Raw genomic sequence first — 56,196 nt, 5'->3', positions numbered from 1 at the left:
CTCGAAGCGGCTATCGAGGCACCCCACGCCATCGTTCTCGATGCACTGTTCGGCGGCGGCCTGTCACGACCCCTCGATGGCGTGGCGGCCGCACTGGCAGAGCGGGGCGGGCGGGTTGTATCCATCGACGTGCCGTCGGGTATTGATGGTTTGACCGCCCGGCCGCTTGGTCCCTGTTTTCGCGCCGAGGGTACGATCACATTTGCAGGCCTGCGTCCGGCGCACGTCCTGCAACCGGCCTCTGCCTATTGCGGACTGGTTGCGACGGCCGACATCGGCGTGCCGGTTCAGACACTCACGGTTGAGAACAGCCCGCTGCTATGGGGACCTCTCATGCCGCGGCTCGGACCGGGCGTCTACAAGCATGCGCGTGGACATCTGAAAGTCGTCAGCGGGCCTGCATCGGCAACCGGCGCGGCGCGCCTCGCGGCGATGGCGGGCCTCAGGATAGGGGCAGGGCTGGTCACGGTTCTCTCACCGCCCGGCGCAGTCACGGTGAATGCGAGCCATCTGACCGCCATCATGCTGCAACCGATCAATGACGCCGTAGACCTTGAGACTGCGGCCAAGTCGGCGAATGTGGTCATCGTCGGCCCCGCTGCAGGCGTGACGCCAGCGACCCGGGCAAATGTCGAAACCATCCTGAAGTCCAGGGCGCGCGCCGTTCTGGACGCAGATGCGCTGACCGTCTTTGAAGGATCAAATAGCGCCCTGTTCAAACGGCTCCGGCCAGACGACATTATTACGCCCCATGCAGGAGAGTTTCACCGCCTGTTCGGCTACGCGCAGGATTCCGGCGTCAACAAGATCGAAACAGCACGCCGCGCGGCGAAAGAGGCCGGGTGCGTGGTTCTCCTTAAGGGCGCCGATACGGTCATTGCTGCGCCAGATGGGCGTGCGATCGTGAATACGCATGCGACTCCCTGGCTCGCAACGGCTGGTTCAGGCGATGTGCTGGCTGGCCTTCTCGCCGGCCTGATGTCGCAGGGCATGCCCACGCTCGAGGCTGCCGCCATGGCGGCATGGGTGCACGGTGAAGCAGGGCGGCGTGTGGGGGCAGGCCTGATTTCCGAGGATTTGCCGCACCACGTGCCGGGCATTCTGAGCGCCCTGCATGGCGAAATGGCGTGAAATTCCGCACGCATGGTCTTTCCTGTTGATAGGTCCGGCCTGCTCGGTTAGGAACCGTGGATCGCGGATGTGGCGGAATTGGTAGACGCACTGGATTTAGGTTGTGCCCGGCACTGGTTTCGACCTCGCGTAGACTTTTGTGCCGCGCCCATAAACCATTGCGCATCGCGACGAAATCTGGATGAGCGACCTCTGAACTATTTCAATTTGTAGAGATGTTGTGACGCGATTATGTGTCGTCCGACGTGACGAAAAAGGGATTTGTGCTAATAAGGCAATAAGCGGGTATGGCGGAATTGGTAGACGCAACGGCTTTAGGTGCCGTCGGGGCAACCCGTGGGGGTTCGAGTCCCTTTACCCGCACCAGATTTTGGGGGCCTCATGTCTGAGCATTTTGCCGTCGTGGCTCAAACTATTCGAGAAGATGCTATCCGTAGTTCCACCGAGAATGTGGAACGTATTGTGGCAGAATTCTCAGCCGGAGGGCGTCTGTTTTCGGGTGCATTCTGGAGGGCGCTTGAACGAGCATTGTGCCAGCATGTGAGAGAATTTTCTCGAGAACTTCGCGCGAGACTTTCAGAGCACGATGTTGAGCACACAACTATAGACGAAACCGACTTTGCAACTGCTAAGACTCTCGTCGACCAGTTTGCCGCCGACGTTCGAGAACTCCATCAAGGTCAACGGTATCGCCAGGGCGACCGATACCCCCACGGACACGAACCTTTTGAAGATGGTGAACTGGACAGTGTCATTCTTGATGCCCGCTCAAGCATTGAGGCTGATCGCAAGGTCTTCCACTCGAAGCGCTCGTTTTGGAAGTGGGCCTGGGGTGACGCGCGAAGACGCATGTTTGCTGGCGTACTATTCTTGATCGGCGCAGTCGCGTCCGCTGTAGTCAGAAACGTATGGACACATCTGTTCTGAAATCCTGAGATTATTTCTGGCCAGAAAACCCAAAAAAGCCTGTGACGCGCGAGCAATAAGTTCCAATTAGAAACTCTAAGTCTTGTGGCTTCCGCGTTAGGCTTCTCACAACGCGTTGTGGACCCATTTAAATGCACTGGATTTAGGTTCCAGCGCCGCGAGGCGTGGAGGTTCGAGTCCTCTCATCCGCACCAGGCTTCTGAACATGCAGCATATCCCGCATAGTCTGCGTGGACAGGCGCTTTAGCCTATGACATAAGCCGCGCCTTCAGACAGGTTCCACAGCCTCCAGCGTGCTTTTTTGCCTCGCGACCCCAAAAACGGATGAATAAACCAATGGAAGTAACCCAGACCAAGGCAGAAGGTCTTAGCCGCACATTCGAAGTGAAGGTTCCGGCGAGCGAACTCAAAACGAAACTTGACCAGCGGATTGAAGAAATTCGCCCGAGCATGAGGCTGAAAGGCTTCCGTCCGGGCAAGGTTCCGGCTGCTCACGTCCGCAAGATGTTCGGTCGTGACCTCATGGGCGAACTCGTCAACAAACTTGTCGACGAAACCAACCAGAAAGCGCTTCAAGAGAACGAGCTGCGTCCGGCTGGCCAGCCAAGCGTGCGCCTGGATGCCGACATGGAAGCGGTCATCAAGGGCGAAGCCGATCTCGCCTATCACATGGACATCGACGTGATGCCCGAGTTCACGCCAGCGGACATCGCGAACCTCGAAATTTTGCGCCCCGTCGCAGACGTTTCGGACGAGCAGATCAACGAAGCGCTCGGCCGCATCGCTGAACAGAACACCCAGTTCGAGCCCCGCGCCAAGACTGCCAAAGCGAAAGACGGCGACGCGGTCGTCATCGATTTCGTCGGCAAGGTTGACGGCGTTGCCTTCGAAGGCGGCACGGCAGAGCAGCAATCGGTGGTGCTCGGCGCCAACCGGTTCATCCCGGGCTTTGAAGAGCAGCTCGTCGGCGTCAAAACAGGCGAGGAAAAAGAACTCAACGTCACTTTCCCTGAAGATTACCCTTCGGCTGGTCTCGCCGGCAAGGCGGCGGTCTTCGAAGTGAAGGTGCAGGAAGTTCGCGCGCCCAAGACGCCGGAACTCGATGATGACTTCGCCAAGGGCCTTGGTCTTGAAGACCTCGAACAGCTCAAGGGTCTCGTCAAGGACCAGCTCAAGGTCGAGCATGACAATGCATCCCGCTCGAAGGCGAAGCGCGATCTGCTCGACAAGCTCGACGATGCGCACAGCTTCGATCTGCCGCCGAACATGGTCGAACAGGAATTCGCGCAGATCTGGCAGCAGCTGCAGACCGAAATGGATGCAGGCCGCGTGTCCGACGAAGACAAGGCGAAGTCGGAAGACGAGCTAAAGGAAGAGTATCGCAAGATTTCCGAGCGTCGCGTGCGCCTTGGTCTCGTGCTGGCTGAAATCGGCCGTATCGCGGATGTCCGCATCACCGAGCAGGAAGTAAACCAGGCACTGATCGCCGAGGCCCGCCAGTATCCGGGGCAGGAGCGCCAGGTCGTCGAGTTTTTCCAGAAGAACCCCAACGCCATGGCCCAGCTTCGCGCACCGATCTATGAAGACAAGGTTGTCGACCACATCCTGGCCGCAGCCAAGGTGACGGATGAGATCGTCTCCCGCGAAGAACTCTTCAAGGAAGAAGACGAGTAGGTCTCGAACAAACCTGATCAAAATCAAGGGCGCCGGACTTCAGGGATGAAGTCCGGCGCTTTTCGTTTGTGATACAGTCTGGATGCTCTGGTAAACGCTGTGTTAACCGCGTTGGGAGAAATTGATCGATATCGATTCTTAGGGATTACGGACGAATGAGCGTTCAGAGTATACGACCGCAGCTGACCGAGCAGGACATAGAACGGCTGATGCGGGGTGAAACCCCCGAGCAGCGTGCGTCCGTGGCGCATCGCGTTTGCCGCCGTATTGCACTCGACGTGCTGAGCGACCGGGAAAAGTCGTTCGCCAACGAGATCATGGCGATCCTCGCGGAGGATTCAGCCGATCTGGTGCGCCGGACCTTGTCTGTCACGTTGCGCAACTCGCCCGTCCTGCCGCGCGAAATTGCTCTCAAGCTGGCCCAGGATATCGAGGCCGTTGCCATTCCGGTGCTTCAGGATTCGCCCGTCTTTACCGATGAAGACCTGATTGAACTCGTGCTGGCCGTTACAGCTGCCAAGCAGGCGGCCATTGCCAATCGCGATTCCCTGTCGATCACGCTCACCGAAGTGATTTCAGAGCATGGCGCAGTGGAGGCCGTTCGGGCGGTATCGAAGAACAATGGCGCTGAATTCAGCGACAAGGCCTATGACGACACGCTGCGCCGTTTCGGCGCCGACGAGATCGTTCAAAGCGGCCTGATCAAGCGGGACTTCATTCCGACGCACATCGCGGAAAAGATGGTTTCCCTTGTTTCGGGGCAGCTGTTTGACCTGCTCGTCAACCGGCACGAGTTGCCGGCCCAGATGGCCATTGACCTTGCAGGCAGCGCACGTGAGCGCGCGACAATCGATCTGGTCGAACAGGCGGGCCGCACGCACGACCTGCCGCGGTTCGTGTCCCAGCTGAACCTGAACGGGCGTCTCGGGCATTCGCTGATCATGCGTGCGCTGTGCTGCGGACAGATGCCGTTTGTCGAGCATGCGCTTGCGGAATTGTCAGGCGTCGGGCACCAGCGTGTCTGGCTGATGATCCACGATGCCGGTCCGCTCGGGCTTCAGGCCGTGTTCGATCGGGCCGGACTGCCACGCAAGATGCTGCCGGCGTTTCGAGCCGCCGTGAACGTATTTCACGAAACCACCCATGATGGCGGCGCCAATGATCGCGCAAGGTTCCGCGCGCGCATGATCGAGCGGGTTCTCACACAGTTCCAGGCCATCCCGAAGGATGACCTCGAATACCTGCTCGAGAAGCTCGACTATTATTCGGAAATGGCCGCTGAAGAAGAAAGCGAGAAGGAGTTCGACGCCGCCTAGGCGTCAGCTCTCGGGTGCGTCGCGGCATGAACGCCAACGCGCGCCAGGTATTCGCCATCGCGCCAATGGGCATTTTCTGCGACAATCAGGATGCCCGACGCATCCGCGGCCTCAACCAGGTCCATCAGGTCGGGATTGGTTTCAAGCGCTCTGGCATCGACGCGGATCGTATCGATCAGCAGGCGAAGTGAATCGCTTAGAGGCGTCTGCCATGACCGGCGCATGTCAATGGCAACACGAAAGCCATGACGGCGCAGCAAACCCAGCCTGCCGACATAGTCAGCCGCGCCCCCGGCGAAGGCCGCGTCTGCAAACTCAAGGCATACTTCCTGTTGGCAGAGTGACGTCCGGCGGATGGCGGCGTCGCAAGCGACGGCCGTGTTCGAATGCGCGAGCGCTGCGATCGGAGCTGACACGAGTATGGGCCTCTGGCTGGCTGGCTGGCCATGCGTGGCGCTCGCGATGCGGCTCAGCTGGTCGGCCAGCCACTTGGCAGGGTTGGCAACCTCGTTCGGCATGGTGCGGGGGCCAAATGCGACGCGTTCTTCGAACGCAACAGGAGTCTCGCAAATCTGGCCAAGGGAATCGCCGCTCAAGAGGTGAACAACCGTATGAAACCGGAATTGCGGAGCAGGGGACAGGCGGGCCTGACGATCAAGCGGGGATTGAATGGCGCGCATGGCCAGCTCCTTTCCTGTGTGTTGTCTCTTGCCTTCCCTAAGGGCGAGAGTTGAACATCACCCGCAGATATTCGGCTGCATTTTTGCGAAATTTGACCAATCGAGGTTACCAGCATGACGAAGACCCCTTCGACACCACACCTGTCAGCCACTGTGCTGATCATTCGGGACGGAGAAACCGCACCCGAAGTCCTCATGGTGAAGCGCCATTACCAGATCGATTTCGCGGCTGGTGCGCTCGTATTCCCCGGCGGCAAGACAAATGATGAAGACTCAAGTCCTGATTGGGATCCCTATACCGACGGCGACTTTGGGCCGGTCCAGCAGGATGCGCGAATTGCGGCGGTACGTGAGGCGTTCGAGGAGTCAGGACTGCTGCTGGCGCGGCACGAGAACAGGCGTGGACCCGGCGCGCCGCTTGTCGGCCCCGAGATATCCGAGAAGCTTGCACCACACCGCGGCGCTGTTGACCGCCGGGAAGAAAGCTTTCTGGAGCTGATACGCGATAACGGCCTCGTTCTGGCGCTCGACAGCCTGATCCACTTTGGTCACTGGATCACGCCGGAGATGATGCCGAAACGCTTCGACACGCATTTCTACCTGGCGCCAGCTCCGGCGGACCAGATTGCCGCGCACGATGGCCGCGAAACAACCGATGCCGTCTGGCTTGGCGCAAACGATGCGCTCGATATGGAGCTTGCCGGCAAAGCCACGATCATTTTCCCGACCCGTATGAACCTTGTGAAACTGGCGCGCGGCACGTCAGTGGCCGAGGCGGCTGAACGGTTCGGTGCAGAACCTATCGTGACAGTGCTGCCCCAGGCCGGGAAGACCGATGCGGGCGAACCCTGCCTGTTCATCCCCGAAGAGGCAGGATACGGACAGACCGTGGAACTATTGTCGCGGGTAAATGTCTGATCAGTTGGCGCCGGCCTTCGAGGCCACCGATTGCTCGAGCGCATCGCAAACAGCGTCAGCGACCGAATCCGAGCCGTCCCCTTTTCCGACGCCGATAAAGGCTGCGCGGCAGGCTTCGACATGCAGGTTTATGAGGGCCGAGTTTTCACCAGGGTGCGTGTCGCTGAGCAGGGTCGCGAGCGATCCGCATAGCCGAGATATGGCGGGGTAACCGTAGGATCCGGCGACCCCGCGTATATTGTGGGCCGCCATGAATACGGCGCGGTATGCTTCCGGCGTCGCTTCCGGGACATTGGCGGCGTTCCAGGAGGCAATCAAATTGTCCAGGTCTGCAGACATCCAGGCATCGAACTGCCCGGAAAGGGAATCAACGGCGGCCTCGGCCTTGTCGGCAAGTTCTACCGGATCGACCGAAATGGCGATTGTGGGCTTCTCACTTGCTTGCTCGGGGGCGCGGATCTTGATGACGCGGGATATGTCTGGCGTGGAGACCTGCTTTGCTTCAGCGGTCGTGCGGCCTTTTGCGAGGCGCCATTTCCCTAGTAACTTGTCGAACATCATATCGCCCCGCATCTACCAGACGATATTATGAGCCAATCTTTAAAAAAAGCTGACAAACCAGGGCTCCATCAGAAGGCGAATTGTTCGCGTAATATACGCTCATCCAGCGCATGCCCGGGATCAAACAGCATGGTCAGCCGCCGGTCCCGGCTCTCGCGTATCTGCACATGAACAATGTCCCTGACCTCCTGATTGTCGGCAGCAGCGGCCACAGGCCGGCGGTCGGGGGCGATGACGTCAATGTTGACGATCGCGTCGTGGCGGAGAAGCGCGCCTTTCCAGCGACGCGGCCTGAATGCGCTCACTGGGGTCAGCGCCAGGAGGTTGGCGCCAATTGGCAGGATCGGGCCATGTGCCGACAGGTTGTAGGCGGTCGATCCGGACGGCGTGGCCACCATGACGCCGTCACAGGTGAGCTCTTCCATGCGTACTCGGTCATCGACCGTGATCTTGAGGCGGGCGGACTGGGCCGTCTGACGCAGCAGCGAGACTTCATTGATGGCCAGCGCTCTGTGTCGTTCGCCATGGGTATCGGTTGCGATCATGCGGAGGGGAATGATGCTCGCCCGCTCGGCGGCATTGATGCGCTCGACCAGTCCTTCGAGGCTGTAGTCATTCATCAGGAATCCCACGGTTCCGCGGTGCATGCCGTAAACGGGCTTGTTGTCATCGAAACGGCGGCGGAGCGTATCGAGCATCGCCCCATCGCCGCCAACAGCGACGATCACGTCGGCGTCCTCTTCCGGTACGTGTCCGTAAAGTCGCTGCAACTCAGGCAGGGCTTCCTGCGCTTCAGGACGCTTGGAGGCGAAAAAGGATAGTCGTAACTGGGTCATGCCGCCCACATGTCGGCGGCGCCGGAACAATCGTCAAGGCGTTCGATGCCTGCGCTATCCTGACGCCAGTGTCAGGTTTGACTGGCGTGTGCCTGCGATTTCCGGTACTTTCCTTCGAAAAGATGGAGGACAATGGAATGGCCGATGGTGCCCAGAAGGTTGATATTCGCGGATCCGTAAGCGCGGACGAGTGGAAAGCGCGCGTCGATCTGGCTGCGATGTACCGGCTTGTCGCCCTTCATGGCTGGGACGACATGATCTTCACCCACATTTCCCACCGCGTGCCGGGTCCGGACCATCATTTCCTTATCAACCCTTATGGCATGCTGTTTGAAGAGATCACGGCTTCATCTCTGGTGAAGGTCGATCTCGACGGTAACGTCATCCAGGAAACAGAGTATTTCATCAATCCGGCAGGCTTCACGATTCACTCGGCTGTCCACGCTGCGCGCGAGGATGCGCATGTCGTCATGCACCTGCATACCGATGACGGTGTTGCCGTGTCCTGCCAGAAAGACGGCCTGATGCCCCTAAGCCAGACATCCATGCTGGTGCGCCATGATCTGGCCTACCATGACTATGAGGGTGTTGCCCTCGATCTCGGAGAGCGTGAACGCCTCGTGGCCGATCTTGGCACCAAGAACACCATGTTGCTCTACAATCATGGCACTTTGGTCGTTGGCGGCACCGCAGCTGAGACATTCCTGCGCATGTTCTTCCTTGAGCGTGCCTGCACGATGCAGGTTCGCGCACTGTCGGCGGGCCGGGACGGTGTCATTGTCGCTCCTGAAGCCGTTCAAAATGTCGTCAAGGGCCAGAGCAATCCTGAAGGCACGAAAGTGCTGGCCAACCGCCTCGCCTGGCCGGCGCTGTTGCGCAAGCTGGACCGCCAGTCGCCCGGATATGACTCCTAAGGGTATCCACGTATGCGACAAAAACAGCCTTTGTCGTAGTTGAGGATTATCAACCGGGCCGAGCCCGCTTATCTAACGCCAGAAATCCAAAAGGGCGACCACAAGCCATGAAGCATCTCAAAGCATTCGAAGACGCCCTCGGCGAAATCCATGGCGAAGGCCGCTATCGGGTCTTCATCGATCTTCACCGCCATCGCGGACGGTTTCCCAAGGCGACCGCGCGGTTTGAAGATGGCGAACGGGAAGTCACGATCTGGTGCTCGAACGATTATCTCGGCATGGGCCAGGATGATGACGTGATCAATGCGATGCACGAGGCGATCGACAGCTTTGGTGCGGGTTCGGGCGGAACGCGCAATATATCGGGTACGACACGCTACCATGTCGATCTTGAGCGGGAACTGTCCGACCTGCATGGCAAGGAATCGGCGCTCTTGTTCACATCGGGCTATGTATCCAACGAGGCGACGCTATCGACGCTGGGCAAGATCCTGCCCGACATGATCATCTATTCCGATGCGCTAAACCACGCATCCATGATTGAAGGCATTCGCCGGTCGGGTCTGGACCGCCGCATTTTCCGCCATAACGATGTCGACCATCTCCGTGCCTTGCTGGAACTCGATGACCCGAAACGGCCCAAGCTGATCGCGTTTGAAAGCGTCTATTCTATGGATGGCGATTTCGGCCGGATGGAAGAGCTTTGCGATCTGGCGGATGAATTCGACGCCCTGACCTATCTGGACGAGGTCCACGCGGTCGGGCTGTACGGGCATAACGGGGCAGGGGTCGCAGAAATGCGGGGCCTCGCCGACCGGATAGACATTATTGAAGGCACGCTGGGCAAGGCCTATGGCGTGATGGGCGGATATATCGCCGGGCATTCGACGGTGATCGACTCGATCCGTTCGATGGCCTCCGGATTTATCTTCACGACGTCGACCTGCCCGGTCATGGCGGCAGGTGCGCTTGAGAGCGTATCCAAGTTGCGCACCGATGAGGGGCGCCGTTTGCGGTCCGTGCACCAGGCGAATGCAGCGTTGCTCAAGCAGAAGTTCGCGGATGCGGGCCTGCCTGTCATGGACTCACCCTCGCATATCGTGCCGCTGCTCGTTGGTGACCCTGAGCGCTGCAAGGCGCTGTCCGACACACTCTTGTTCGATTTCGGCATCTATGTTCAGCCGATCAACTACCCCACCGTTCCGCGTGGCACTGAGCGCTTGCGGTTTACGCCAAGCCCGGTTCACGGCGAGGCCATGATGGATGAGCTGGTGGCGGCTATTCTTGCGGTATGGAAGCAACTGGGTCTCGATCAGGCTGCCTGAGGCGCCCTGATTTATCTGTTTTTCATCGAATACTTTATATTTTACCGTGACTTCTTCTTGCCGAGGCCAATGTCTCTGGCGTGCTGCGACCGGATTTTGGCATAGTTCGGGGCAACCATCGGGTATTCGGCAGGCAGGTTCCAGCGTGCCCGGTACTCTTCCGGTGTCATGTCATAGCGGGAACGAAGATAGCGCTTCAACATCTTCAGTTTCCGGCCATCTTCAAGACAGATCAGGTAGTCTTGCGTGATGGATTTCGCAACAGGCACTGCAGGTTCCGGCGCATCTTCCGTGGCAGGCTCTGCTTTTGACAGACTGACAATCGTGCCATGGACAGCCTTTATCAATTCCGGCAGCTCAGAGACTGGAACTGCATTGTTGGCTACGAATGACGACACGATGCTCGTCGTCATTTCCAGCGCATCGGTGTGGTCGATTTCACCCATGATTAACGATGCCCCGTTGCGATAAATGTGCGCAGTTTGCGAGATGATTCAGCCCCGTTCCCTATAAATATCATATAAATTCAAGTAATGGCACCCAATATTCGCCGATTTGGATGGCAAAGAATACTACGAATTGCATGCTGTTCTTGGTAAATCGTCGTGGTTGCAGCAGGAGTGCAGGCGGCGTAAAGACGTGCTGACCCTTGCTAACGGAGATTCTCATGGCTGACACGGCAGCACCCGCGCAGATCAAGCAGCGCGGTTTCTTTACAATGTCGGTGTCAGAAGCTGATCCCGAACTGTTTGCGGCCATAGCGGCTGAACGGTCGCGCCAACAGCATCAGATTGAATTGATTGCCTCGGAGAATATCGTGTCGCGGGCCGTGCTGGACGCGCAGGGATCAATTCTCACGAACAAGTATGCCGAAGGCTATCCCGGCAAGCGCTATTATGGCGGTTGCGAATTTGTCGATATCGCCGAAAACCTGGCGATTGAGCGCGCCAAGGCCCTGTTCAACTGCCAATACGCCAATGTGCAGCCCAATTCGGGCAGCCAGGCCAATCAGGGCGTGTTCCAGGCCGTGCTGAAGCCGGGTGACACAATTCTTGGCATGAGCCTTGATGCCGGTGGCCACCTCACGCACGGCGCCAAGCCGAACCAGTCCGGCAAATGGTTCAACGCCGTCCAGTATGGTGTTCGGCGCGAAGATGACCAGATCGATTTCGTGGAAGTCGAGCGTCTGGCCAAGGCCCATCGTCCGCAGATGATCATTGCGGGCGGCTCTGCCTATCCGCGGCAGATCGATTTCCGGAAATTCCGCGAGATCGCCGATGAAGTCGGCGCGATCTTCCTTGTCGATATGGCGCACTTTGCCGGTCTCGTGGCGGGCGGTGTTCACCCCAACCCGCTAGAGCATTGCCACGTCGCGACGACCACCACGCACAAGACGCTTCGCGGACCGCGCGGCGGCATGATCCTGACCAATGACGAGGCGCTCGCCAAGAAGATCAACTCGGCCATTTTCCCGGGCATTCAGGGCGGTCCGCTGATGCATGTCATCGCCGCCAAGGCGGTCGCGTTCGGCGAAGCGCTGACGCCTGAGTTCAAGGCCTACGCCGCCCAGGTCGTGGCGAATGCGCAGGCCATGGCTGCGGCCTGCAAGACCGGCGGGCTGGATGTTGTGTCTGGCGGCACGGACACGCACCTCGCGCTGATCGACCTGCGTCCCAAGCAGGTGACCGGCCGTGACGCAGAACAGGCGCTGGAACGCGCCTTCATCACCTGCAACAAGAACGGCGTACCTTTCGATCCGGCCAAGCCGACCATTACCAGCGGCATTCGTGTTGGGTCGCCCGCTGGAACGACGCGCGGCTTTCGCGAGCCGGAATTCACGCAGATCGGCAACTGGATCGGTGAGGTCGTGGACGCAGTCGCGGCGGGTGAAAGCACGGCGGTTGAAGACAAGGTCCGCGCTGAAGTGAAGTCGCTGACAGCCCGGTTCCCGATTTACGACGGCCTTGGAGCTTGATGCGCTTTGCGATGTCCGTTTTGTGGTTCTGAGAATACAGCTGTAAAGGACAGCCGTTCGGCTGAAGACGACACCGCAGTGCGTCGCCGTCGCGTGTGCGACAGCTGCGGCGCCCGCTTCACCACATTCGAGCGTGTCCAGCTGCGTGAGATCATTGTCGTGAAGCGCGACGGAAAACGGTCCTTGTTCGAACGCGACAAACTGTTCCGGTCGATATCTGTCGCCGTGCGCAAACGACCTGTGGACCGCGAACGCATCGACCAGATGGTGTCCGGAATCGTGCGGAAACTGGAAAGCGCCGGCGAGTCCGAAGTGCCATCTTCCCAGCTCGGCGAACTGGTCATGGAATCCCTCAAGCGCGTCGATCCTGTTGGCTATGTCCGCTATGCCAGCGTTTATCGTGACTTCAAGGATCCGAGCGACTTTGCGCAGTTCATCGAAAAAACTGCGCTCGAAGAAGACAATGACGAGTTATGAGCGGCGTGAGGGTCACCCTCAAGATCGCAACGTCGCTGGATGCGCGTATTGCGCTGGCTGACGGCACCAGCCAGTGGATCACGACGAGTGGTTCCCGCGCACGCGCCCACCAGATGCGCGCCGCACACGATGCCGTCCTCGTGGGCATCGGCACCGTCCTGGCCGACGACCCGCTGCTCACGGCCCGCACCGTGCCCATGCCTGCCAGGCAGCCAATTCGCATTGTCGCTGACTCCAGCGGACGGACCCCGAAACAATCGCGCCTTGTCCAGTCCATTTCCAGTGGCCCTGTCGTTGTCGCAACGGCAGGCCAGCCGCAGGATATCCTCGCGGCCAGCGGCGTTGACATCTGGCAGTGTGGAAACGGGCTGCGCGTGGACGTAACCGCGCTTGTGCGCCGCGCAGAAGGCGAGGGGATCACCTCCATCCTGCTGGAAGGCGGGGGAACTCTGGCTGCGTCCTTCATCCGGGCCGGGCTTGTTGACGAGATCGCCTGGTTCCGCGCACCAATCCTGATCGGCGGGGACGGCCTTCCGGCGCTTGGCGGGCTGGGGCTCAGCGATCTTGCCTCTGCGTCACGCTGGCGGCCTGTCGCAACGGAACGGATTGGAGATGACGTTCTCGATACTTATGTTCGAATTTAGCATAAGTCCGGCAAAGGATACGCCCCGCAATGTTTACTGGTCTCGTCACTGACGTCGGAACGGTCCGCAAGGCCGAGGCGCGCAATGGCCTCATGCGCTTCGAAGTCGAAAGCGGCTATCCGCTCGACGGCGTCGCCATGGGGGCGTCGATCATGCATTCCGGCGTATGCCTTACGGTCGTGGATATGGGGCAGGGGGAGCGCGGGGCATGGTTTGCCGTCGAGGCTGTTCCGGAAACCCTGTTAAAAACCGTGCTTGGCGAATGGAATGTCGGCTCGCGCGTCAATCTCGAACAAAGCCTGAAGCTCGGCGACGAGCTTGGCGGCCATTTCGTGTTTGGCCATGTCGATGGCGTCGGTGAGGTCGTATCGATTGAACCGGAAGGGCAAAGCTGGCGGCTCACCATTCGTCCCCCTGCGGCAATCGCGCGCTATTTTGCAACCAAAGGGTCGGCCGCCATCAATGGCGTGTCCCTCACTGTGGCAGAGGCCTTGCCAAATGGCGATTTCCAGCTGGCCATCATCCCCCATACCTGGGACGTCACAACACTTTCAGAACTGGCACCCGGCTCCCACGTAAACCTTGAGATCGATATGCTGGCACGCTATGTGGCCCGCATGATAGGCGCCGACGCGCCGGAAGGACCCCCTCAAAATGTCTGATGAATTCCAGCACGCGATTTCGTCGATTGACGAGATCATCGAAGAGGCCCGCAACGGCCGCATGTTCATTCTTGTCGATGCCGATGATCGCGAGAATGAGGGAGACCTGATCATCCCGGCCAATTTCGCGACGCCGGAGCACGTCAACTTCATGGCGCGTCATGGCCGCGGGCTGATCTGTCTCGCGATGACCCCCGAACGTGCCCACACGCTCAACCTTGATCCGATGACGCGTAACAATCGTGAGAGCATGCAGACCGCGTTCACCGTCTCGATCGAAGCGAAAGAGGGCGTGACGACCGGCATCTCCGCGCATGATCGTGCCCGCACCATTGCGGTTGCCATCGACCCGACCGCTGACCACGACGACATTGTCTCGCCAGGGCATGTCTTTCCGTTGATCGCAAAAGAAGGCGGTACGCTGGTGCGTGCAGGCCACACGGAAGCGGCAGTCGACATATCGCGCATGGCCGGGCTCTATCCCGCCGGCGTGATCTGCGAAGTGATGAATGATGACGGGTCGATGGCGCGCCTGCCGGACCTCGTGGCCTTCGCGCAGTTCCACAACCTGAAAATCGGGACGATTGCAGACCTGATCCACTGGCGCCGCGAGAATGACCGGTTCCTTGAGCGCCGCGTCGAAGCACCGCTCCACTCCGCCTATGGAGAAGGTTTCAAAACAGTCTGCTTCCGTAACAATCTCGATGGCTCCGAGCATATCGCCATCGTTCATGGTGAAATCACACCGGATTCCACGACCATTGTCCGGGTCCACCGCGCGGACGTCCTGGCGGATATTCTCGGCGAGTCCGGCCCGCGCCAGGGCCTGGTCGAGCGGGCCATGCGCATCATCTGCGAAGCTGAGGAGCCCGGGGTGATCGTGTTCGTCAACACGATGCGCCCGAACGCGCTGTCAGAGCGCCTGGGCCTGAAGTCCGCAACGGCGATCGATCCGTCCGCGCCGCTGCGTGAATATGGCGTGGGGGCCCAGATCCTGAGGGATCTTGGCGTTCGCAAGATGACCTTCCTGTCCAATACGCAGCCCACCCGCGTTGCGGGGCTTGACGGATACGGCCTGACCATAGAGGGCTGGCGCCGCTTGAACGAGGAGAACAACTAATGGCGGACCGCGTCCTCATTGCGATATCGCGCTATTACAAACACATCAGCGACGAGCTGGAGCTCGGCGCAGTGGAAGTGCTGGAAGCAGCCGGCGCGAAAGTGACCGTCATGGAAGTGCCGGGCGCTTTTGAAATTCCAGGCCTCGTCGCCATGGCGGCTGACAGCGGCCGGTTTGATGGCGCCGTCGCCCTCGGTTGCGTCATCCGTGGCGAGACATCCCACTATGATTATGTATGCGGTGAAAGTGCCCGGGGCCTCATGGATCTGATTGTTCAGCGCCGCCAGGCCGTCGGCTACGGTATCCTGACCGTCGAGAACGAAGCGCAGGCATGGGTCCGCGCTGACCGCAAACAGAAGAACAAGGGCAAGGACGCCGCCGAGGCTTGCCTCGCCATGATCCGGTTCCGTAAGGAGCTCATTCGTTGAGCGAACAGAAACTCCCGTTTGAAGTCATCCGTGCGCGCCGCGCAGGCGCCCGGCTGGCTGCTGTCCAGGCATTGTACGAAATGGAGCAGACCGAGAAATCGGCCAAGGCCACCATTCGTGCCTTCATGGAAGACCGCCTGGGTATCGGTCCGGACGAGCGCCCCGTCGAGGAAGCCGATCCGGACCTGTTCAAGGCCATTCTCAATGCCGTGGTCGAACATCAGGCGGTGATCGATACAGCCATCCTGTCACGCCTGTCCGAAGGCTGGAAACTGACCCGCCTCGACGCCACGACCCGCGCCATCCTGCGCGCCGGCGCGGCGGAGTTCATCGTGCATCAGGAGCTGTCCGAGGCCGTCATTCTCGATGAGTATGTCTCGCTGGCCTATGATTTCTTTGACGAAACCGAAGCCAAGTTCGTCAATGCAGTGCTCCAGAATGTCGGCCGGGACCTGCGAAAGGGCAATGCCGCCTAATCTGACTTGCGGCCCCAGGCGCGAACCTCGTCGACAAACATGCCCGGCTTTTCCATCGCAGCGAAATGCCCGCCGCTCTCCATATCGGTCCAGTGAGTGATGTTGTAGACGCGTTCGCACCAGCTGCGGGGCGGCGCCGGGTAAACGGCCTCTCCGGGAAAGTTCGCAAACCCGGTTGGCGTTTCGCAACGCTGGCCTTCCGGCAGGGTCACGCCGCCTTCCTGGAACAGGGCGTTATAGTACCAGATGCTGGTCGCAATGGCGTCGTTCACCAGATAGATCATGATATTGGTCATCAGCTGGTCCTTGGAATAGACGCTGAAAAGGTCGCCGTCCTTCAGGTCTGACCATCCGTGGAATTTCTCCAGAATCCAGGCCGCTGTTCCCATCGGCGAGTCCATCAGGGCCATGGCCAGTGTCTGCGGCTTGGTCGCCTGTTCCATGAAATAAGCGCCTTCCACCTGCATGGCAGTCTGCGACTTTCCGATCCAGTCGATCTCTTCCTGCGTCTGCGGCGTCGCAGGCGTCGGGCGGAACCCCATCATGTTCAGGTGGATCGCCTTGCACCCGCCTTTGCCGTCATGGGTGCCATGATCATGACCGATCCAGGATGTCACCAATGCGCCCCAGTCGCCGCCCTGAGCGAGGTAGGTCTCGTAGCCGAGCACATCCTGCATCAGCGTGTTCCACAATCCGGCCGTGGCCCGCTGGCCCATAGGCGATTTGGGTTTCTCCGAAAAGCCGTAGCCGGGCAGCGACGGGATCACGAGATCAAAGGCATCCTCTTCCTTGCCGCCATGCTTGGACGGGAAGGCAAGCGGCCCGATTGCGCCCCAGAATTCATAGAAGGATCCGGGCCAGCCGTGGGTGAGCAACAGGGGGCGGCTGCCGCCAGCTTCGCCAACGACATGGATGAAATGGATATCCATTCCATCGACGTCGGCCTTGTAGCTGGGATAGCGGTTGAGATCGGTTTCGGCTTCGCGCCAGTCGTATCCGGCAAGCCAGTAGCGCTGCATTTCCTTCATGACCTGCGTGGACATGCCATAGGAAAAGCCATGCTCATTGGCCGGGGCCGGAAACCATTTGTAATTCTTCACGCGATCCTGAATGGCCGCGATCTTCGCATCGGGAATATCAATCCTGAATGGCTTGGCCTTTGGCATGTGCGCGTCCTCCTGCCGGCGAGCATAGACGCAAAGCGGGCGTCACGCGAGCCGGACGCCGGGGCAGGTCAGACTGAAAAGCTGGTCCCGCACCCGCAGGCAGCGGTGGCGTTCGGATTGTTTATCTTGAATGCCGCACCGATCAGTTCGGTGGAAAAATCGATTTCCGAGCCCTGGAGGAATTCAAGGCTCATCGTGTCGATCAGCACACGCGCGCCGTCGCGCTCGATCACGAGATCGTCCGGATTGGCTGCATCGGCAAAGTCGAACTTGTAGGAAAACCCGGAGCAGCCGCCGCCCTCCACGGAAACGCGCAGGAAGTCTGCGCCGTCCTGTTTTGCCAGAATCGCATTAATCCGCTTGGCAGCGGAGGCGGACAGGGTCACATCAGGGCTCGTTACGGTGCTCATGCACACAAGATAGGGACGAATTGGCCGATGGAAAAGAGAGCCGTGTTTGCGACGCGCCACGAAGAGAGCCGCGGCCGCTATTTTGACGAGGCGCCATCGGCCACGCGAACGCCGTTTCAGCGCGACCGCGACCGCATCGTCCACTCGACAGCCTTTCGCCGGCTGAAGCAGAAAACGCAGGTATTTGTGGCCCATGAGGGTGACCATTACCGGACACGGCTCACGCATTCCCTGGAAGTCGCCCAGATCGCGCGCAGCGTGTCCCGCACGCTCGGCCTTGATGAAGATCTCGCCGAGGCGCTCGCATTGGCCCATGATCTCGGCCATCCGCCGTTCGGACACGCCGGCGAGGATCAGCTGGATGAGTGCATGCGGGCCTATGAAGGCTTCGACCACAACGCCCAGACTCTGCGTCTCGTGACCAAGCTGGAAGTGCGCTACCCCAGTTTCGAGGGACTGAACCTGACCTGGGAAATGCTCGAGGGCCTGGTCAAGCACAACGGTCCGGTGACTGGTCCCGACACGCCGATTACCAGTCTGCCGGCTGCGTTCCGCAATTTCCCTCATCTGGCCGATCTGGAACCTGACCAGTTTGCCGGACCGGAGGCACAGGTCGCGGCCCTGTCGGACGATATCGCCTACAATAACCATGACATTGACGATGGCATCGCGTCCGGTCTCTTCACCATCGACGACCTGATGGACATCCCGGTCGTGGGGGATCAGTTCCGGGGCGTTCGTATCGAATATCCGCATTTGAGCGACCGCATGGTCACATATGAGGCCGTGCGGCGCCTGATCGGCGTCTGGATCAATGACCTGACCGACGAGACACGCCGCCGCATCAAGCTCCACAAGCCCGCCAGCGCCGCCGAGGTGCGCGCGATGGATGTGCCGCTCGTTGCCTTCTCGGCTGAGCTGGAGGCGCGCCAGCGCGCGCTCAGGGCGTTTCTCCACGAGCGCATGTACAAGCATTACAAGGTCAACCGCATGCGCAGCCAGGCCAAACGCCTGCTGGCGGACCTGTTCAACATCTTCCTGGCCGAGCCTGAGACCTTGCCGCCGCCATGGCGCCAGGATGCGACCCAGGTCACCGACGCCCGCCGGGCCCGCATCGTGTGTGACTATATCGCTGGTATGACGGACACGTTCGCCATGGAGGAACACCGCCGCCTGTACGATGTCAGCGTCATGCGCTGACCCCGTTCAGTCTGTAACCGTTAACCCCGGGCGGCCTTTGCCTGCGGGGAAAAGCCCTGATGTTCAAGCGTCATTAACGAAACCGGCCCTATTGTTAACCTCAGAAAATCAATCTGAAGGAACAGTCCATGGGCAGATCGCGCAACGAGAGGGGAAATTACGCCCCTTTTGACGATGATTACCGGGGATTCGAGATCCGCGATGACGAAACGGCTCGCGGGCCGCTGATTTTGGCGCTCGCCATTGGCGTGCTGCTGGTTTTCGGCGCTGTCGTCTGGAATACATACCGTCAGGGCGTTCGCTCCAATGGCGCTGGAATCCCAAGCGTCATTGCAGATGCACAGCCATACAAGCGGACGCCGGAAGACCGAGGCGGTGTCGCGGTTCCCGATACCGACAAGCGATTCTACGACCAGATGGACGCCTCCAACCGGTCCGAAGTGCCCGAATCTGCCGTTGCTGACCTTGATGGCGCCTCAAGCGACGAATTCCTGCAGGGCGGTCCGCCCATCGAACTGCGTCCGGGTGTCGAATCAGGCACGGACGACGGCGTTGATCCCGAGAACGGCATGCCGAACGTGGTTGCCGATCAGGTGCGCGCGCTGGCCAATTTGGACGAGCGCCCGGCTGATGATCCCGAAGACGCGGTTGATGTCGCGTCCGTAAACCCGGTGCCGATGCCAATGGCGCCCAGGGCGATTCTGCCGAGCCAAAGCAGCTCCGAGTTCGATTTCAGCGTTGGAGGCGCCTTTCTGGTCCAGATCGCCGCCTTCCGGTCCGAAGAAGCGGCCGAAGCTGCATGGCGCAAGGCATCTGCCTCGCGCCCCGACATCTATCAAGGCGCCGAGAAGCACATCCAGCGGGCCGATCTGGGCGCCAAAGGTGTGTTTTACCGCTTGCGCGTCGGGGCCTTTGCCGAAAGATCGGAGGCAATGGACTTCTGCGCCGCGCTCAAGTCCGCTGGCGAAAACTGCATTGTGGTGACTGGATAGTGACAAAGGCGTGCATTCTCAGCGTCTCAGGACCGATACTGACACCGGGAGAGCGGGCGCTCTTTTCCGCACATGACCCGTGGGGCGTGATCCTGATGGGGCGTTCCTGCGTCTCGAAACCCCAGATCCGCCAGCTCGTCTCCGACATCTGGGATGCAACCGGTCGCTCTACCCTGATCTTCATCGACCAGGAGGGGGGGCGTGTGGCCCGTCTGAAGGCGCCCGAATGGCCGCTTTTCCCGCGCGGCGAGGACTATGCGCTCGTCTATCAGTCTGATCGCGAACGCGGCCTGGAGGCCGCCTGGCTCGGCCACCGCCTGATCGCGGCCGAACTGGCCTCCCTGTCGATCCATGCTGATTGCGCGCCTGTGGTCGACCTGCCGGTGCCCGGCGCACATGATGTGATCGGCGACAGGGCCTTTGGCACCGAGCCGGAGCAGGTGGCCGACATTGCCCGCGCCGCCCTGAAGGGATTGGCGGATGGCGGTGTGGCGGGTGTCGTGAAGCATATCCCCGGCCATGGCCGGTCCATGTCCGACAGCCATCTGGAACTGCCGCGCGTCATCGCGAGCACCAACGAGCTGGCCAAGGATTTTGACGCCTTCGTGCGCCTTGCGGATGCGCCGATGGCGATGACCGCCCATATTGCCTACGATTCCATCGACCCCGGCGTCGCCGCGACCCTGTCGCCAGCGGTAATACAGGGCATCATTCGCGAGCGAATCGGGTTTGATGGCCTGCTGATGACGGATGACCTGGGGATGAGGGCGCTGGGCGGTAGCCTGACGACGCGTGCAGACGGTGCAATTGCAGCCGGATGTGACGTGCTGCTGCACTGTTCGGGCTTCCTGAAGGCGCCCGATGAAATTCTTGCGGAAATGACCGAAGTCGCTGAGGCTTCTCCTGTTACTGCGGGAAAGGCCCTTCAACGGGCGCAGCGGGCCGAGGCTATGACGACGGCGGAAATCCCTTTCGATGCCCAGGCAGGCTGGGCCCGCTTCCATGAACTCTTCCCTGAATTCAGGGCGATGGCATGAGCCTGGACGTCATCTCCATCGATGCGCTGTCGGCAGACGCGCAGGACGCCGAAGCGGGTGACATTTTCCGCGTCGATGTCGATGGCTATGAAGGTCCGCTGCACCTGCTGCTGGAACTCGCCCGTCGCCAGAAAGTGGACCTGCTCCACCTCTCCATTCTCGACCTCGCGGTCCAGTATCTCGTCTTCATCGAAGACGCCAAGACCCGGCGCATGGACCTGGCCGCCGACTATCTGCTGATGGCCTCGTGGCTCGCCTTCATGAAGTCGCGCCTCCTGCTGCCAAAGCCGGAAAAGCTGGACGATGAAGAGCCGTCAGGCGAGGAAATGGCCGAGCGTCTCGCGTTCCGCCTCAAACGTCTTGATGCGATGCGCACGGCCGTTCAGGAACTGGAGGCCGGTCCGGTCCTGAACAATGTCATTTTCCTGCGCGGCCGCCCGGAACAGCCGCGGGTCGTCAAGCACACTGAATTCAAGGCGTCGCTCTACGAGCTGACACAGGCCTTTGGCGCGATACGCGAGCGCAAGGAACAGGAAGCGCCTCACAAGATCGAGCAGCAGTTCGTCCTGCCGCTTGAACTTGCCCGGACCACGTTGCGTGCCTTGCGCGAGCAATTGAGCCAGTGGTCCAGTCTGGACGACATCCGGATCAGCATGACCGATGTGGACCCCTTGTTGCCGCCACGCTCGGTCACCGCCAGCGTGTTTGCGGCCGCACTCGAACTTGCCCGTGACGGGGAAGTCGACGTGCGTCAGGACGCCCATTTTGCGCCACTTTACCTACGTAATGCAGGAACCAACCCCGGGGAGGGCAGGGATGCAACCGCTTGAGAAGTTTGAAATGATGGATGATTCACCTGAAGAGACGCGGGATCCCTTGGCCCAGCTGTCCTTCGCCTACAAACGGTCCGAAGCCGAACTGGCTGGCGGCGTCGAGGAGGCCCTGTCCGAGGGTATCCGGCGCGCCGAGGCCATCCTGTTCGCCGCAGGCGAGCCGCTTTCAGCAGACCAGATTGCAGAAATCCTGCCGCACGGTGTCGAGTCCGCCGAAGTCCTGATGGCCCTGCGCGCCATGTATGCGAATCGGGGCGTGAACCTGGTTGAAGTCGCCGGCAAGTGGCGGTTCCAGACGGCGCAGGACCTGTCCTACCTGTTCGTGGAAGAGCGCCAGGTTCAGAAGCGACTTGGTCAGGCGGCGCTCGAGACCCTCGCGATCATCGCCTACGGCCAGCCCGTTACACGGGCCGAGATCGAAGCCGTTCGCGGTGTTGCCGTTGCCAAGACCACGATCGACTCGCTGATGGAAGCGGGCTGGGTCAAGATCAAGGGCCGCCGCAAGACGCCGGGCCAGCCCATGACCTATGGCACGACGGATGCCTTCCTTGAACATTTCGGTCTCGAAAGTTTGGATACGCTTCCCGGCAAGGCCGATCTCGAAGCCGAAGGCCTCTTGTCCGATGTGATCCCCTCCGGCGTCCAGATGCCGGACGAGGAAGCACTCAACGACGAGGACGTGCTCATCCATGATTCTGCGGATGTCGAACCCGTCGATGCGTTCGTTACTGACTATATGGATGAGGAAGACGACGCCGAGGCAACGCCGGAGGCCAGCACAGACACAGGCTTCGACGATGACGAAGAGTCAGAAGCGTCTGTCCACGTGATCGAAGACGAGGCCGCCGAAACAGCAGAATCCGAAACAGTCGAGGACGATTCCAGCGGCGTCAGCGTTTTTGCCTATCTCAAGCCCCGCCCGCGGGCCGCAGAGGACGATGACGAATTCGACCGCGCAAGCGTCAAGGCCGCCGTCATCCAGCTCGCGGCCAATCCGCGCGAGCCAGAACGCCCGATGAGCGACTGGGACGACGAGGAATAAGGCTCATGCTGCGGGCGGCTCGAACCTGAAACGCTGCTCTTCGTCGAACATGCCAAGGATGTCGTCCTCGGCCGTGCCGGCACCGATGTTGTGAATGACGTAGCGGTGCCCCATGGGCGTCACCTTGTCTGACACGATACCGACATGTGGCAGCCTGCCATTGAGGCGCATTGTGTAGATGTCGCCAGCCTGCCAGTCTGCCAGGTCGCCGGGGACAGCGAGCCGCGTGCCATGGCGCCGGAAATAGGTCTCCAGGTTTGGCACGCGCCTGTGGTCGATATTCCTGTCAGGCCGGGTCAGCCCCCAGATTTTCGGATAGGCGCTGAACGCCGCCGCCATGTCCTTATGTACGGCTGACTGCAGGTCGAAGCCGAAGGCGTCTCGATAGGCCCGTACAAGCACGTCCGTGCACACACCGCGGGCTCGCGGAACGTCGCCATTCGGAAAGTCCAGGCTGACATAGGCGGGGTCATATGACAGCGTGATGCCTATCTGCTCACGTGCAGCCATGATGAGACGGGTCTCCCAGGGGATCAGGCGTTCGCCAAGAACGCTCGGAACGAGTGGGAGGGCCAACAGGCCGGAGAATGCGGCACGTCGCGTGATCATGCAGGCAGCAGATCATTTCGATGCGGCAGCAATAGGTCGAAAATGGCGCCCAATCGGCGCAACCACACCCCTCCGCACTCTTACAGCGCCTTTATGCGACCACAGGCACACGTCCCGCACCCCGCCAAACCCGCTCAGAACCCCTTCAGAACGGCAATTTCGTCCACGTCGGCGCGTTCGGCGCGCAGCGAATTGACGGGATGGTCGGCGTCCGGGATGCCCACGGCGATCCCGCACCAGACCATTTCGGCAGCGCCAAGACCGAAATGTTCCTTCAGCATTGGGCGCAGTATTCCCCAGCATTCCTGCATGCATGTCCCCCATCCGCGCTCCTCAGCGAGCAGGGCCAGGGTCTGCAGATACATGCCGGTATGGCCCCATTGGCCGTGGCCCATCCGTTCGTCAATCACAATGAATACGGCGACCGGCGCCCCGAAGAAGCGAAAGTTATTGGCAAACCAGGCAAGGCGCGCCGCCCGGTCCGACTTGGGGATATCCAGCACGTCATACATCATCTCTCCCACACGGCGCCGTCGTGCCTCGTGCGGTTCCCACAGGTCCTTCGGATAGATCGGCCGGTCGGTCGGCTGACCTGCCGGGCTGTCCTTCAGGACGCTGGCTGCCTTGGCGATAATCTCGTCGCGGGCATTCCCCGTCACCACGATCACACGCCACGGCTGCGTATTACCCCCGGATGGCGCGCGTTGCGCTGCTGTTAGCCAGTCGCGTATCTCACGCTCCGAGAGGGTATCGGGTTTGAACGCGCGCGTTGAAATGCGCTGCGCGACTGCGGTGGAAACATCCATGAAAAAACCTCCCGTCAGGATATGACGGGAGGTTTAGCAGTCTTTGCGCGGCGTCAGCCAACAGGCTTATTTTGGATGGCAGATAACGGGCATCCAAGTGTAGCCCTTGACGAAGGCGCCAGAGGTCAGCGATGGCTCGGCTAGCACTTCGATGTGGCTGAAGCGCTCCATGATTTCCTGCCACAGGATCTGCAGCTGCAGCTCCGCAAGGCGGTTGCCTACGCAGCGGTGGATACCGAATCCGAAGGAGATGTGCCGGCGCGCATTCGCCCGGTCGATGATGAAGTCGTTCGGGTGGTCCCAGAAGCGCTCGTCGCGGTTGCCGGAGACGTACCACATGGCGACCTGGTCACCCTTCTTGATCGTCTTGCCGTGCATCTCGACGTCTTCGAGCGCGGTGCGGCGCATGAAAGCGAGTGGCGTTTGCCACCGGATTGTTTCCGAGACCATGTTCGGGATCAGCGAGTGGTCGGCTTTCAGTTTTTCGTACTCAGCCGGGAACTTGTTCAGCGCGTAGACAGATCCGGTCATCGAATTGCGGGTCGTGTCATTGCCGCCAACGATGAGCAGGATGACGTTACCAAGCAGCTCCATCGGCGTCATGTTGCGAGTCTTTTCGCCATGGGCCAGCAGGCTGATAAGATCATTTTTCTCGGGCATCGCGCCACGTTCCTGGAAGATGCCCATGAACGTTGTGAGGCAGGTCATCATCTCCTGCTTCCACTGTTCTTCCCCGCCGGGGCAGATATCGGGATTGTTCATGTTCGTCGAAACATCCGACCAGCGGGTTAGGTCCCGGCGGCGCTCGAACGGATAGTCGAACAGCGTGGCCAGCATCATTGTCGTCAGTTCCACGGACACCTTATCGACCCAGTCGAACGGCTCTCCGACAGGAAGGCTGTCCAGCAATCCCTGCGTCCGCGAGCGGATCAGGGGTTCATATTCCTTGAGCATGTTTGGCGCGACGGCAGGTTGGACAGTGATTCGCTGCTCGGAGTGACGCGGCTCGTCCATCGCGATGAACATCGGCATTTCAAAGTCTTCAAGCGGCGCGCCAAGCGTGATTCCGCCATGTTCCCAACTGGATGAGAAGCGCTTGTGATCGGTGTCGATGGCCATGATGTCCTCATAGCGGGTGACCGACCAGTATGGCCCGACAAAACTGTCTGGTGTGAAGTGGACCGGGTCTTCGTTACGCAGCCGCTCAAGCCGGTCCCAGTACTTGCCCTGACGCCAGACCTCCGGGTCGACGATGTCCATCGTCGTGATGTCGAGCGCAGACGCGGGCGGCACGTCCTCTCCCACGCGCAGGTATCCGGGATGAAGGGGTTCACGGTCCGAAACTTTCGGGCGCTGAAGCGCAGGGTGATCAAAGATTTGTGCGGTATCGGCAGCCATATTTTTCCTCCGAAGGGTCCCTGAGCGGGACACCAGTTCTGTTACAAGCCAAGAATATCACACCCGGTACCAAAAAACCATGACGCATGCGTCATTTATTTTTGTTGACCTTGAATCACGCCAGATGCCTTTCTGCGCGGGCATTCAGAATGGCGAGGCGAAGGGCGGTCGCGAGTGATTTGCGCTCTGGCGGCGTCAGAAACCGGCCGATGACATAGGCCGTGCGCCCATGCTCGATTCGCAGCCAGCTGGTCGTGGTCAGTGGTTCATCGAGTTCGACGCGTGCGAAGGCTGCGGGCAGTTCCACGGTTCTTTTGGTGCCGTCGGATTTGCGATGGTGCAGCACGAGCGATTTACCTGTGACCGTAACCCGGGTCTCTTCCCGTTGTTGTCTGAACGACCATCGAAACGCCAGGTAGATGGCCAGTGCGTCCAGTCCGAAGAAGCCCAGTATTGGAAAAGCCCCGATTGAAACGAACGCAACTCCGTAAAAGAAGCTGACAATACCAACCACCGCCATGACAATCGCAAATCCGTGCGGACTGAGCGACCGGTTGGGCGTTAGCACAGCGTCGAAATAGATGGTTTCCTGAACCTCAGACATGGGAGTTTATCTAGCACGCGCTTGCGCAGGGAAAAGTGCGTCTTAAACACATAAGTCATGACTGACAAAAAGACCGTTCAGAAGAAGACGACGAAAACGCGAGCCCCGCGGACCTTTGGGCGTGAGCGTGCGATTGAACTCTATCAGGCGCTGGCGCAGGACAGGCCGGAACCGCGGACCGAACTTGATTTTACCAGCCCGTACACCCTTGTCGTCGCAGTCGCATTGTCTGCGCAGGCAACAGATGTCGGAGTGAACAAGGCCACCGCCAAGCTTTTTGCGGTCGCAGATACGCCTGAGAAAATGCTTGCGCTGGGAGAAGATGGCGTGGCCGAACATATCCGCACGATTGGCCTGTGGCGGAACAAGGCCAAGAACGTCATCGCACTCAGCCAGATGCTGATCGACAAGTTTGACGGGGTCGTTCCACGCACGCGTGAAGAACTTCAGGAATTGCCCGGCGTTGGGCGCAAGACGGCGAATGTCGTCTTGAACGAGGCATTTGGCGTACCGACTATTGCCGTCGACACGCATGTGTTTCGCGTTTCCAACCGAACTGGCCTGGCGCCAGGAAAAACCCCCGACCAGGTGGAAATGGGACTGGAGCGAATCACGCCACCGCAATTCAGGCATGGCGCACATCACTGGCTGATCCTGCATGGCCGGTATGTGTGCAAGGCTCAGACCCCTGAGTGCTGGCATTGTGCCATCGCGCATTTGTGCAAATACAAACCCAAGACGCCAGATCCGGCGACGGTCTCCCGGTTGGGCCCCAGGGCGAAAGCCAAGCCACGCAGAGAGCGCGGTACGTGACATTTCCGCCAGTCGATTTGCTCGCTTTATGCAGGCAACATTACCAGAACGCCTTGGTCACAGAATGCCGCGAGACGTGCGCAATGAAACTCATCCTGAAGGTGGTTTCGCCGTGGTTGTTGATGACGTCGGTGCGCAATACCTAGGAGCCAGACCTGAGGCGCCTGACAATCGCAGAGGCCATTTTTGCGCCAAGACCGGGACCCTCATGCGGGTAAAGATATGGCTCTATCAACTCCAGTTCCATCAGCAGCAGGTCACCTGCCTCGCCTCTGAGCATATCCACACGGCCGTAAAGCGGTGCGGTGTCCAGCATCAATATAACCGCCTGTGCTGATGCAAGGTCAGCAGGCGAGGGGGTGACGGCCTGTTCAGTCCCGCCGTAAGATGACTGAATGCGATAGTCGCCCGACGCTGCGCGTTTGACGAGGGCGTGACTGAATTCGCCGTCGATGAAGATGAAACTGATTTCGCCTTCGTCTTGAATCATCTTTATGAAGGGCTGAGCCATCATGGCATGGGGCATGTCAGGGATCGGAGCGCCACGCTTCAATCGATGCTGGTCCTTCGCGCCGGCGCCCACCTGGCGCTTGAACACAAGGTCGTCACTTCCCAGCATGTCGAAGGCGTTCTCGACATCCTCTCGCGTGACCGTATCGAGCCAAAGCGTCGGAATGAGCTTTGCGCCATTCATTTCTAGGTGCCTGAGATAGGTTTTTCTAATATTCCAGAGCACCAGTTCGGACGGATTGAAAAGCCTAGTCCGCTGGCCAATCCGCTCAATCGTGGCCAGGAACTCATCCAGCCGGTCCCAATAGTCCCACGTTGTTCCGATAATCGCTGCATCGAACGATGCCCAGTCGGCCTCAGCATCATCCCAGGAAATGTCGATCAGCGTCATGCCTTGCGCCGCAAAGGCGGGAACGAGCGCATTCATCATGTAATCGTGCTCGAAGGCATCACCTCGCCGTATATCGGAACCGGGCAGGGTGACTCGGGAGGCAAGGTAGGCGATCTTCATGCCCGCCCGTTTATCATGCGATACGGTTGCGTCCATCAGTGTTGTCTGGCAATCGGCGATCAGGAAAACCAAGGCTGAGTAATCATGACATCCACCCGTTTTGACGTTGTCGGTTTGGGCAATGCGATCGTCGATATCCTGTCGCGTGCAGATGATGCCTTTCTCCAGGAGTGGGGCATCCAGAAAGATGCGATGACATTGATTGACGAGCCTCGCGCCCATGCCTTGACGGCTGAGACGAAGAACCCGGTCATCACGTCGGGAGGAAGTGGTGCAAACACGATTGCTGGTATTGCGAGTTTTGGCGGCAGTGCGGCTTATATCGGCAAGACCGCGAATGACGATCTGGGCCGGCAGTTCCGGGAAGAATTGACCAACTCGGGTGTCCCCTTCGCCACGCATCCGCTGGATGGCGGACCTGCCACTGCCCGCTGCATCATATTCGTGAATGACGATGGCGCACGGAGCATGAACACGTTCCTCGGTGCATCGGTCCTGTTCTCCAAGGCGGATGTTGACGAGGACGTGGTAAGGGCCGGGAAGATCCTCTATCTTGAAGGATATCTATTCGACAAAGACGACGCCAAGACAGCGTTCGTTCATGCATCCGAGATTGCGAAAGCCGCCGGTCGTCTTGTCTCGCTGACCCTTTCGGACAGCTTCTGTGTCGATCGGCACCGTGAAAGCTTCCTGCATCTTGTGCAGAACCATGTCGATATTCTCTTTGCCAATGAAGAAGAACTCCTCTCGCTGTACCAGACGCGAGACTTCGATGAAGCCATCTCGCGCCTCCAGGCGGATACGGCCATCGCGGCCGTTACACGGAGCGAAAAGGGCTCAGTCGTCATTGGTGACGGTGAGCCGATTGTCATTCTGGCGGAACCCATTGCGAAAGTCGTCGATACAACCGGTGCCGGCGATCAATATGCAGCGGGATTCCTGTTTGGATATGCCAAAGGCCTGCCGCTCGTGACGTGCGCACGTCTCGGGCATATCGCAGCTGCGGAAGTAATCAGCCATTTCGGGCCAAGACCTGAAGTTTCGCTTGCAAGTCTCGCCCTGGCCGCCGGGATTGATGCCTGACGACGCATAGGCGACACGCCTGACAGAGCCAGCCCGACGTACAGCACTGCCGAATCGTGATTAAGTGCTGTTTCGGAACTCCAACTGGTTTGCGAGGTGGTTGGCCCATGAAATGGTCGGAACTTTCAGACAACTGGTGCCCCGTGGCGCGAACGCTGTCCGTGCTCGGAGATCGATGGACCCTGCTGATCCTGCGTGACTGTTTCCTTGGATTGTCGCGTTTCGAGCAGTTTGCAGATTCGAGCGGCATGACCCGGCACATTCTTACCGACAGGCTGAAGCGCCTGGTTGATGCCGAAATACTCGTCAAGAAGGCCTATTCGCAGGCCCCGAAGCGGTACGATTACGTTCTCACGGAAAAGGGGATTGAACTGGCACCCGCCCTGATGACGCTTCGGGACTGGGGCAAGAAACACTTGCCGGTCCGTCGCGCGACATCGGCGTGAATACTCCAATCTAGAGTATGAATTTCGACAGATCCGCGTTACTAGCGAGGCCCGCGACCCTCTCGTTCACATAGTCGGCTGTGATCGTTATCGTTTCTCCAGACTTGTCAGGCGCGTCGAAGCTGATCTCGTCCAGCAGGCGCTCCAGCACGGTCTGCAGCCGCCGCGCACCGATGTTTTCGACCGAGTTGTTCACGGCTTCCGCGAGGTCGGCCAAACGGTCGATTGCGGCATCCTCGAATTGCAGCGTGACATTTTCGGCGGCCATCAAGGCTTGGTATTGTTTCACGAGGCTGGCTTCGGGTTCGACAAGGATGCGGCGCAGGTCGTCGCGTGACAAGGCTTCCAGCTCCACCCGGATCGGCAGGCGGCCCTGAAGTTCCGGCAGCAAATCGGACGGTTTCGAGACGTGGAAGGCGCCAGACGCGATAAACAGGATATGGTCTGTCTTCACGGCGCCGCGCTTGGTGGACACAGTGGTGCCTTCGATCAAAGGCAGCAGGTCTCGCTGGACACCTTCACGGCTGACATCTGCGCCGCCGCGATCCTTGCGCGCAGCAACCTTGTCGATCTCGTCGAGGAACACGATACCGTCCTGCTCGACGGATTCGACCGCTTCGCGCACGATCGCATCCTCATCCAGCAACCGGTCAGCTTCTTCGTCCAGAAGCGGACGATAGGCTTCCTGCACCGTCGTTCGGACGCGCTTGGTACGCCCGCCCATCGCCTTGCCGAGAATATCTGACAGATTGATCATGCCCATCGATCCGCCTTGCCCGGGAATGTCCATCATCTGCATCGGATTGGCAGTGTCCGAAAAATCAATATCGACCGGCTTGTCGTCGAGCTCGCCAGACCTGAGCTTGCGTCGGAAGGCTTCCCGCGTGGACGCCTGCGCATCTTCGCCGACCAGGGCGTCGAGCAAGCGTTCCTCTGCTGCGTCCTGGGCCTGCTGGGCCACGCCAGCCCGCTTCTGCTCCCGGATCATACCGATAGCGGCTTCCACGAGATCGCGGATGATCTGCTCCACGTCCCGGCCGACATAGCCGACCTCGGTGAACTTCGTGGCTTCGACTTTGAGGAAGGGGGCATTGGCCAGTTTCGCGAGGCGTCGCGATACTTCGGTTTTGCCCACGCCTGTCGGGCCGATCATCAGGATGTTCTTTGGCGTGATTTCGTTGCGCAAGGCCTCGGGCGCCTGCTTTCGGCGCCAGCGGTTCCGCAGGGCGATGGCCACGGCGCGCTTGGCGCCGTTCTGGCCAACAATGTGGCGATCAAGTTCGGCAACGATCTCACGAGGTGTCAGGTTTTGCATTCGGGGCTTTCAGGTCGTTCAGGATCGAAGAGAGGCACGATTCAGGTATCGAGCGTCTCGAGCGTGAAATTGGCATTCGTGTAAACGCAGATGTCGGCTGCGATCTGCATGGCCTTGCGTCCGATCACTTCGGCATCTGTCTCGTACTCATACAGGCCCCGTGCAGCTGCGAGTGCGAAGTTTCCCCCCGATCCCACGGCGACGACATTGTGTTCAGGCTCAAGCACGTCGCCTGCCCCGGTGATAACCAGCGTCACGTCCTTGTCCGCCACGATAAGAAGGGCCTCAAGCTTTTGAAGGTATTTTTCGGTGCGCCAGTCCTTGGCAAGTTCCACGGCCGCGCGCTGCAGCTGGCCTGGATGGCGCTCCAGTTTGGCTTCAAGGCGTTCGAACAGTGTGAAGGCATCCGCCGTGGCGCCAGCGAAGCCTGCGAGGATTTCTCCACCCGCAATGCGCCTTACCTTGCGCGCGTTTCCCTTCATGATGGTCTGGCCCATCGAGACCTGACCGTCACTCAACATAGCCAGCTTTCCGGATTTTCGGACGGCGAGTATTGTCGTTCCATGCCAGATGGCGTCAGAATTTGCATGCTGCTTCATGGCATGAGATGTGGCTGATAAGGCCGTGCGGCGCAAGACACGTGCGCTCATCTGTCCAGAGCGCACCTATTGTCACAGAATTGTCGTGGAGCAGCATTAAAGGGGCACCATAAACGGGGATTTCGGACTGGATGTTTCAACAGCTCGGCCATTTGCCCATGGGTTGGTTGATGCTCGCATTGCTCGCAATGCTCGCGTCGGGCGCCTTTTTTGTGGGGCGCGTTCAGGCCGAGCGGTTTTCCGGGCCTGCTGCTGCCCGCATCCACTCCCGGCCAAATTATCACGGCTACTTCGTCGCGATGTGGACCTTCGTGCCCGCCCTGATCGTGGCATTGGGGTACGGTCTCATGGGCGAGAGCCTCGTGCGATCGCAGCTCGTGAGCGAACTCCCAGCCAATTTCCTGAAGATTCCAGGTGTCGAATTGGGCGTTTACCTGGACGCCGTATCACGAGCTGCCGTCCACAACGACTATACCGGCGCCGACCGTGTCTTCGCCGCCATTACGAACCGCTACCTCGAAATTCAGGGGGTGGTGAAACTGAGTGCGATCGGCTTGGCATTGCTGGGTGCGACTGTTGGCTTTGTTCTGGCCAGGCGCCGCATTGTGCCCGGCTTTCGGGCGCGAAATCGCGTCGAGGCCGGCATTGAACTCATGCTGTTCCTCTGCGCGGCCATCGCGATCGCGACGACTGTCGGAATTATTGCTTCGCTTCTCTATGAAAGCCTGAGGTTCTTTGCGGAGATTCCGTTCTGGGATTTCCTGTTTGGAACGCGATGGAACGCTCAGACAAGCGCCGAGTTCGGCGCGTTGCCCCTGTTCTTTGGCACCTTCATGATTGCGCTGATCGCGATGCTGATCGCTGCGCCGGTTGGCTTGTTCGCCGCTATATATCTTTCGGAATATGCGGGGCCCAAAGTGCGGGGCTGGGTCAAGCCGATCCTCGAAATCCTCGCAGGCATCCCGACGGTCGTGTATGGCTTTTTCGCGCTACTTGTCGTCGCGCCGTCTATCCGCTCTCTCGCCGTCTGGATCAACACAACGCTCATCTCATCCGGTTTGACGAGCGAGCCGCTGCTCGCAGCCCAGCCGACGAGCGCGCTGGCTGCAGGGCTGGTGATGGGAATAATGGTAATCCCGTTCGTGTCGTCCCTCTCCGATGATGTCATCAATGCTGTGCCGCAGACGTTGCGCGATGCGGCATATGCAATGGGCGCAACCAAGTCGGAAACGGTCAAGCACGTCGTTCTGCCTGCCGCGCTGCCTGGGATCATTGCGTCGCTTTTGCTGGCAGTGTCGCGTGCAATCGGCGAGACCATGATTGTCGTCATGGCGGCGGGACAGCGGGCGCGCATCTCCGCCGATCCAACCGCAGACCTGACGACGATTACAGTCCAGATCGTGGCGCTGCTGACCGGAGAAACGGAATTTGACAGCCCGAAAACCTTGTCGGCTTTCGCGCTTGGCCTGGTCCTGTTTGCGGTCACGCTCGTATTCAACCTGATCGCGCTTCGCGTCGTCCAGAAGTATCGGGAAAAATATGACTGACGTCGTGCAAGGCCCGTTCAGAAACGAAAAGGCATTGCGCCGCCTGAAGAAGCGGCGCGCCGCAGATGTGCGTTTCAGGACCTATGGGTTATCTGCAATCGCTTTCGCATTGCTGGCCTTGTCGCTCTTGGTTGCATCGATCGGATTTCAGGCGGTTTCGGCGGCGACGTATCATGTCGTGCGGTTCGACGTTGTGCTTGACCCACAAGTGATTGCGCCGGACGGTGAGGACACGCCTGCCGACATTTCCCGCAATGTGGATGGTTTCTATTCACTGCTCCGTTCCGATTTGCTTGAGACCTTCCCTCAAGCCGCAGATGACCGTCTTTCCCGGCTGCGGCTGGGCGATCTTGTCACGCGCCTCGCTGTTCTGCCGGTTGCCCGCACGGTTGCTGAAAACCCGACCCGCATCGGGCGCAGCATGACGATTACTGTTCCATTGAACGATGATCTGGACCTCTACCTGAAAGGCGCTGTTTCAAAGGACGCACGCGTGCACATCGGTGAGATCGCGTCTGTTTCCGAAACTACACAAAACGAAGTTAGTCTTTCCGGCCCCTCGGCATTCAGGGGCCTGGAAGCCATGATCTCCACTTTGCGTGCGGAGGACGGAGACGCGGTGGATGCGCGATCGGTTCTTCTGACGTCCGGTTCCTCCACAGGCCGTGTGACACACCTTGAAACAGGCGCTGCACACGTCACCATGCTTACCGGGTCGGCCGACGCGTTTCGTGGCGCGCGTCCGGTGGCGCGAATAATCGCGCTGCCTGAAACGGAGCGAAACGTGTCCGATCAGCAGATTGCCTGGACTCTGGCGCTTAAGGAGATGGGACGCATCTCTCGCGTTCCGCATTTCAGTCTCTTGACCAATACCGACAGCACCTATCCCGAGATCGCTGGCGCGCTGGCGGCGATTGTCGGCTCGTTGCTGACGATGCTCGTGACGGCTTTCATTGCCATTCCGGTCGGGATATTTGCGTCGATCTATCTAGAAGAGTTCGCCCCCCGTAATCGCCTGACGGAGATCATTGAGGTCAATATCAACAATCTGGCGGCTGTTCCTTCGATTGTCTTTGGTCTTTTAGGCGCGGCCGTGTTCCTCGGCTTTTTCGGTCTGCCAAGGTCTGCGCCATTGGTGGGCGGTCTCGTGCTTGCGCTCATGACGCTGCCGACGATCATCATTGCCTCCCGCGCTGCCCTGAAATCGGTGCCGCCCTCCATTCGAGCCGCTGCCCTGGGCGTTGGCGCTTCCAAAATGCAGTCGGTCTTTCACCACGTCCTGCCTCTTGCCGGGCCGGGTATCTTGACAGGTGCCATTCTCGGCATGGCGCGCGCATTGGGAGAGACGGCGCCGCTGCTCTTGATCGGCATGGTCGCGTTTGTCGCAGACGTCCCAAGCAGTCCAACTGATGAGGCAACGGCTCTTCCTGTGCTGATCTTCAGCTGGTCCACCAATGCTGAGCGGGCATGGGAACCGATGACTGCGGCAGTCATCGTGATACTGCTTATGTTCCTTGTTACAATGAATGGAATTGTCGTCTTGTTGCGGCGTCGGTTCGAACGGAGATGGTAATGGAAACAACAGTCACCGAGAGCCGCGAGAACGCGTCGTCCGAGTTGAGCGTGGATCAGGGCGAGGGACTCACATTCCCCAGGATCGAATGCCGGAATATAAACGTATTCTATGGCGACAAGCAGGCGATATTCGATATTTCGCTGTCAATTCCGGATCGCGCAGTGACTGCGCTGATTGGGCCATCCGGTTGCGGGAAATCGACTTTCCTGCGGTGCCTCAATCGCATGAATGACACGATCGAATCCTGCAAAGTGACGGGCGAAATCATCATGGATGGTGAGAACATCAACAACCCGGATATCGATCCCGTGTTGTTGCGTTCGCGTGTCGGCATGGTTTTCCAGAAGCCGAACCCATTCCCGAAATCCATTTACGATAACATCGCATACGGTCCCCGCATTCATGGTCTTGCGGATTCCCGCGAGGATCTCGACGCGATGGTCGAAAAAAGTCTCCGGCGCGCCGGTCTCTGGGAGGAGGTCAAAGACCGCCTGACATCACCCGGTAACAGCCTCTCAGGGGGGCAGCAGCAACGCCTGTGCATTGCCCGTGCGATCGCCGTCAGGCCGGAAGTCATTCTCATGGACGAGCCTTGCTCGGCGCTCGACCCCGTTGCGACGGCCCGTATCGAGGAACTTATCGACGAATTGAGAAAACGCTATTGTATCGTTATCGTGACCCACTCCATGCAGCAGGCGGCACGCGTGTCGCAACGCACAGCCTTCTTCCACTTGGGGGAACTGGTCGAAATGGGTGACACGGACCAGATTTTTACCAATCCCCGGGAGCGTCGCACCGAGGATTACATCACCGGTAGATTCGGCTAAGGTTCGGCTCATGTCTGATCATATTGTCTCTGCATTCACAGAAGAGCTCGACAAGCTCGCGGCCGATATCCTCCGGATGGGCGGCATCGTCGAAACCATGATCCTGGATGCCTGTTCCGCGTTGAACAAGAATGACGTCAATGCTGCGCGAGACGTGGTTGCGCGTGACGTTCAGGTCGACAAGCTCGAGGCCGAGGTGGAGCGACAGATCGTCAGCCTCATTGCCAGGCGCCAACCCATGGCCCACGATCTGCGCGCCGTTTTTTCCGCGTTGAAAGTCGTAGGCGAACTTGAGCGCATCGGCGATCTATCCAAGAACATCGCCAAGCGCACCCAGCGCCTCGACGAGAACGTGGGCATGTCCATGCGCAAGGGGATCTTCCGCATGGCGGGTCCGGTATCCCGCCAGCTCAACATGGTTCTGGACGCCTACGCGACGGGAAATGCCTCAGCGGCCAAGGCCGTCTGGGAGGGCGATGACGATATCGACCAGCATTACAACTCGCTGTTTCGCGAGATGCTGACCTATATGATCGAGGATCCACGCACGATCGGGGCAGGGGCCCACATGCTCTTCATGGCCAAGAATCTCGAACGGATAGGCGATCACTGCACCAATATCGCCGAGTTTGTGTACTTTCAGGCGACGGGAGAATATCTCTTGTCGATGGACCGACCCAAAACCCCCCAACTTGACGGCTGACGGCCGCATATGAGGAATACAGTATGAAGCCCTTCGTGCTCATCGCAGAAGACGAGAGCGCCGTCTCCGAACTGCTGCTCTATAATCTTCAGAAGGAAGATTATGAAGTCGCTGTCGCTGCAGATGGTGAGGAAGCCTTGATGATGATCGACGAGCGCGCGCCCGATCTCCTCCTGCTCGACTGGATGCTTCCTAAGGTCAGCGGAATCGAAGTCTGCCGCCGCATTCGTAACGGCGGGGCGAATCCGAACATGCCGATCATCATGCTCACCGCCCGCGGCGAGGAAAGTGATCGCATTCGTGGTCTTGATACGGGTGCGGATGATTACGTCACGAAGCCATTTTCGACAACTGAGCTTATGGCGCGGGTGCGCGCCGTCCTGCGCCGGATTCGTCCGGGCCTGAAGGAAGACAAGATTTCCGTTGGCGATATCGTGATTGACCGCGTTGCCCACCGGGTGATGCGCAATGATGGCGAAATTCATCTCGGTCCGACAGAGTTCCGTTTGCTTGACTATTTCATGCAGCATCCCGGGCGGGTCTTCTCGCGCGAACAGCTGCTTGATACCGTCTGGGGATCTGACGTCTATGTCGAGGCGCGCACGGTTGATGTCCATGTCGGGCGGCTGCGCAAGGCGCTCCGTCAGGACGGCGGAGAAGATCCGATCCGGACCGTCCGCTCTGCCGGTTACGCCTTGCGCGGAAATTAGAACAGTTCGGCCAGGAAGTCCGTCAGCGACGCAAAACTGCGCCTGTCGGCATCGGCGCTGTAAACCGTTCCCATGGCGGAGTCATTGGCGCCCAGAGTCGTAAAAGCATGCATGGCCTGTCCGTGTGCGTGCAGTTGCCAGTCGGCGCCGGCCCCGTCCATTTCCTTCGCAATCGACAGGACGTCATCAGGTGTGGCCATCGGGTCCTGCCAGCCATGCTCGATCAACACCTTCGCCTTGATCTTCGGGGAAGGGAGATTTTCGGCGGGCCGGAAGAGACCGTGAAACGCGCACACGCCCAGCACGTCATGGCCTGCGCGAGCCATATCGAGAACACTCAACCCTCCGAAGCAGTAACCTATCGCCGCTGTCTTCGCTGCGTTCACACCGTCCTGTCTCTTCGCGGCGGCAAGTCCGCCAGCCAGTCGCTTTTGCAGCTCGGCCCGATCGCCCACTAACGGATTCATCAGCGCCTGGCACTGCTCGACACTCACGCCACGTTTGCCCTTGCCGTAAACATCCATGGCAAAAGCAGCATATCCCAGCTGGTCAGCAATCGCTTGCGCCTTCTGCTTTTCATTGTCGCCAAGTCCGCCCCAGGCATGGGCGATGACCACCAGAGGCGTATTGGACTTTCCGGCTGGCCGCACGAAAAAGCCTTCATACGTCTTGCCGTCTACTTCATAATCAACTGCGCTCATGGCGGTATTCCTCTCATGGTTTCTGCTGCCAGATACACGACAAACGAGGCGGTGTTTCAACCCCGGCAGCGATTAGTATGCGCTTTCTAGACTTATTCCCTATTTTTGGGCTCATGGAACAACCACGAAGGAGCCAAAAAATGGCAAAGTCGAAAGCGAAAGAAAAAAACAAGGCCCGCGCCAAGGCGGAAAAAGTCGGCAAGGCCATTGAGGCCAATTCTGCCGACATGGCCCACAAGATCTGGCTGGCAGGTGTCGGTGCCTACGGAAAGGCCTATGACAGCGCGCTAGCGGGTGCGAATGTACTCAACACCCAGTCTGCCGAGGTGTTTGAAGACCTCGTCAAGCGTGGTGAAGAAATCGAAAGCGACGTACGGTCGCGCCTTTCCGGAGACGAGCGTGTCCTGAAGGCCGGCCAGCAAATGGCCAAGGCTGCGGCTACTGCCCGTGAATTCCAGGTTCAGGCGCGCGATCAGTTCGAAGCCCGCATGGAGCGCATGCGTGACTTGCTCGGTGTGAAGGGCCTCGGTTCCAAGGGCGAGAAAATCCACAAGAAGCTGGACAAGCTTGAGGATGAAGTTTCCGAACTTGCCGCCAAGGCGAAAGCCGCAACTGGCGATGTGAACCTGAAGGCACGCCTTGCGCGCCTCACGGCGGAGATCGAAGCGGTTGCAGGTGAGACAGGTGCTGATGTCGCAAAAACGGCCAAAAAGGCTGCGAAGAAGACATCTGCTGCTGTCAAACAGGCCGTCGCTCCCAAAGCCGACACCAAAGCCAAGACAGTTGCCGCTGACGATCTTTCCAAGATCACAGGCGTCGGTCCCGCGATGGCGAAGAAACTCGCTGCTGAAGGCATCACCACCTACGCCCAGATCGCAGCTTTGACGAAAACAGACATCGCTGCACTTGATGAAAAGATCGGTGCACGTGGCCGGATCACCCGGGATAGCTGGGTGAAGCAGGCAAAAGCCCTGAAGAAATAGTGCTGCCGATACAGAAGGGCCGTCTCAGAACGAGGCGGCCCGTTTGTTCAACCGGAAACAGTCTCGTAATGATCTATCATTCGGGTCAGCGTATCAAAGCCAGCCGCACCCATATAGGGAACCATCAGACACATGACCTGGAATACGGTTTTGTGGATGAGCGCCGGGCCATCATGTGTTGCTGATCCGATTGCGTCGTTTGCGAGCCAGAATGTCATGGACATCATGATCTGGTCTGTAAGCGCCGTTTCCAGACGGGGATCGAGCTGCAGTACGTCGCTTTGGGATAGATCGTGCAGGACCCGCGTTATTGTCCGCCGCTTTTCGGCGACAAGGGCCCGGAACTTGACGGAAAGATCGGGATACCGATCAAGCAAGACGCCCAGGTCCCGGTAGAAGAAGCGGAAGTCATAGATCTCTTCGAGGATGATGTAGAGATAGACCCAGTTATCCTCGATGGACGTCACACCGCCTTTCGAGCCGCGCAGTATGATCCGCATTTCATCTTCAAAGGCACTGTAGAGGGCTCGGATGATCGCGTCCTTGCCCTTGAAGTGATAATACAGATTACCAGGACTGATTTCGAGCGCGTTTGAAATATCCACAGCCGTCTGCTGCGCCTCTCCTTCCTCGTTGAAGAGAAGCAAGCTGACTTGAAGGATACGATCGCGTGTTTTCATGGGTTAACTTGTAGTTTGACATGCAATTATCACTATGGAACGAATTTTGTTTCAAAGTTTACAAGTCTCTCTTTCCTAAATCGAAAGAGAAAATAGCTAAGTCGGCGGCGTGGTCCATGTGTCCGCGAAAGACCGGCACACTGGGAGGATAACAATGCCAACACCACAGGAAGAGATCGCAAGGAACGCGGCCGAGAGCACCACAGCGCTCAATCCCCTCATGGGCGGTATAAACCGCCAGGAATTGTTGGGCGCCGTGGCCATGATGCTGCGGTCGACCATGACCAATCCGGTGACGACTGCCAAGACGGCCGGAAAGATCACGGCAGAGAACGCCAAGATCCTCATGGGCAAGTCGGATCGCAAGTCCGACCGCAAGGATCGCCGCTTCCAGGACCCGGCATGGGAGCATAACCCATTCTACAAACGTGGCATGCAGGCTTACCTGGCCACACAGGCGCACCTGAATGAATGGGTAGGCGAACTCAAGATGAGCGAACTGGAGCACGCCCGCGCCAAGTTCGTGATGGGCATGATCACCGATGCCATGGCGCCGACGAACACGCTTTTAGGCAACCCAGCGGCCGCGAAACGCGTCGTCGACTCAGGCGGCATGTCGCTGCTCAAGGGGCTCCAGAATCTCTACACTGACCTGACAAAGAATGGTGGCATGCCGTCGCAAGTGGACAAGCGCCCCTTCAAGGTTGGAGAAAACCTTGCGACCTCAGTCGGCTCTGTTGTCTGGAAAAACGACATGCTGGAACTTATCCAGTATGCGCCGACCAGCGAGAAGGTGCACAAGACACCGATCCTGATCATCCCTCCACAGATCAACAAGTACTATGCCAACGACCTGACGCCCCACACGTCGATCGTCCAGTTCCTGCTCTCGCAAGAGCTTCAGCCGTTCATCGTGTCCTGGCGTAATCCGACCAAGAAGCACGCCGACTGGGGTCTGTCTGACTATGTCGACAGCCTGGTTCAGGCCAGTGAGGTCATTCGGAAGATCACGAAATCTCAGAAAATCAACGTCGGTGGAGCCTGCTCGGGCGGGATCACGACAGCAACTTTTGCGAGCCTTCTGGCTGCCGCTGATGACAAGCGAATCAATGCGCTCACTTTCATGGTCTGCGTGCTCAACCCCCAGCGTGACGACAGCGATCTCGGGCAGATCGTCTCCGATGGCAGCCTCGAAATCGCGCGCAAATATTCACGGCGCAAGGGCGTTCTCAAGGGCGACGACCTCGCGCGCATGTTCGCCTGGATGCGTCCCAACGATCTCATCTGGAACTATGTCGTCAACAACTACCTGATGGGGGAAGATCCGCCGCCGTATGATGTTCTGTACTGGAACAATGACACGACAAACCTGCCAGCCCAGCTTCATTCCGACTTTCTGGATTTCGGCCTGAACCAGCCCTTTGACAATCCGGGTGAAGTGGAAATCGCCGGACACAAGGCGGATCTGACCAAGGTGACGTGCGACGCGTTCGTCGTTGCCGGCCTGACCGATCACATCACGCCCTGGAAGGCCTGTTACAGGACCCCGGCCCTGCTCGGATCGAAAAACATCGAGTTCGTTCTCTCCTCCAGCGGTCACCTGCAATCGCTCATCAACCCGCCCGGAAATCCAAAGGCAAAATATTTCCGCAATACGGAAATCAAGCCTACGGCGGATGAATGGGCAGCCACGGCTGAAGAGCATGCCGGCTCATGGTGGCCACTTTGGGGCGAGTGGCTCAAGGAACGCTCAGGTCCGCTCAAGGTGGCACCCAAGACTTGCGGCAGTGAGGCCTTCCCCCCACTTTATGCGGCACCGGGCAAATACGTCTTCGACGAATAAGGCGCCGGTACTGTCGAAACGACAAAGGAACGAGTCATGGCCGCATCAGAACCGCGTCCTCGGATTACCATGCAGGACGTCGACGGCGTCCTGTTGCGCACAGCCTTCTGGGCGGCCCGGATCGACGAGGGCAAGCGGCCGCTGCTCTTCTTCAATGGAATCGGCGCCAATCTGGAACTGACCCACGCGCTCGGAGACATGTTTCCTGATCGTGACATCATCACGTTCGATGTGCCCGGCGTCGGCAAGAGTCCCGTCACGCAATGGCCCTACCGTCCGTGGATGCTCGCACGCTGGGCACGCAAGCTGCTTGACCAGTTCGGCATCGACGAAGTCGACGTCATGGGCGTGTCCTGGGGCGGCGCGCTCGCCCAGCAGTTCGCATTCCAGTACCGCAATCGTGTCGGCAAGCTCATCCTGTGCGCAACCACCGCTGGCATGACCATGGTGCCGGGCAAGCCGGCCTCGCTGTCCAAGATGGTCGATGCCCGACGCTACACAGACCCGAACTATATGCGCGACAATTTCGCGACGCTCTATGGCGATGAGGCAGACGCCCAGGCTGGTGAGCATATTACACGCCTGATGCCGCCTGACCCCAAGGGTTATATCTTTCAGCTTTTGGCCTTCATCGGCTGGTCCAGCCTGCCATTCATTCGCTTCCTGCGCATGCCGGCCCTGGTCATGATGGGTGACAATGACTCAATTGTCCCGCTCGCAAACGGCCATATCCTGAAAGTGGCGCTGCCGAATTCACGACTGCATGTCGTGGAAGGGGGCGGGCACCTGTTCCTTGTCACGCGCGCTGCTGAGACAGCCAGCGTGATCAAGGAATTCCTCGCCGAGGGTGATGCGTTGCCGGCTCAGGCCGCGGCCTAGGTTTCCATCAGGTCTTCAGCCTGGGCCTTGACGGCCGCATAGTCGATCTTGCCCGTGCCCAGAACGGCGATCTCGGGCACATGGAACACGCGGCGTGGCACTGACAGTTCGGGAACGCCGTGATTTTTGGCCCAGGCCAGAATGTCCTCACGATTGCAGGCTTCGGAGTCGCTCAGCAGGACAACCTGCTCCCCCTTGCGCGGGTCAGGCATTGTGACGGCGGCGTGCAGATTGTCCGGCCACACGGCGCTGGCGCAGTTCTCCACGACCGCCAGTGATACCATCTCGCCGCCGATCTTGGCGAAGCGTTTGACGCGCCCCTGTATCCGGATGAATCCCTCATCGTCGATCGCCACGATGTCGCCCGTATCGTGCCATCCGCCTTCCGGCCGTTCCAGGACGCCTGGACGGGAAGGCCGCACATAGCCCAGCATGATGTTCGGGCCCTTGATCTGCAAGCGACCACCCTCAGCGATGCCGTCGACCGGCACAAGCCGGGATTCCATATCCGCCATCAGCCTGCCCACCGTTCCAGGCTTGTTGTGTTCCCACTGATTGGCGGCAACGACAGGCGACGCCTCAGTTGCACCGTAGCCTTCAAGGATTTCGATGTCGAATTTTCGACGCACCAGTGCGCGGGTCTCATCTTTCACGCGTTCTGCTCCGCACACCGCCAGTCGGATCGAGCTCATGTCGCCTTCAGCGCCGGTGCGGGCGTATTGGGAAATGAACGTGTCCGTTGCCAGCAGGATCGTCGAACCATTGCTCCGTATACGCTTGACGATTTCACGGGGCTGCAAGGGAGTCGGGTGGAACATGACCTGAATGCCCGCCACAATGGGCAGGATCGCGCCAACGGTCAGCCCGAAGCAGTGGAAAGTAGGCAAGGGGTTGAAGACCTTGTCAGTCTCTGCGCTGAGGCCGATGTGCGCGCGAACCTGTTCGACATTCGCCATGACGTTTTCGTGGCTGAGAACAACGCCCTTTGGTTCGCCCTCGGTACCCGATGTGAAGAGAATCACGCCGGGAGATTTGTACCGCGGCTTGGGGCGGACCAGGCCCGGCATGACCGGCCCAATAACAGCCGCCAATTTGTTGCCTGCGGTCAGCGTCTCACGGACGTCTTCGAGGTAGACAATTTCTGCAACAGTGCTGAGCTCGGCGATCAGGGCTTCCAGCCCGGCCAGATCGACGAACTTGTGTGCTGTCACGATGCGCTTCACGCCAGCCGCGGTCATGGCGCCCTTCAGGTTGGCCGAACCCGCAGTGAAGTTCAGCATGGCAGGCGTGCGATCATAGGCGCTCAACGCGTAGAACGCGATAATGGCACCAGCGCCCGTGGGCAGCATGACGCCGACGGCCTCGCCGCGCTTCGTGCCCTTCTTCAAGGCTGCGCCCAGGCCGAAGGCGGCCCGGATGATTTCCTTGTAGGTCAGCTCGCGCTCGTCCCCATCAACAACGATCACCTTGTTGCCGCCAAATTCGTGTTTGGCGCGCAGGAGCGCTGAAAACAGGTCGATATGTGTGCGTGCTGGCCGATACGTAATCGGCGATGGAATGGTCACGCTGGTCATCAGTGGCCCTTTGACTTGGTGAGGTCTGCCTCACTTTTGTAACATTTTGTCACGTAAGGACACGTGCGCAATAGAGAATGCAAGTTTGCATATGCACCCTGCGCTGCAATTGCCTTGATGAATCAGGCGCTCGCGTCCATCTTGGTGCCATGGCCACACTCATTGATCTCACGCCTTCCGGTCGCAAGCACCGCCACCCGGAAAAGCAGTCTCGCCCCGACACACCGATTCTGCGAAAGCCGGACTGGATTCGCGTCAAGGCTCCCACTTCGGCGGGATATGCGGAAACGCGAGAACTCGTGAAATCGAAGGGCCTGATTACGGTTTGTGAAGAAGCCAGCTGCCCCAATATCGGAGAATGCTGGGAGAAGAAGCACGCAACCATGATGATTCTCGGCGACGTCTGCACGCGTGCCTGTTCGTTCTGCAACGTGTCGACCGGCAAGCCGCTCTCTGGGGTGGACGCTGACGAACCGCGCCGCGTGGGCGAAGCCGTCGCCGAAATGGGTCTTGAGCACGTCGTCATAACGTCTGTTGACCGCGACGACCTCGAAGACGGCGGTGCGATGCATTTTGTTCACGTCATCGAGGCGATCCGGTCGGCATCACCGCGCACGACAATCGAGATTCTGACACCGGATTTCCTGCGCAAGGATGGCTGGGAAAACCGGGTCATTGATGCCCGTCCCGATGTCTTCAATCACAATCTTGAAACCGTGCCGCGCCTGTATCTGGGCATTCGCCCCGGTGCGCGCTATTTCCACTCACTCCGCCTGCTCCAGAAGGTGAAGGATCGCGATCCGTCGCAATTCACTAAATCGGGTCTGATGGTTGGCCTTGGCGAGACCAAGGAAGAGGTCATGCAGGTCATGGATGACATGCGGTCGGCCGGCGTCGATTTTCTCACGATTGGGCAATATCTCCAGCCAACTCGCAAGCACGCCGCGATTGACCGGTTCGTGACGCCTGATGAGTTCAAGGCCATGGAAGAGATCGCGAGGGCCAAGGGCTTCCTCATGGTGTCGGCCACGCCGCTGACCCGTTCCAGCTACCATGCCGGCGAAGATTTCGCCCGTATGCGTGCCGCCCGCGAAGCTAGGCTCGCAGGTTCGCCAGCCTGATATGCCCCGGTTTTCCAAATCGGTTCGCGTGCCGTACTCAAAGCTGCAGGCATTCGATCTGGTGTCGGATATCGCAAGTTATCCCGACTTCATCAAATGGATCACGGCCATGCGTGTGTCGGACACGCGAACGGATGAGGCCGACATAAATCATTCCAGGGGCGATGCCGTTGTCGGCTTCAAGGGCTTCGTCGAGCGGTTCTCGACGGCCGTGTCTGCAGATCCGCTAGCGGGTACGGTCGTCGCCAGGCTGATCAAGGGGCCGTTCCGCAGACTGCATGCGCAATGGACCATTATCCCCCTGGAGCGCGGGGGAACCGATATAGCGCTGGAGATCGACTACGAGTTCCGCAACGTGCTGATCGCCATGCTGGCGGCTGCCAATCACGACATCGCCGTTGATCGCATCATGAGCGCCTTCCTGGTCGAGGCACAGAAGCGTTACGGGCAGACGCCTATCGAATCTGCACCTGAATGAGGTTCAGGGCGGCTTCAACTGAGGCCATTCGCACTTGAGACCGGCCAATGTCGCCCAGTTGCAGCATTTCATGCACGACGGCCCGGTTCTCCCGCGCGCAGGCAACATGCACCGTGCCGACCGGTTTCATGCGCGTACCGCCGCCGGGCCCTGCCACGCCTGTGATGGCGACGGCGATGTTGGCCCGGCTCGCCTCGAGGGCACCTTCCGCCATCATTCTCGCCACTGGTTCCGACACAGCGCCATAGTCGGCGATGACATCCCCGGCGATGCCCAGCATCTCCTCCTTGGCGCGGTTCGTATAGGTGACGAAGCCGCGCTCGAACACGCTCGATGATCCGGGAATATCGGTGAACAGGGCGGCCAGCAGCCCACCTGTGCAGCTTTCGGCAGTGCATATCTTGAGACGCGCCTGTTCGGCGTCGTCGAGGATCAGCATGGCGAGATTTCTGAGGCGATCTGTAAACATGCAGAAAGACTAGCGCGCAGGGCTCAAAGGCACCAGCACCGCAATTGCTTCAGCCGCGATTCCCTCGCGTCGTCCCGTAAAGCCCAGACCTTCCGTCGTTGTCGCTTTCACGCTGACCGCCTGCAATGGCAATCCCAGCAGTTCGGCCGTTCGTTGGCGCATGGCTTCTCGATGCGGTTTCACCTTGGGCGATTCGCAGATGACGGTGATATCGCAGCTGGCCACGGCGTAGCCCTCGGCCTCCGCCAATCTGACTGACTCTTTCAGGAAAATGGCGCTGTCTGCATCCTTCCATCGGTCATCCGATGGCGGGAAGTGGTCGCCAATGTCGCCGAGGGCAACAGCGCCGAGAATGGCGTCCGTCAGCGCGTGCCAGGCAGCATCCGCGTCCGAATGTCCTTTGAGTCTGCGATCATGCGGGATCGCGACGCCGCACAGGGAAACATGGTCGCCGGGTTCGAAGGCATGAACGTCGAAGCCCTTTCCTACACGCGGTACTGAGGGGGAGGGGCTGAGCAGTCTGGCGACCATGTCGAAATCCTCGGGAAAGGTAATCTTGTGGAGGCGCTCGTCGCCCGGAATCAGCTTCACGCGCGCGCCTGTCGCTTCCATCGCGGCGATATCGTCGACCAGGTCGGCCGGCGCCGCGTCGAGTGCGGCCCGGATGGCGCCCAGGCGAAATACTTGCGGCGTCTGGACCCGCAAAAGGCCGTCCCGCGGAACCGTGACCAGCTTTCCGTCTCTCATCGCCTTGAGGGCATCCGGAACCGGCAGGGCGGGGGCGACTGCGTCTGCGGTGCCTAGCGCCTCAAGAAGGGATGAGATCATGGTCTGGGACAGTCCTGGCCGCGCTGCGTCGTGAATCAGGACCGGGGTGTTGGTGGGCAAATCCAGCGCATTGAGGCCGTTGCGGACCGATTGGGTTCGCGTCGCCCCACCATGCACCCTCATCACCCCCTCACCCCCCCCCTCCGGGACCCTCCCGGCAGGCGTCACCACCACGATCGTACCCACGCCCGGATGCGCCTTGAATGCATCAATCGACCAATCTAGGACCTGGCGCCCCAGGAGGCGCTCATATTGCTTGGGGGACGCGCGTCCAGACCGCGATCCTTTGCCCCCCGCAACGATTATTGCAGCTGCCAGTGTCATGTCCGGCTTTCTAAGCGAGACCGGCAAATCTGGCCATAGAACATTGAGCAAATGTTTTTTTGCATGGATGCGCGTCTTTTGTGCACTTGCGAAGAAAGAAAAAACGGGAACAATGGCGGCATGACTGATTTTCAGGCACCCAGGGTCTGGCTGGCCCCCATGTCCGGAGCAACGGACGCACCAATGCGGCGCCAAGCCGTGCGCTTTGGCGCGCCGGCTGTCGTGTCTGAAATGGTGGCCAGCGAAACCCTTGTCTCGGAGCGCGCCGATATGGTTCGCCGGACGTGCCGCCACGAGGGTACCGGCTACTGGATCGTCCAGCTGGCAGCGCGCCGACCTGCTGACATGTATGCAGGTTCGGTATTGATGAGTGACGCCGGTGTCGATGTCATCGACATCAACATGGGGTGCCCGTCCAAACAGGTAACCGGGGGGCAGTCAGGATCTGCACTTATGCAGGATATCCCTCTTGCTACCCGCATCATAGAATCGGCGCTTGAGGGTGCGAACGGCACGCCAGTCACCCTGAAAATGCGGCTCGGCTGGGATGACGACAATCTGAATGCGCCTGAACTCGCTCGTATTGCCGAAGCGCTGGGCGTTCAAATGATCACCGTGCACGGCCGCACCCGCTGCCAGTTTTACAATGGCTCAGCCAACTGGAAGGCAGTCCGGCGCACCGTTGAGGCGGTTTCCATTCCTGTGATCGTCAATGGCGACATCGGGTCTCTGGAGACTGCCGAGCAGGCGCTTGCGGATTCCGGCGCCCATGGGGTGATGATTGGTAGGGCTGCGATGGGCAAGCCATGGCTGGCTGGCCAGATTGCGGCAGCCCTCTCCGGAAGTGCGCAAACCGCGCCGGACCTGGCTATCCAGCTCGACAGCCTTTGCGAGCAGATCCGCGATTCTGTTGCCTTGTATGGGCCGTCGCTCGGTGTGCGAATGGTACGCAAACACGTAGCGGCCGCCATCGACGCTGTGGACGTATCACTGTCCGAACCGCGTCTAAGATCACTTCGCGCCGAGATGTGCCAGATCGCCGATCCAGAGCACCTGATCTCGTCACTGCGCACCCTTTACCTGAAACCCAAACTGCTTGAGGCAGCATAAAGATGGCCCCCCTTGCAACCCTGAAGCCGCCGATGCTTGGTGAAATTTCCCCCGTTGCACTTGTCCTGATCGACTCCCGTCGCCGGGTTCTCGAGGCGAACCCCGCTGCAGAGTCGCTTTTGAAAATGTCGCGGCGTGCTCTGGCCGGGCGCCCGCTTAGCGAAGTAATCTATCATGACTCGCCCCTGTTCGAACTTGTTGATCGTGCGCAGCGACAGTCAGGAGACATCACCGCTCCTGGAACGCCCATTGCAGGCCCTGGGATGCATTCGAGAGTCATCTGCGATATTCGCATCCGCGGCGCCGAACGCGGCGGGTTCATTATTGCCCTGTCCGAGACGCCAGCGCGTGAGAGCAGCGAGTCTGTCGCTGGCGCTGCCGGGTTCGGCCGGATCCTGGGGCACGAGGTCAAGAACCCGCTCGCCGGAATTATCGGCGCGGCGCAGTTGCTGGAACGTCAGGGGAATCCCGATCAGAGTGAATTGCTCGACATCATCAAGGACGAAGCGCGCCGGATTGAAAGGCTTGTAAATCGCCTGTCGGCCTTTGAACTGTTTTCGGCGCCGCGTATGCAGCCACTGAACATTCATGCGCTGCTCGACAAGATTTTCGCCGCAGAGCGTGCCGCCATAGGACCATCGGTAACGTTTCATCGAGAGTTCGATCCATCTCTTCCGGCTATCATGGGAGATGCTGATCACCTGCAACAGGCGTTCCATAACATTATCCGCAATGCTGCCGAGGCCGCAATGGATGGCGGAGGGCAGGGAAAAGTCACGATCCGCACCGCCTACGCCGCCGGACTGTCAATGAAGCAGGCCCGTTTCGGTGCGGGTCTGCGCCGAGCGATGCTCGTATCCATCGAAGACGACGGCGTTGGCATCCCGCGTGAGCGTCAGGCGACGATTTTCGATGTTTTTCAGAGCTCTAAGTCGGGCGCGCGTGGATTGGGGCTGTCCATTGTCAGTGAGGTCATCATGGCACATGGCGGTCATATCAGGGTAGACAGCGAACCGGGAATGACCCGGTTCACAGTACTGTTGCCCCTTGGAGATGGAGCAGACCTTGGCTGAAAAGACAGTACTTCTCGCAGAAGACGACGCGAGCATTCGATTGGTCGTGAACCAGACGCTGGTCGCCGCCGGTTATGATGTTCGCGCAACCAGCTCAACTGATGCGCTCGAGCGTTGGGTGCGAAACGGCGAAGGCGATGTCGTCGTGACGGATGTATACCTCGGTGACACCTCGATTTTCGACCTCTTGCCTTCGCTTAAGCTTGCGCGGCCGGAACTGCCATTCATCGTGATGAGCGGACAGAACACAATCCTGACTGCCGCATCTGCGGCAGAGCATGGCGCTTTCGATTACATTCCCAAGCCGTTTGACATCGACGTGCTGTCGAGCCTCGTCCAACGCGCATTGAAGACCGCTCCGAAATCATCGAGCCGCTCAATCAATCCGGAGGCCCAAAAGGCGATCAGCGATGCCGGGCTACCCTTGATCGGCCGGTCCGATGCGATGCAGGAAGTGTATCGGATCATCGCCAAGGTCATGAACACAGAGCTGACGGTGCTTGTTGAAGGCGAAAGCGGCACAGGCAAGGAGCTTGCGGCGCGCGCCATCCACCAATTGGGCGCGGCGAAAGCCGGTCAGTTCATTGCCCTGGATCTGGCGGCCTTGCCGGCCAGCGAGATCAACAAGGAACTCTTTGGAACGAATGGGGAGGGCGGCGCCGTTCAGCTGAAGGGCGGCACGCTCTATCTTGATGAAATTGGCGATTTGCCGGCCGAAGCCCAGACACAGCTGGTTAAACTGCTGAGGGATTCCAGTGGCGCACGTCTCATTGCGTCGACCCGGCGCAACCTCGGGCGCCTCGTGGAAGAGGGCAAGTTTCGCGAAGATCTCTATTACCGCCTGAATGTCGTTCGCCTGACCATGCCGCCACTCCGGTTACGCAAGGAAGACATACCGGAGCTGGCGAGGGCATTCCTCATCCGGGCCCAACGACAAGGATTGTCGGCAAAAACGCTCGACAAGTCTGCGCTTGATCTCCTGATGGCTTACGATTGGCCTGGCAACGTGCGCGAGCTGGAGAACCTGATCCTTCGCCTTGCGGTGCTGAGTCCGGACGAGGCGATTACACTTCGAGACGTCGAGCGAGAGCTTCGCGCCGGTGCCAGCGAGCAAAAAGGTGTCAGCGCCGGATTGGAGAAAGACATCGAGACCTTGCTGCATCGCTATGTGATGGGCGACCTGATCGCGGGCGGCGAATCTGAGGATTCGGCTGTTTATTCCCGTGTGATCGATCAGGTGGAGCGGCCACTCATCAAGCTCGCTCTATCAGTCACTGCCGGAAACAAGGTGAAGGCAGCACAGTTACTGGGAATGAACAGGAATACACTTCGGGCGAAGATCAACGCGCTTGGAATCGCAGAAGACTGATTGACGTAACGGCGAACTGTGCCTTTAGTGCACCACTGTTGCTGAACCGACACCAATGTGTGGCGCAAAGGCAACGGGGCCGGGGTGGCCACTACAGAGCAGCGTCGAGTGTCGAATACATTGAGCCAGCAGGCAACGAAGGCGAGCTGGGCCCTCTTCGAGGGGCTCTTCATAATTGCTGCGCTCGTCGCTGTGTTCGCTACATTTATCGCGATTTCGGGCGTCGATCCGGATAATCCCACAGCTGGCGCGACGCCGTGGCTGCTCGGCTTGAATTTTGTCGTGATCACCGTCCTGGCTGTCATCGTGGCGCGGGAATACATCGCCATTCAAGTTAGTGGACGGGGAGAAGGCAAGGGGCGTCTCGCCAAACGGTTCGTGCTGCTTTTCGGGTTTTCGGCACTGATCCCGGCAATGATCGTTGCCCTCTTCATCGGCGCTTTCATATCGCGCGGGCTCGACAACTGGCTGGGTGAACGTGTCGACACGATCATGGAAAAGAACGCCCAGATTTTCCAGGATTATGTCAACAATTTTGAAGGCACGTTCGATGTCGATCTCAGGCTCGCAGCCCTGGATATCGAGAACTTTGCGCGCGATGTGAAAGCGTCGCTCGCAGAGAGCGGCTCGAATGACGAGATCAATGCTGAGAGCCTGGCAACAGATGCCTCGAAAGCTTTCACCGATGGATTGCGGTCTGAGCTCGGATTTCGAGAATTTCTCACGATTGCGGTTCTGGGTCCCGATGGCGTCGAGCTCATCGCGGAGCAAAGCGTCCAGCAGCCTATTCTCGTGCCGCCTCCGCAGTCGGCATTCGACGAAGCGAACGCCGGGAATGTCGCGACGACACTTTATGAAAACCGTGGTATCGCGACTGCATTGATCCGTATTCAGGAACCACTCGATGGATACGTCTATGCGGTCAAGAATTTCGATAAGAACGCGGCTGTTCAATTGCGCGAAGCGGAAGCCGCGCTTGCGCAATACAACAATGCCAAGCGACGCAGTGGCCGTCTGCAATACATATTTGCCATCGGCTACACGCAGATCGCGGCCCTGATCCTGCTGCTGGCAGCCAGGCTCGGGCTTGAGGCGGCGGGCCGCATTACCGGGCCCATCGGTCGACTGGCCGTCGCTGCGCACACTGTGCGCGAGGGCGATCTGACGGTGAGAGTGCCCGTATCCGGACCTCAAGATGAAGTATATGCGTTGACCAACTCATTCAACGCAATGACCGAGCAGTTGGCCGAGCAACGCAATGCGTTGATCCGGGCGCGGGAAGTTGAAGAAGACCGGCGAAAATTCGTGGAAACGCTTCTGGCGGAGGTTAGTGCGGGCGTAATCCGTATGGACGGTGAAATGATCATCACACTGGCGAACCGTTCGGCAGGTGAAGTGCTGGGTATTTCCGAAATAATGCCAGGGCAGACTCTGGAGGAAGTCTCTCCGCTATTCGAGCGATATGCGAGAGATACGTTGGAACGGATTGCACCAGTCGATGCATCCCTCGATCTAAACATCAATGGTGAAGTTCGCCATATTCGGCTGAAGACTGCGCCGGACCCTGCTGGTGGCTGCGTCCTGACATTTGATGATACGACCCGCCTGGTCAACGCTCAGAGGCAACTTGCATGGCGAGATGTTGCCCGTCGAATTGCGCATGAAATCCGCAACCCACTGACTCCCATTATGTTGTCTACGGAGCGCATTCGGCGCCGGTATGCCAGCTCCATCGACGATTCTGATGGTGTCTTTGACCGCTGCATTGAAACCATTCTGCGTCAGGTTGGAGACATCGGCCGAATGGTTGAGGAATTCTCGTCCTTCGCGCGCATGCCGAAGCCAAATGTTTCGCCTTTCGACATGCGTTCCCTGCTGCAGGGCACAGGATTCTCGCAAAACATGGTGTCGCCCGATGTCGAGATCGAGTTTGAATCAAATACAGACAAGGCTGTTTACCGGGGCGACGAGAGGCTTCTGGGGCAAGCTTTTGGAAATCTTTTGAAAAATGCGGCGGAAGCGATTGAGGGACTTCCGGAAGACGCTGATGTGAACGGAAGTATTCGCGTCGTCCTGCACGAAGACGAAAGAGGCCTTGAGGTTACGATTGAAGACAATGGCCCTGGCTTTCCAGAGGATGTCCGCGACCGTCTCCTCGAACCGTATGTAACGACGCGGGAAAAGGGAACGGGTCTTGGCCTGGCGATCGTCAATCGCATCATCGCCGATCACGGCGGTTCAATTTCACTCCAGAACCGCCTGGATGGCTTGCGCGGCGCGCGCGTCCGCGTCTGGCTCCCCGCCACGGGAGCTGGCGCAGATGAAAACCAAAGCTCAGAAGAAATACAGAATTCGTCCTTGTTTGAACGTGTAGAGGAGTCGGCACCATGGCGTTAGATATTCTGGTTGTTGATGATGAGCCCGATATTCGCGAGCTCGTCTCCGGGGTGCTCAGCGATGAAGGCTATTCAGTACGCACGGCAGATACGGCCGAACGGGCGCTGGAAGAGGTCCGCACACGGACTCCGCGGCTCGTGGTTCTCGACGTCTGGCTTCAGGGAAGCCAGATGGACGGTCTTTCACTGCTCAAATACTTGAAATCGATTGATCCGTTTCTGCCGGTCATTGTGATCAGCGGGCACGGCAACATCGAAACGGCTGTCGCTGCAATTCGGCGGGGTGCCTACGACTTTATCGAGAAGCCATTCAAGACGGACAGGCTGCTTCATCTCATTGAACGCGCGATTGAATCTGCCGCATTGAAATACGAGAATGCCGCACTTAGAAACAGGGCTGGCGAAGACGAACACTGGATCGGCACCAGCCAGGCAGCCGCAAACCTGAGGGCGTCGATTGACAAGGTGGCGCCGACGAACTCGCGCGTGATGATCAACGGTCCGGCTGGGGTCGGCAAAGAGCTGGCCGCAAGACTTATTCACCGCAATTCACTTCGTGACACCGGGCCATTTGTCGTCGTGAACGCTGCCAGCATCGCGCCAGATCAGATGGAAAGCGCACTTTTCGGCGAGGAAGACCAGCAAGGCCGAACCGTTCGTGTGGGTCTGTTCGAGAAGGCGCACAATGGCACATTGTTGCTCGATGAAGTGGCTGACATGCCGCTTGGTACGCAGAACAAGATTTTGCGGGTCCTGACCGAGCAACGCTTCCAGCGCGTCGGCGGGCGTTCGGACGTCAGCGTGGATGTCCGCGTGATGTCGGCTACCACCAAGGACCTTCGTGTTGAAATCGAGGATGGCAACTTCCGTGAGGACTTGTTCTACCGTTTGAGTGTCGTGCCGCTCAGGGTGCCGTCGCTGGCCGAGCGCCGCGACGACATAGCCGACCTGGTAAAATACTTCACTGACCGCATTTCAGATTCGTCCGGCCTGACGCCACGAGCATTTTCCGAAGAAGCCATGGCGGTTCTTCAGTCGATGGAATGGCCAGGCAATATTCGGCAACTTCGCAACGTCGTCGAACGAATACTCATACTGTCTCCGTCGGACGCCAGTCGACCGGTGAGTGTCGATGAATTGCCAAGGGATACGGCGACCGGGGCAATGCATAACGCGAAAGGGGGGTCAGCCGAGCTCGTTGGATTGTCTCTGCGCGATGCACGAGAGCAATTCGAGCGTGAGTACCTGGCTCTGCAAATTACGAGGTTCAATGGAAACATCTCGCGAACTGCCGAATTCATTGGAATGGAGCGCTCTGCACTGCACAGAAAATTAAAGGCTTTGGGTGTAGCGTCCGGTCTCTCTCGTCAGGATGGTTGAAAGATCGTCGAAAGGCAGTAAGCGATGCGCGTTCTAATTTGCGGCGCGGGCCGCGTCGGTCATGGCATTGCCCGGCGTCTGGCGCGGGAAAAGCACGATATCACAATCATCGACGAGAATCCTGCACTGGTTGATCAGGTCTCAACGGATCTCGATGTGCGCGGTGTGACGGGCCATGCCGCTCACCCGGACGTGCTTAAGCGGGCCGGAGCAGATGATTGCGAGATGATTATCGCAGTTACCCATTTCGACGAGATCAACATGGTGATCTGCCAGATCGCCCACACACTCTTTTCCGTTTCCTACAAGATCGCGCGAGTGAGAGACCAATCCTACATCGACCCCGCCTGGAAGAATATTTTTTCCCGCGAAGGCTTGCCGATCGACATGGTGATTTCACCCGAAGTTGAAGTAGGCGAGGCAATTTTGCAGCGGTTCAGGACACCCGGTGCCGTAATGAGCGCGACTTTCGGGAAGGGAAGGGTCAAGCTGCTCGGGCTCGAGATTGATGGACAAAGTCCTCTTCTGGACACGCCAGTCGACCAGATCAGGGGACTGTTTCCGGATCTGTCGGCACGCATTGTCGGCATCGGTCGCCGTGACGCGGTTCGTGCTCCGAGGTCTACGGACGTTTTGAAGCCGGAGGACAGGGCCTATATTGCGGTGCTCGATAGCCATGCAGAGCGGCTGACCTCTATTTTCAACCGGGACAACGAGCGGATGGACCATGTGGTCATCGTCGGTGGCGGTAATGTTGGGCTCTATGTCGCCAAAGCGCTTGAACGCGAGAGCAACATGCGCATTCGCCTTGTGGAATCCAGTGTCACGCGCGCAGACGCGGCGGTTGCGGAGCTCAAGCGGACCATTGTCATCCAGGGAGACGGTTTGAGTCCGGATATACTGGCGGAAGCAGGCGCACCCAAAGCCGATTTTGTGATCGCGATCACCAATGATGACAAAGCCAATCTGCTTATTTGCAACCTTGCCAAGCGGGCAGGGGCCAAACGAGCTTTGGCGCTGGTCAACGCAACTGAACTGGCCGGACTGGCGCGAGACATGCGTGTCGATGCGGTGCTGGATCCGCGCGCCCTTACGGTTTCGCAAATCCTGCTGCGCATGCGCCGGGGGCGGATTCTGGGACTGCAATCAATCGAAGATGGTTTGGCGGAAGTCGCTGAGGGGGTCACGCTGGAATCCTCATCATTGATCGGAAAGCCCCTCGGATATGACGATCTTCCTGATGGCGTGACTGCGGCTGCGGTGATCCGGAATGATGAGGTCATCATTGCCGGGCCGGACGTGTTCGTCCAGGCTGAAGACCGCCTCATTATCTTTTATGAGGAGAGCATGGTGCGGAAGGTCGAAAAATATTTCCGGGTCAGCCCGGACTTCTTCTAGCGGAATGAATTACGCATCCATCGTTCGTGTCCTGGCTCTGCTCATGCTGGTCGTGGCTGGCAGCGCATTGCTGCCGATTGCGGTCGCAATCGTCGCTGGAGAGACGGATCAGGTTATTGCGCTGTTGGTCACGACGATTGGCATTGCAGTTCTGGCGAGCAGTGTCTTGTTGCTCACGCCACGGCCCAGTCGCAAGGCGCGCCCTTCAGATGCGTTGGCTGTGGTTATAATCTGGTGGTTCATTGCGCCTGTGGCAAGCGCTTTGCCCTTTGTGCTTGGCGTCGCCAACGGGTCTCTATTGAACGCCATCCATGAGGCAGCAGCCTGTCTCACCACGTCCGGGCAATCGGTCATTCGAACGGAATCCAATGTATGGCCGGTCAGTCTCGTTTTCTGGCGGGGCGTACTGCACATAATCGGAGGAATGGCGACGATCATCACGGCTGCCAGTGTTCTGGCTGCTATCAATCTCGGCGGACCTGGAATTCATCGAACAGTCCTGTTTACGGTGCCCGAGTCCAGCTTCTTCGATGCCGTACCGCGCGTCGCACGTTCGGTCTCGATCATGATGCTTGTCTTTTTGATCGTACTCCTCGGACTGCTTATAATGAGCGGTGTGCCATTTCCTCGAGCCTTGAGCGATGCCGTGAGCGCCATGACGACCGGTGCGGTAGACCCTAATACTGTCAGCCGAGTCTCCCTGCAGCCATTTCCATCAATCATCCTTGGGATGGGTTTGATTGTCGGCGCCCTTGGCCTGGCGGTATGGTTGCCACTGAAGGATCGCAA

At 59.1% G+C, this 56,196-nt stretch carries 57 protein-coding genes and 1 tRNA gene (2 of these 58 running past the window's edge); 40 read left to right on the top strand and 18 right to left on the bottom strand.

Going from position 1 to position 56,196, the window contains the following annotated elements:
- From VR74_RS13210 to VR74_RS13195, 5 genes are all read left to right on the top strand, one after another.
- Positions 1-1,131, top strand: partial view of an NAD(P)H-hydrate dehydratase gene (locus VR74_RS13210; protein WP_045697508.1) — the 3' portion only. Its footprint begins 312 nt before the window's first position; 1,131 of the gene's 1,443 nt are visible here — the last part of the coding sequence; the start codon falls outside the window, past its left edge; its stop codon occupies positions 1,129-1,131.
- A gap of 281 nt (positions 1,132-1,412) precedes the next feature.
- A tRNA-Leu gene (locus VR74_RS13205) sits at positions 1,413-1,497 on the top strand.
- Positions 1,498-1,512: 15 nt separating this feature from the next.
- Positions 1,513-2,058: a hypothetical protein gene (locus VR74_RS21045; RefSeq protein ID WP_299950477.1), complete on the top strand. Its 546-nt coding sequence runs from the start codon at positions 1,513-1,515 to the stop codon at positions 2,056-2,058.
- Between the two features lie 336 nt (positions 2,059-2,394).
- Positions 2,395-3,732 carry a trigger factor gene (gene tig / locus VR74_RS13200; RefSeq protein ID WP_045697506.1) on the top strand — a complete coding sequence of 446 codons (1,338 nt, stop codon included), beginning with the start codon at positions 2,395-2,397 and terminating at the stop codon, positions 3,730-3,732.
- Between the two features lie 155 nt (positions 3,733-3,887).
- The gene (locus VR74_RS13195) at positions 3,888-5,048 is read left to right on the top strand and encodes a DUF2336 domain-containing protein (RefSeq protein ID WP_045697504.1); all 1,161 of its coding nucleotides are present in this window, start codon (positions 3,888-3,890) and stop codon (positions 5,046-5,048) included.
- On the opposite strand, the gene VR74_RS13190 is transcribed toward VR74_RS13195, so the two are convergent.
- The gene (locus tag VR74_RS13190) at positions 5,045-5,728 is read right to left on the bottom strand and encodes an EAL domain-containing protein (protein WP_045697496.1); all 684 of its coding nucleotides are present in this window, start codon (positions 5,726-5,728) and stop codon (positions 5,045-5,047) included. The genes VR74_RS13195 and VR74_RS13190 overlap by 4 nt on opposite strands.
- 114 nt (positions 5,729-5,842) lie before the next feature.
- Here VR74_RS13190 and VR74_RS13185 point away from each other — a divergent pair, with 114 nt between their 5' ends.
- A complete protein-coding gene (locus VR74_RS13185; protein ID WP_045697494.1) occupies positions 5,843-6,646 on the top strand; it encodes an NUDIX hydrolase in 804 nt (267 codons plus the stop codon).
- On the opposite strand, the gene VR74_RS13180 is transcribed toward VR74_RS13185, so the two are convergent.
- Together VR74_RS13180 and VR74_RS13175 are read right to left on the bottom strand one after the other, a co-directional pair.
- On the bottom strand, positions 6,647-7,207 hold the full coding sequence (locus VR74_RS13180; RefSeq protein WP_299950474.1) for an Hpt domain-containing protein: 561 nt from the start codon (positions 7,205-7,207) through the stop codon (positions 6,647-6,649).
- Between the two features lie 68 nt (positions 7,208-7,275).
- Positions 7,276-8,043: an NAD kinase gene (locus VR74_RS13175; RefSeq protein ID WP_045697490.1), complete on the bottom strand. Its 768-nt coding sequence runs from the start codon at positions 8,041-8,043 to the stop codon at positions 7,276-7,278.
- Between the two features lie 137 nt (positions 8,044-8,180).
- Between VR74_RS13175 and VR74_RS13170 the strand changes: the two genes are divergently transcribed.
- Positions 8,181-8,957 (top strand): class II aldolase/adducin family protein, encoded by a 777-nt coding sequence (locus VR74_RS13170; RefSeq protein ID WP_045697488.1) that lies wholly within the window; start codon positions 8,181-8,183, stop codon positions 8,955-8,957.
- A gap of 107 nt (positions 8,958-9,064) precedes the next feature.
- A complete protein-coding gene (gene hemA / locus VR74_RS13165; protein ID WP_045697486.1) occupies positions 9,065-10,282 on the top strand; it encodes a 5-aminolevulinate synthase in 1,218 nt (405 codons plus the stop codon).
- Positions 10,283-10,323: 41 nt separating this feature from the next.
- On the opposite strand, the gene VR74_RS13160 is transcribed toward hemA, so the two are convergent.
- Complete coding sequence (locus tag VR74_RS13160; RefSeq protein WP_045697484.1) at positions 10,324-10,728, bottom strand: MucR family transcriptional regulator; 405 nt, start codon at positions 10,726-10,728, stop codon at positions 10,324-10,326.
- Positions 10,729-10,949: 221 nt separating this feature from the next.
- Here VR74_RS13160 and glyA point away from each other — a divergent pair, with 221 nt between their 5' ends.
- Genes glyA through nusB form a run of 7 tightly spaced genes read left to right on the top strand, consistent with a single transcriptional unit; the run spans position 10,950 to position 16,064 of the window.
- Positions 10,950-12,257 carry a serine hydroxymethyltransferase gene (glyA, locus tag VR74_RS13155; RefSeq protein WP_045697482.1) on the top strand — a complete coding sequence of 436 codons (1,308 nt, stop codon included), beginning with the start codon at positions 10,950-10,952 and terminating at the stop codon, positions 12,255-12,257.
- A 6-nt stretch (positions 12,258-12,263) separates the two neighbouring features.
- Positions 12,264-12,734, top strand: a complete 471-nt coding sequence (gene nrdR / locus VR74_RS13150) for a transcriptional regulator NrdR (protein ID WP_045697480.1) — start codon at positions 12,264-12,266, stop codon at positions 12,732-12,734.
- A complete protein-coding gene (locus VR74_RS13145; RefSeq protein ID WP_045697479.1) occupies positions 12,731-13,378 on the top strand; it encodes a RibD family protein in 648 nt (215 codons plus the stop codon). The genes nrdR and VR74_RS13145 overlap by 4 nt, the downstream gene beginning before the upstream one ends.
- Positions 13,379-13,407: 29 nt before the next feature.
- Positions 13,408-14,040: a riboflavin synthase gene (locus VR74_RS13140; protein WP_045697478.1), complete on the top strand. Its 633-nt coding sequence runs from the start codon at positions 13,408-13,410 to the stop codon at positions 14,038-14,040.
- Entirely contained in the window at positions 14,033-15,160 is a 1,128-nt protein-coding gene (gene ribB, locus VR74_RS13135) for a 3,4-dihydroxy-2-butanone-4-phosphate synthase (RefSeq protein WP_045697477.1), read from the top strand. The genes VR74_RS13140 and ribB overlap by 8 nt, the downstream gene beginning before the upstream one ends.
- Complete coding sequence (gene ribH / locus VR74_RS13130; protein WP_045697476.1) at positions 15,160-15,588, top strand: 6,7-dimethyl-8-ribityllumazine synthase; 429 nt, start codon at positions 15,160-15,162, stop codon at positions 15,586-15,588. The genes ribB and ribH overlap by 1 nt, the downstream gene beginning before the upstream one ends.
- Complete coding sequence (gene nusB, locus VR74_RS13125; RefSeq protein ID WP_045697474.1) at positions 15,585-16,064, top strand: transcription antitermination factor NusB; 480 nt, start codon at positions 15,585-15,587, stop codon at positions 16,062-16,064. The genes ribH and nusB overlap by 4 nt, the downstream gene beginning before the upstream one ends.
- Here the strand turns inward: nusB and VR74_RS13120 are convergent.
- Together VR74_RS13120 and erpA are read right to left on the bottom strand one after the other, a co-directional pair.
- A complete protein-coding gene (locus VR74_RS13120) occupies positions 16,061-17,230 on the bottom strand; it encodes an epoxide hydrolase family protein (RefSeq protein WP_045697472.1) in 1,170 nt (389 codons plus the stop codon). The genes nusB and VR74_RS13120 overlap by 4 nt on opposite strands.
- 68 nt (positions 17,231-17,298) lie before the next feature.
- Positions 17,299-17,640, bottom strand: coding sequence for an iron-sulfur cluster insertion protein ErpA (gene erpA, locus VR74_RS13115; RefSeq protein ID WP_045697470.1), 342 nt, complete (start codon positions 17,638-17,640; stop codon positions 17,299-17,301).
- 27 nt (positions 17,641-17,667) lie between these two features.
- Here erpA and VR74_RS13110 point away from each other — a divergent pair, with 27 nt between their 5' ends.
- The 5 genes from VR74_RS13110 (at position 17,668) to scpB (ending at position 22,744) form a co-directional block, all read left to right on the top strand.
- Entirely contained in the window at positions 17,668-18,840 is a 1,173-nt protein-coding gene (locus VR74_RS13110; protein WP_045697468.1) for a deoxyguanosinetriphosphate triphosphohydrolase, read from the top strand.
- Positions 18,841-18,968: 128 nt separating this feature from the next.
- Positions 18,969-19,832, top strand: a complete 864-nt coding sequence (locus VR74_RS13105) for an SPOR domain-containing protein (protein WP_045697466.1) — start codon at positions 18,969-18,971, stop codon at positions 19,830-19,832.
- On the top strand, positions 19,832-20,869 hold the full coding sequence (locus VR74_RS13100; RefSeq protein WP_299950471.1) for a glycoside hydrolase family 3 N-terminal domain-containing protein: 1,038 nt from the start codon (positions 19,832-19,834) through the stop codon (positions 20,867-20,869). Before VR74_RS13105 ends, VR74_RS13100 begins: the two co-directional genes overlap by 1 nt.
- The gene (locus VR74_RS13095) at positions 20,866-21,699 is read left to right on the top strand and encodes a ScpA family protein (protein ID WP_045697464.1); all 834 of its coding nucleotides are present in this window, start codon (positions 20,866-20,868) and stop codon (positions 21,697-21,699) included. Before VR74_RS13100 ends, VR74_RS13095 begins: the two co-directional genes overlap by 4 nt.
- Positions 21,686-22,744 (top strand): SMC-Scp complex subunit ScpB, encoded by a 1,059-nt coding sequence (gene scpB, locus VR74_RS21040; protein ID WP_299950468.1) that lies wholly within the window; start codon positions 21,686-21,688, stop codon positions 22,742-22,744. Before VR74_RS13095 ends, scpB begins: the two co-directional genes overlap by 14 nt.
- Positions 22,745-22,747: 3 nt before the next feature.
- Here scpB and VR74_RS13085 read toward each other — a convergent pair whose 3' ends face one another.
- From VR74_RS13085 to VR74_RS13070, 4 genes are all read right to left on the bottom strand, one after another.
- Positions 22,748-23,353 (bottom strand): DUF1287 domain-containing protein, encoded by a 606-nt coding sequence (locus VR74_RS13085; RefSeq protein WP_299950465.1) that lies wholly within the window; start codon positions 23,351-23,353, stop codon positions 22,748-22,750.
- 134 nt (positions 23,354-23,487) lie between these two features.
- Positions 23,488-24,159 (bottom strand): nitroreductase, encoded by a 672-nt coding sequence (locus VR74_RS13080; RefSeq protein ID WP_045697463.1) that lies wholly within the window; start codon positions 24,157-24,159, stop codon positions 23,488-23,490.
- Positions 24,160-24,225: 66 nt separating this feature from the next.
- Positions 24,226-25,557 (bottom strand): cytochrome P450, encoded by a 1,332-nt coding sequence (locus VR74_RS13075; RefSeq protein ID WP_299950463.1) that lies wholly within the window; start codon positions 25,555-25,557, stop codon positions 24,226-24,228.
- A gap of 115 nt (positions 25,558-25,672) precedes the next feature.
- On the bottom strand, positions 25,673-26,161 hold the full coding sequence (locus VR74_RS13070) for a DUF2244 domain-containing protein (protein WP_045697461.1): 489 nt from the start codon (positions 26,159-26,161) through the stop codon (positions 25,673-25,675).
- 57 nt (positions 26,162-26,218) lie between these two features.
- Here VR74_RS13070 and nth point away from each other — a divergent pair, with 57 nt between their 5' ends.
- Positions 26,219-26,974 carry an endonuclease III gene (gene nth / locus VR74_RS13065; protein WP_045697459.1) on the top strand — a complete coding sequence of 252 codons (756 nt, stop codon included), beginning with the start codon at positions 26,219-26,221 and terminating at the stop codon, positions 26,972-26,974.
- A gap of 142 nt (positions 26,975-27,116) precedes the next feature.
- On the opposite strand, the gene VR74_RS13060 is transcribed toward nth, so the two are convergent.
- A complete protein-coding gene (locus tag VR74_RS13060) occupies positions 27,117-28,067 on the bottom strand; it encodes a hypothetical protein (RefSeq protein ID WP_299950460.1) in 951 nt (316 codons plus the stop codon).
- A 12-nt stretch (positions 28,068-28,079) separates the two neighbouring features.
- Between VR74_RS13060 and VR74_RS13055 the strand changes: the two genes are divergently transcribed.
- Together VR74_RS13055 and VR74_RS13050 are read left to right on the top strand one after the other, a co-directional pair.
- Complete coding sequence (locus tag VR74_RS13055) at positions 28,080-29,078, top strand: adenosine kinase (protein WP_045697457.1); 999 nt, start codon at positions 28,080-28,082, stop codon at positions 29,076-29,078.
- A gap of 107 nt (positions 29,079-29,185) precedes the next feature.
- Positions 29,186-29,524 (top strand): helix-turn-helix domain-containing protein, encoded by a 339-nt coding sequence (locus VR74_RS13050; RefSeq protein ID WP_045697455.1) that lies wholly within the window; start codon positions 29,186-29,188, stop codon positions 29,522-29,524.
- Between the two features lie 10 nt (positions 29,525-29,534).
- Here VR74_RS13050 and hslU read toward each other — a convergent pair whose 3' ends face one another.
- Together hslU and hslV are read right to left on the bottom strand one after the other, a co-directional pair.
- Complete coding sequence (gene hslU, locus VR74_RS13045; protein ID WP_045697454.1) at positions 29,535-30,839, bottom strand: ATP-dependent protease ATPase subunit HslU; 1,305 nt, start codon at positions 30,837-30,839, stop codon at positions 29,535-29,537.
- A 41-nt stretch (positions 30,840-30,880) separates the two neighbouring features.
- The gene (hslV, locus tag VR74_RS13040) at positions 30,881-31,438 is read right to left on the bottom strand and encodes an ATP-dependent protease subunit HslV (protein WP_045697563.1); all 558 of its coding nucleotides are present in this window, start codon (positions 31,436-31,438) and stop codon (positions 30,881-30,883) included.
- A gap of 158 nt (positions 31,439-31,596) precedes the next feature.
- On the opposite strand from hslV, the gene pstC reads away from it, so the two are divergent.
- Genes pstC through phoB form a run of 5 tightly spaced genes read left to right on the top strand, consistent with a single transcriptional unit; the run spans position 31,597 to position 36,801 of the window.
- Positions 31,597-32,985, top strand: coding sequence for a phosphate ABC transporter permease subunit PstC (gene pstC, locus VR74_RS13035; protein ID WP_045697452.1), 1,389 nt, complete (start codon positions 31,597-31,599; stop codon positions 32,983-32,985).
- Positions 32,978-34,558, top strand: coding sequence for a phosphate ABC transporter permease PstA (gene pstA / locus VR74_RS13030; RefSeq protein WP_045697450.1), 1,581 nt, complete (start codon positions 32,978-32,980; stop codon positions 34,556-34,558). Before pstC ends, pstA begins: the two co-directional genes overlap by 8 nt.
- Positions 34,558-35,388 carry a phosphate ABC transporter ATP-binding protein PstB gene (pstB, locus tag VR74_RS13025; RefSeq protein ID WP_299950457.1) on the top strand — a complete coding sequence of 277 codons (831 nt, stop codon included), beginning with the start codon at positions 34,558-34,560 and terminating at the stop codon, positions 35,386-35,388. The genes pstA and pstB overlap by 1 nt, the downstream gene beginning before the upstream one ends.
- Before the next feature lie 10 nt (positions 35,389-35,398).
- On the top strand, positions 35,399-36,091 hold the full coding sequence (gene phoU, locus VR74_RS13020) for a phosphate signaling complex protein PhoU (RefSeq protein WP_045697448.1): 693 nt from the start codon (positions 35,399-35,401) through the stop codon (positions 36,089-36,091).
- A 23-nt stretch (positions 36,092-36,114) separates the two neighbouring features.
- On the top strand, positions 36,115-36,801 hold the full coding sequence (gene phoB / locus VR74_RS13015; protein ID WP_045697447.1) for a phosphate regulon transcriptional regulator PhoB: 687 nt from the start codon (positions 36,115-36,117) through the stop codon (positions 36,799-36,801).
- Here phoB and VR74_RS13010 read toward each other — a convergent pair.
- The gene (locus VR74_RS13010) at positions 36,798-37,502 is read right to left on the bottom strand and encodes a dienelactone hydrolase family protein (RefSeq protein ID WP_045697445.1); all 705 of its coding nucleotides are present in this window, start codon (positions 37,500-37,502) and stop codon (positions 36,798-36,800) included. The two genes, phoB and VR74_RS13010, sit on opposite strands and share 4 nt — an antisense overlap.
- A gap of 140 nt (positions 37,503-37,642) precedes the next feature.
- Here VR74_RS13010 and VR74_RS21035 point away from each other — a divergent pair, with 140 nt between their 5' ends.
- Positions 37,643-38,485, top strand: coding sequence for a phasin family protein (locus VR74_RS21035; protein WP_299950454.1), 843 nt, complete (start codon positions 37,643-37,645; stop codon positions 38,483-38,485).
- Between the two features lie 47 nt (positions 38,486-38,532).
- Here the strand turns inward: VR74_RS21035 and VR74_RS13000 are convergent, their stop codons facing one another.
- Positions 38,533-39,165: a TetR/AcrR family transcriptional regulator gene (locus tag VR74_RS13000; RefSeq protein ID WP_045697443.1), complete on the bottom strand. Its 633-nt coding sequence runs from the start codon at positions 39,163-39,165 to the stop codon at positions 38,533-38,535.
- A gap of 154 nt (positions 39,166-39,319) precedes the next feature.
- Here VR74_RS13000 and VR74_RS12995 point away from each other — a divergent pair, with 154 nt between their 5' ends.
- Entirely contained in the window at positions 39,320-41,008 is a 1,689-nt protein-coding gene (locus VR74_RS12995) for an alpha/beta fold hydrolase (protein WP_045697441.1), read from the top strand.
- Positions 41,009-41,044: 36 nt separating this feature from the next.
- On the top strand, positions 41,045-41,887 hold the full coding sequence (locus tag VR74_RS12990; protein WP_045697439.1) for an alpha/beta fold hydrolase: 843 nt from the start codon (positions 41,045-41,047) through the stop codon (positions 41,885-41,887).
- On the opposite strand, the gene VR74_RS12985 is transcribed toward VR74_RS12990, so the two are convergent.
- Complete coding sequence (locus tag VR74_RS12985) at positions 41,884-43,461, bottom strand: AMP-binding protein (RefSeq protein ID WP_299950451.1); 1,578 nt, start codon at positions 43,459-43,461, stop codon at positions 41,884-41,886. The genes VR74_RS12990 and VR74_RS12985 overlap by 4 nt on opposite strands.
- Positions 43,462-43,610: 149 nt before the next feature.
- Here VR74_RS12985 and lipA point away from each other — a divergent pair, with 149 nt between their 5' ends.
- Together lipA and VR74_RS12975 are read left to right on the top strand one after the other, a co-directional pair.
- Entirely contained in the window at positions 43,611-44,582 is a 972-nt protein-coding gene (gene lipA / locus VR74_RS12980) for a lipoyl synthase (RefSeq protein ID WP_045697437.1), read from the top strand.
- Position 44,583: 1 nt separating this feature from the next.
- Entirely contained in the window at positions 44,584-45,060 is a 477-nt protein-coding gene (locus tag VR74_RS12975; protein ID WP_045697429.1) for a type II toxin-antitoxin system RatA family toxin, read from the top strand.
- On the opposite strand, the gene VR74_RS12970 is transcribed toward VR74_RS12975, so the two are convergent.
- Positions 45,038-45,529, bottom strand: coding sequence for a CinA family protein (locus VR74_RS12970; RefSeq protein WP_045697427.1), 492 nt, complete (start codon positions 45,527-45,529; stop codon positions 45,038-45,040). The genes VR74_RS12975 and VR74_RS12970 overlap by 23 nt on opposite strands.
- A gap of 9 nt (positions 45,530-45,538) precedes the next feature.
- A complete protein-coding gene (locus tag VR74_RS12965; RefSeq protein WP_045697425.1) occupies positions 45,539-46,681 on the bottom strand; it encodes a bifunctional 2-C-methyl-D-erythritol 4-phosphate cytidylyltransferase/2-C-methyl-D-erythritol 2,4-cyclodiphosphate synthase in 1,143 nt (380 codons plus the stop codon).
- Between the two features lie 120 nt (positions 46,682-46,801).
- Here VR74_RS12965 and VR74_RS12960 point away from each other — a divergent pair, with 120 nt between their 5' ends.
- The 7 genes in view from VR74_RS12960 to VR74_RS12930 are tightly spaced (at most 57 nt apart) and all read left to right on the top strand, a layout consistent with a single transcriptional unit that may run on beyond the window.
- Positions 46,802-47,791 carry a tRNA-dihydrouridine synthase gene (locus VR74_RS12960; protein WP_045697423.1) on the top strand — a complete coding sequence of 330 codons (990 nt, stop codon included), beginning with the start codon at positions 46,802-46,804 and terminating at the stop codon, positions 47,789-47,791.
- 2 nt (positions 47,792-47,793) lie between these two features.
- Positions 47,794-48,864, top strand: a complete 1,071-nt coding sequence (locus VR74_RS12955; RefSeq protein ID WP_045697421.1) for an ATP-binding protein — start codon at positions 47,794-47,796, stop codon at positions 48,862-48,864.
- Positions 48,857-50,233, top strand: coding sequence for a sigma 54-interacting transcriptional regulator (locus VR74_RS12950; protein WP_299950448.1), 1,377 nt, complete (start codon positions 48,857-48,859; stop codon positions 50,231-50,233). The genes VR74_RS12955 and VR74_RS12950 overlap by 8 nt, the downstream gene beginning before the upstream one ends.
- A gap of 57 nt (positions 50,234-50,290) precedes the next feature.
- Positions 50,291-52,630, top strand: a complete 2,340-nt coding sequence (locus tag VR74_RS12945) for an ATP-binding protein (protein WP_299950445.1) — start codon at positions 50,291-50,293, stop codon at positions 52,628-52,630.
- Entirely contained in the window at positions 52,621-54,009 is a 1,389-nt protein-coding gene (locus VR74_RS12940; protein WP_045697415.1) for a sigma-54 dependent transcriptional regulator, read from the top strand. The genes VR74_RS12945 and VR74_RS12940 overlap by 10 nt, the downstream gene beginning before the upstream one ends.
- Positions 54,010-54,033: 24 nt before the next feature.
- Positions 54,034-55,407: a Trk system potassium transporter TrkA gene (trkA, locus tag VR74_RS12935; RefSeq protein WP_045697413.1), complete on the top strand. Its 1,374-nt coding sequence runs from the start codon at positions 54,034-54,036 to the stop codon at positions 55,405-55,407.
- Positions 55,408-55,450: 43 nt separating this feature from the next.
- Positions 55,451-56,196 carry the 5' portion of a potassium transporter TrkG gene (locus VR74_RS12930; RefSeq protein WP_299950442.1) on the top strand. Its footprint extends 622 nt past the window's final position, so 746 of the gene's 1,368 nt are visible here — the first part of the coding sequence; its start codon is at positions 55,451-55,453; the stop codon falls past the right edge of the window.

Origin of the sequence: Hyphomonas sp. BRH_c22 (genome assembly GCF_000961795.1) — a bacterium.
In the GTDB taxonomy this organism is placed as follows: domain Bacteria; phylum Pseudomonadota; class Alphaproteobacteria; order Caulobacterales; family Hyphomonadaceae; genus Hyphomonas.
This window is presented reverse-complemented; position numbering and strand designations above follow the sequence as displayed.

Coding starts and splice junctions, on each gene's coding strand:
- trkA (WP_045697413.1), top strand. CDS start 54,034: ATGCGCGTTCTAATTTGCGGCGCGGGCCGCGTCGGTCATGGCATTGCC.
- hemA (WP_045697486.1), top strand. CDS start 9,065: ATGAAGCATCTCAAAGCATTCGAAGACGCCCTCGGCGAAATCCATGGC.
- VR74_RS21035 (WP_299950454.1), top strand. CDS start 37,643: ATGGCAAAGTCGAAAGCGAAAGAAAAAAACAAGGCCCGCGCCAAGGCG.
- VR74_RS13050 (WP_045697455.1), top strand. CDS start 29,186: ATGAAATGGTCGGAACTTTCAGACAACTGGTGCCCCGTGGCGCGAACG.
- phoU (WP_045697448.1), top strand. CDS start 35,399: ATGTCTGATCATATTGTCTCTGCATTCACAGAAGAGCTCGACAAGCTC.
- VR74_RS13195 (WP_045697504.1), top strand. CDS start 3,888: ATGAGCGTTCAGAGTATACGACCGCAGCTGACCGAGCAGGACATAGAA.
- VR74_RS13080 (WP_045697463.1), bottom strand. CDS start 24,159: ATGGATGTTTCCACCGCAGTCGCGCAGCGCATTTCAACGCGCGCGTTC.
- VR74_RS13185 (WP_045697494.1), top strand. CDS start 5,843: ATGACGAAGACCCCTTCGACACCACACCTGTCAGCCACTGTGCTGATC.
- VR74_RS13170 (WP_045697488.1), top strand. CDS start 8,181: ATGGCCGATGGTGCCCAGAAGGTTGATATTCGCGGATCCGTAAGCGCG.
- VR74_RS13085 (WP_299950465.1), bottom strand. CDS start 23,353: ATGATCACGCGACGTGCCGCATTCTCCGGCCTGTTGGCCCTCCCACTC.
- VR74_RS12995 (WP_045697441.1), top strand. CDS start 39,320: ATGCCAACACCACAGGAAGAGATCGCAAGGAACGCGGCCGAGAGCACC.
- VR74_RS21045 (WP_299950477.1), top strand. CDS start 1,513: ATGTCTGAGCATTTTGCCGTCGTGGCTCAAACTATTCGAGAAGATGCT.
- VR74_RS13175 (WP_045697490.1), bottom strand. CDS start 8,043: ATGACCCAGTTACGACTATCCTTTTTCGCCTCCAAGCGTCCTGAAGCG.
- VR74_RS13075 (WP_299950463.1), bottom strand. CDS start 25,557: ATGGCTGCCGATACCGCACAAATCTTTGATCACCCTGCGCTTCAGCGC.
- VR74_RS13120 (WP_045697472.1), bottom strand. CDS start 17,230: ATGCCAAAGGCCAAGCCATTCAGGATTGATATTCCCGATGCGAAGATC.
- VR74_RS13105 (WP_045697466.1), top strand. CDS start 18,969: ATGGGCAGATCGCGCAACGAGAGGGGAAATTACGCCCCTTTTGACGAT.
- VR74_RS12955 (WP_045697421.1), top strand. CDS start 47,794: ATGGCCCCCCTTGCAACCCTGAAGCCGCCGATGCTTGGTGAAATTTCC.
- VR74_RS13070 (WP_045697461.1), bottom strand. CDS start 26,161: ATGTCTGAGGTTCAGGAAACCATCTATTTCGACGCTGTGCTAACGCCC.
- pstB (WP_299950457.1), top strand. CDS start 34,558: ATGGAAACAACAGTCACCGAGAGCCGCGAGAACGCGTCGTCCGAGTTG.
- VR74_RS13160 (WP_045697484.1), bottom strand. CDS start 10,728: ATGGGTGAAATCGACCACACCGATGCGCTGGAAATGACGACGAGCATC.
- nth (WP_045697459.1), top strand. CDS start 26,219: ATGACTGACAAAAAGACCGTTCAGAAGAAGACGACGAAAACGCGAGCC.
- VR74_RS12960 (WP_045697423.1), top strand. CDS start 46,802: ATGACTGATTTTCAGGCACCCAGGGTCTGGCTGGCCCCCATGTCCGGA.
- VR74_RS13000 (WP_045697443.1), bottom strand. CDS start 39,165: ATGAAAACACGCGATCGTATCCTTCAAGTCAGCTTGCTTCTCTTCAAC.
- VR74_RS13180 (WP_299950474.1), bottom strand. CDS start 7,207: ATGATGTTCGACAAGTTACTAGGGAAATGGCGCCTCGCAAAAGGCCGC.
- ribH (WP_045697476.1), top strand. CDS start 15,160: ATGGCGGACCGCGTCCTCATTGCGATATCGCGCTATTACAAACACATC.
- glyA (WP_045697482.1), top strand. CDS start 10,950: ATGGCTGACACGGCAGCACCCGCGCAGATCAAGCAGCGCGGTTTCTTT.
- scpB (WP_299950468.1), top strand. CDS start 21,686: ATGCAACCGCTTGAGAAGTTTGAAATGATGGATGATTCACCTGAAGAG.
- VR74_RS13110 (WP_045697468.1), top strand. CDS start 17,668: ATGGAAAAGAGAGCCGTGTTTGCGACGCGCCACGAAGAGAGCCGCGGC.
- VR74_RS13095 (WP_045697464.1), top strand. CDS start 20,866: ATGAGCCTGGACGTCATCTCCATCGATGCGCTGTCGGCAGACGCGCAG.
- VR74_RS13055 (WP_045697457.1), top strand. CDS start 28,080: ATGACATCCACCCGTTTTGACGTTGTCGGTTTGGGCAATGCGATCGTC.
- VR74_RS12940 (WP_045697415.1), top strand. CDS start 52,621: ATGGCGTTAGATATTCTGGTTGTTGATGATGAGCCCGATATTCGCGAG.
- VR74_RS12965 (WP_045697425.1), bottom strand. CDS start 46,681: ATGACACTGGCAGCTGCAATAATCGTTGCGGGGGGCAAAGGATCGCGG.
- pstA (WP_045697450.1), top strand. CDS start 32,978: ATGACTGACGTCGTGCAAGGCCCGTTCAGAAACGAAAAGGCATTGCGC.
- VR74_RS12985 (WP_299950451.1), bottom strand. CDS start 43,461: ATGACCAGCGTGACCATTCCATCGCCGATTACGTATCGGCCAGCACGC.
- VR74_RS12990 (WP_045697439.1), top strand. CDS start 41,045: ATGGCCGCATCAGAACCGCGTCCTCGGATTACCATGCAGGACGTCGAC.
- VR74_RS13140 (WP_045697478.1), top strand. CDS start 13,408: ATGTTTACTGGTCTCGTCACTGACGTCGGAACGGTCCGCAAGGCCGAG.
- VR74_RS13145 (WP_045697479.1), top strand. CDS start 12,731: ATGAGCGGCGTGAGGGTCACCCTCAAGATCGCAACGTCGCTGGATGCG.
- VR74_RS12975 (WP_045697429.1), top strand. CDS start 44,584: ATGCCCCGGTTTTCCAAATCGGTTCGCGTGCCGTACTCAAAGCTGCAG.
- phoB (WP_045697447.1), top strand. CDS start 36,115: ATGAAGCCCTTCGTGCTCATCGCAGAAGACGAGAGCGCCGTCTCCGAA.
- erpA (WP_045697470.1), bottom strand. CDS start 17,640: ATGAGCACCGTAACGAGCCCTGATGTGACCCTGTCCGCCTCCGCTGCC.
- ribB (WP_045697477.1), top strand. CDS start 14,033: ATGTCTGATGAATTCCAGCACGCGATTTCGTCGATTGACGAGATCATC.
- hslU (WP_045697454.1), bottom strand. CDS start 30,839: ATGCAAAACCTGACACCTCGTGAGATCGTTGCCGAACTTGATCGCCAC.
- pstC (WP_045697452.1), top strand. CDS start 31,597: ATGGGTTGGTTGATGCTCGCATTGCTCGCAATGCTCGCGTCGGGCGCC.
- VR74_RS12970 (WP_045697427.1), bottom strand. CDS start 45,529: ATGTTTACAGATCGCCTCAGAAATCTCGCCATGCTGATCCTCGACGAC.
- hslV (WP_045697563.1), bottom strand. CDS start 31,438: ATGAAGCAGCATGCAAATTCTGACGCCATCTGGCATGGAACGACAATA.
- VR74_RS13010 (WP_045697445.1), bottom strand. CDS start 37,502: ATGAGCGCAGTTGATTATGAAGTAGACGGCAAGACGTATGAAGGCTTT.
- VR74_RS13190 (WP_045697496.1), bottom strand. CDS start 5,728: ATGCGCGCCATTCAATCCCCGCTTGATCGTCAGGCCCGCCTGTCCCCT.
- lipA (WP_045697437.1), top strand. CDS start 43,611: ATGGCCACACTCATTGATCTCACGCCTTCCGGTCGCAAGCACCGCCAC.
- tig (WP_045697506.1), top strand. CDS start 2,395: ATGGAAGTAACCCAGACCAAGGCAGAAGGTCTTAGCCGCACATTCGAA.